Below are 57671 nucleotides of genomic sequence, written 5' to 3' on the forward strand. Positions count from 1 at the left end.
TATACCTTCCCAAAATGGCCAAATTCGAAGGTGCCTCTGTTGGCTGTGGTTTTTCCACCATGCCATGCACATGATAGAATCGGTCGGAAATCATACTGCCATCAATAATGCCATAGCGTCCTACCTCTTCCTGTTTTACGGCTTGAACACCAATCACAGACGCATTAAAGCGATTAAATTGATCAATTAATTGCTTTAGACATGGTGTATTTGCTTGCACAATATCGTCGCCAAGCAGTACAGCAAATGGCTCATTGCCAATAAATTTTCTCGCACACCAAATCGCATGCCCAAGTCCCTTTGGTTCCTTTTGGCGAATATAATGGATATCAACCATATTGGAAGATTTTTGTACCTCTTGCAGCAAATCGAACTTCTCTTTTTCCAGTAGATTTTGTTCCAGCTCATAGGAATGATCGAAATGGTCTTCAATGGCACGTTTTCCCTTACCTGTAACAATTAATATTTCTTCAATACCAGAAGCAATTGCCTCTTCCACAATGTATTGAATGGTTGGTTTATCGACAATTGGCAGCATTTCCTTTGGCATTGCTTTTGTAGCTGGTAAAAACCTTGTTCCTAATCCTGCTGCAGGAATAATTGCTTTTTTTATTCTCATCTATGACATCCTTCCATTTTTTTATTACATTCCATGCAAACATCTACACAGTCATTACCGTTTGTCGTTCCGGGACGATTGCATGATTCGCAATAGCAATCAAAGCATTCCTCAGCTCAGACTTCTCCATCGTTTGATAGGAAGCAATCAAATCAATAACGGTATCTACATGAATTGTCGTTGTTTTACCAATGTATATTTTCGGGTATACCTGCTGCTCATGTACTTCATCAGCGAGTAGCAGCTCTTCATACAGCTTTTCACCTGGGCGAACACCCGTATATTCCAGCTCTATTTCCTCCAGGCTATGCCCGGAAAGCTTAATCAAATTTTTTGCTAGATCGACAATTTTGACGGGATCTCCCATATCCAACACAAAAATCTCACCGCCCTTTGCAAGGGAACCTGCTTGCATCACTAGTCGGGATGCCTCTGGTATCGTCATGAAATAACGAACCATATCTGGGTGGGTAATCGTAATCGGGCCTCCCTTTTCTATTTGTTTTTTAAATAATGGAATCACACTGCCTCGACTACCTAGGACATTGCCAAATCGCACTGCGACAAAGGTCGTTTTACTCGTTTGATTCATATGTTGAATAATCATCTCTGCCAGCCTTTTTGAAGCCCCCATAACACTGGTAGGATTTACTGCCTTGTCGGTCGAAACCATGACAAAGGTTTTTACTTGATGTTGTTTTGCCGCCTGCGCCATATTCCAAGTGCCAATGATATTATTTTTCACAGCTTCATCCGGATTTTTCTCCATTAATGGCACATGTTTATGTGCAGCCGCATGATAGATCACATCCGGCTTGTACTGTTTAACGATGGCATCCATCTTTTCTGCATCCTGGATATCTGCAATCTCGGTGATGATGTCCATACGGTTATCCTCGACTCTTTCACGTAACTCCATATCTATCGTATAAATGCTATTTTCACCATGGCCGAGCAAAATTAATTGTTTAGGAGAAAACAGAGCAATTTGTCTAGCTAACTCGGATCCTATGGAACCACCAGCCCCGGTTACAAGAATGACCTTATTTGTTATATTGCTAGCAATCCGCGCCATATCTAATTGAACTGGATCTCTGCCCAATAAATCTTCCACCCGAACGTCCCGGAACTGCTGTACCGTGATTTTTCCAGTGATTAAGTCCTCCAACAGTGGCAAAATTTTTGTCTGGGCATCTGTCTTGGCACATTCACTAAAAATGATATTTAATTTTTTCCTGCTTAAAGAGGGAATAGAGATGATGATATTATCAATTCGGAGTTCCTCCACCACACGGGTAATATCCTGAATCGCCCCAACAACAGGTAAGCTTAAAATATCGAGCTGATGTTTTTTGGGGTCATCATCAATAAATGCAACCGGAACTAACCCGCTATCCTTATTCTTCTGCAGCTGACGAGCAACCATTGTACCAGCTGATCCCGCTCCCACTATCAAGGTGCGCACCCTATCTTCCTTTCGGTTCATCACGTTGTCCCGATACACACGCCATAGGAATCGTGATCCTCCAATCAAAAACATATGCAATAACCAGATGGATGCGAGCATACGCCATGGAAAGGTTTTGGTTAATAACAGAACGGCACCTGTCGTTACCCCGATAGAATAGGTGGCGACCTTCAAAATAATCCATAATTCCCCGATGCTGGCATATTCCCATACTTTTTTATACAGCTTCATCCCTATCGAAAATAAATAATGACTCACAAAGAAGGTAAGCAACGCAATCAGCAGCCAAAAACTAATTGCTACCATTTCAACCCGTGCCATGAGCATGGAAGCTACAATAACGATTGCAATTAGGCATGTATCAAATAACATAAATAGGGATAGTCTTTGACGATATGTCATCGTTTTTCCTCACCTCCGTCATTCTTAATAACGCACATATGGATATATGCCACCTCACTATATTCATACACGCATTAAGTTTCGGGCTCTGACAGCAGACCGTCAAAGCCCCATATGTAAGCATTGGGCATCTAACCCACCCTCACACCACACCATTGACAACGAATGCGTCTAAGGTTGATACGTCAACCCACAGTATGGCCGAGTGCCTGCTTGGATAACGGATAGCAGACATCACCGAATATTATTCTTAATAAAGAACAAATTTTCTAAAAAAAATTACTTACGTTCATTGATAATAGTTCCAACAAGTTTCGCATGTGCAAGCTCCAAGGTTCGTTTCGCTTCCACTGTTTTTTCCAAATCTGTTTTTCCGCGATTTAATACGAGAATAACCCCATCGCTCTGATTGGCTAGTATTCTGGTTTCTGTTGTTTCTAATATATTTGGTGCATCAATTAAAATCATGTCATAAAGTTTTTTAGCTGCTTGAAGAATGGTGGCAACTCGATGATGTCCGATTAATTCTGCTGGGTTATCATTGGTGGAGCCACTCGTTAATACATCAAGTTTGCCAATTTCTGTTTTATAAATGACTTTTTCCGCGACCTGTTTTTGAAGTATTAAATCTGTTAGACCGGTATGATTTGGCAATCTAAAGATTTCATGAATAGATGGATTACGTAAATTAGCATCGATAAGTAAAATCTTCTCCTTCTGTTGTGCCAGTGATACGGCTAAATTCGCAATAATTGTTGACTTCCCTTCTGATTTCCCTGGAGAAGTAAATAAATAGATTCGATTCGTGCTCTCAATCGGTAAAAATTTCATATTGGTTCGTACTTTACGAAATTGATCGGATATTTTGGAATCTGCGCAAGAATAGGTTACCAGATAGCTTTTCATTCGATTGGGATTCAGCCACTTATTTAAGATCAACTGTTTCACCTCGCAACGCTAATTCTTTTTCTTTTTTCAATTTTTGTCGATACTTTCGCTTGTTCATATTTGGAATTACACCGAGTACAGGTACACCAAGCAGCTTCTCAACATCCTGTTCCTTTCTAACACTACTATCCATGGCATCCAACAGAAAAACCAAGCCAATCCCAGCTATCAAACCAAATGCAAACGCAATGGTAATCGTGCTATTATTACCATCATTGATGGGAAAAGGATTTTCTTTTGCCGCAGATAATAACTGAACATCATCAAATTCAAGGATCTTATCTACCTCTGCCTTAAATGCCTTGGCTGTTGCATTGGCAATTGCTGCAGCCATTTCCGGTTGTTCATCTATGGCAGTAATTAAAACAACCTGTGACTCATCAATTCGTGATATTTCCAATTGTGTAGCGAGTGCCTCTGTTGGTCGTGTTAGCTTCAGATCTTCACGAACCTTTTCCATGATTAGTGGATCCTTGATCATCACCATTAATGTTTTCATATAACCATCATCCGAGCCGATAATCATTCTAGTTGAGGTTTGATACAGCAATACTTTATTTTGATTACTGATTAAATATCCGACAACGGTTGCCAGGATGGTTACAAGTGCAATCATCCAGAAGCCTCGCGCAAGTACAACAAAATAATCCTTTAAATTGATATCCTTTGAATAGTTTTCCATCATCTTATCGCCACCAGCATTTTGATTTTATGCACTCTTTATCCTATGTACACCATTCCACTTTATTCATTCTTTATAAAGAACAAATTTAATAAAAAAATAAATGTATACCTCAGTATACCTTATAAAAATACCGTCACCCTGTCGAATTGATTACATTATAGTTCTTTAAAAAGAACATGTCAAGGACATATTATTATTCTTTTTGCCTATTGAACTTTTGGCATAGCAGTTCCAATTGTTGGATCAAGCTTATTCCGACTATCATAAGGTGGTTTACGAAAATCTATCCGCGTTGGGATTAAGATTGAATGAGTGCCGACAATATCTTCCCCATGACGATGGATCATGGAACCATGGCTCATTTTAAGTGTTCGATACAGCTTTTTTTCCATTAATGTTACATACATGGCCACATGATGCTGCCTCGCATGCTCCGCCACTATCCGCACCATTTGTTGAAAATACCCCTTCCGCTGGTAATCATGATGAATACATAGCTTATCTATTTCCCAAATTCGTTGAATATACTGGTTCACAAGGTGAAGATTTGAAAAAGGAAACCTTCCTTCTACTGTACTGAATGGATTATTTGGACAGTACGGAATAAATTCAATGGTTCCGATGACCTTCTGTTTTTTAAACAAACGTCCCTGTTGCTTTAATAAAACATATCGAATGCCATCTTCTGCATACCGATCATTGTACCAATTATATTTCTGACAAAAATATTCCCAAGTTGTCTCGAACTGCTTTTGTTGGCGGGCCGATTGCACCATGCAATACATCTTATTCACCTCTTTTGCTGCCCTATTGGAAAACAGCCCTCATACAATCATGTACAAGGACTGCGTAAAAATAATAAATGCATGCTTGCTTTCCGTTAGCTATCAAATGGGGATGCTTCTCCCGGATTATCCACTTCCTCCGGTGGACAATCATCATCTTTAGGAAACTTCATGGTCATACGTACATCCAATACTTCCAATTGCGGTTTCATCCAGTGCTTCTTCACCAGTTCACCCCCATTTCCAATATTTGTATTTATTCGTTTGTTCTTTAATAAGAACATACTTGCATCATAGCTTTATTCTTTTGTATTTGCAAGTGCTTCATGTCGACAAAATTCGACCTGCTCTAACCTGGACACATCGTAATATCATGATGATATGCCTAACAGACTTCCATTCCACATCGTTTATTAGGTAAATGCACTCGTTTTTTTTAACGCACAATATAAAAAATAAAATAGGACTTCAAATGGAGAAGTCCTTTGCATACCAAATATAAATGACAAATGATGTAAACAAAATGGATAATAAAGCAATGATGATAATCAATATTCGGAGTACCTTCTGTTGGATGGCGGATTCTGTTGCTGCCGGTACATTCCAGGCAACCATACATGCAACAATGGAAAGCAGATAAGCTATTCCGGCACCAATCCAATACCAAAGCATCCCCCATTGAGCCAGGCGCTCAAAGTTAAGGGCAGCAATAAATCCGAATGCTGCCAAGATAAATGCGATAATCTGTCCTCGTTGCAGCTGATTCATATGCAACACCCACTAATCAATATGTGCGATTTATTTGGTGATAAAGGTGGATGGCATAACTGCAGCAACGACTTCTCCAGATGCACAGCAAACATCATTTGCAAAGACCTCCGTATGTATTTTCCACTTTTTTGGATGAATTTCTTCTATCTTTCCTACCGCTTTAAGTGGCACTCCATGTGGTGTTGGTTTTAAATAGTTCACCTGTAAGGATGCAGTAACAAAACGTGGTGGCTCCGCTCCATCCCCTATTTCATGACCATTCTTTCGATGAAGCGCCAGTGCTGCAGATCCTGTGCCGTGACAATCAATAACAGATGCTATTAATCCTCCATAGACAAAGCCCGGGATTGCGGTATGCTCTTCGCGAGGTGTGTATATCGTAATGGTCTGATCCCCATTCCAACCCGTACGTAAATGCAGACCATCTTTATTTAATCGACCACAACCATAGCACCATGCATAATCATCTGGATAAATATCTTGAATGGCTTGTTCTACCTTTTCCATGTCAACGCCTCCCCAATATTTTCTATTTTTATTTAGTATAGCATGTCCTTTTTTCACTTGAAAACAAAGTTAGAACCTCAAAACAATATTTAAGTTGTATTCAGAGGTATACCATCTTATAATAGTGTAAATAGAAATTGTGTAAAGGGTGGAATAATGGGAAAACGAATTGGTTATTTCTTGTTAACAAATATTTTGGTGCTTCTAACCATCAGTATCATTTTTACCATCACTGGTGCCGGTAGTTACATCACCGCTGCTGGTGGAATAAACTTCGGACAATTACTCATATTTAGTGCTATTATCGGTTTTTCTGGTGCACTCATTTCACTTGGTATGTCTCGTTGGCTTGCAAAACGTATGATGGGTGTACAGGTTTTAGACCCAAACGGACCACTTTCTGAGGACGAGCTTCTTGTCGTAGAGAAGGTTCATCGCCTATCTAGAGCAGCCGGACTGATGCATATGCCGGAAGTGGGAATTTATCATTCGCCAGAGGTAAACGCATTTGCTACCGGACCATCCAAAAAACGCTCTATGGTTGCAGTTTCATCCGGCCTGCTTCAGGAAATGGATGATACTGCGATAGAAGGGGTTATTGCCCATGAAGTAGCGCATATTGCGAATGGCGACATGGTAACGATGACATTGTTGCAAGGTGTTGTGAACACATTTGTTGTTTTCCTCGCACGTATCGTAGCATTTGCTGTATCCCGATTTGTACGTGATGAATTGGCACCAATCGTTCATTTCATTGCAATTATTGTTTTCCAGCTTGTATTTTCAATTCTGGGAAGTCTTGTAGTCTTTGCTTATTCCAGACATCGTGAATTTCACGCAGACCGTGGCGGGGCAGATTTGGCTGGAAAGGATAAAATGCGACATGCTTTGGAATCATTAAAGCAATACACCAATCGGATGCGACAGGGTGAGCCAGAATCAATTGCAACCTTGAAAATTAATCATAAATCGAAATCTGCGCTATTCTCAACACATCCAGATTTGGATGAACGGATCAAGCGCCTAAGCTAAAAAAACAAGCCGGAAAGTGGATGAACACCACCTTCTCGGCTTGTTTTTATTTGGTTGTACCCTGTGTTTTTTTCGCCACAATCCAAAGTATGAAAGCGATCGACAGCATGGTAATTGCGCTGGATAAGAATGGTAACCCAAATGCCTCAGCAGTCGCTCCTGAAACAAAGGAGCCAAGCACAGCTCCAAGTGAAAAGAACGCGTAAAATATGCCATAAGCCTTTCCCCTGTCTACTACAGAGGAAGCATCTGTTACAATTCGATTCATGGACGGAAAGACGAGCGCGAAGCCAATACCGTAAATGACCATCAATGTCATGCTAACCCAATAAATGGATACAAAGTTAAGCATCACATGCACCGATCCGATAAAGATAATCCCGATAACGACAAGCGTAATGGGTGAAAAACGATCATACATTTTATTCAATGGCGATAGAAACACAATCAATGCAACAATTCCATACGTACTTAAGAGCATCCCTGTCGTTGCAGAAGTCATACCCATCGATTCTACCTTCAGTGGAAGTGCAAAGGCCAGTGTCCCATTACTAATCATAAGGGCAAATGCAGCAAGAGATGCCTGAATGATTAATGGATGCTTTAACAAAGGTAAAAATTGGCGCAGCGAAAATTTACCACGCTCTGTCGATACATAGGATTCCTTCACGAACTTCAGCAATAAAATTGTACTAATGAAAAATAAAATGGCTACAAAAATAAACACATACTCTACTTTGGATTTAGCAGCCATCGCGCCACCAAATGCCGGTCCGGCAATTGCTGCTGTCCCAATACATGCACCAGTCAGTGCCATGACCTTTCCACGTGAGCCTTTTTTCGATTGGTCGCCTACATAAGCAAATGCAGCCGGAATCAGCACACCGCCAGCAAGACCGTGCAAGAAGCGGATAATAAATAATTGTATCCCTGTTTGTGCAATAGGGTAGAACAATAGGATAATGGCAACAGAAAGCATCCCGGTAAATAGCATCTTTTTCCTGCCATAGCGATCAATCCAATGTCCGCCAAATATATTACCTACCATATTGGTCAATGAATATACAGCAACGATAGAGCCTGTCAATAGATGAGAGGCACCAAGGTCCATTGCATAAGGTGTAATAATTGGCAGCTGTATAAATGTATCTAAGAATGAAACCATAATGATAATATAAAGCATTTTCGTCACGATCTATTCCTCACTTTCCCGTAGTCTATTATAATCGATTGTGACTTTTTTATCATGATATTGCTCCCGATTATTAATTCGTTTCAAAAGTTGACACATCTTTTCGGATCATCAGGCGTGTATACCCTTCCTCCCATATTATTCTATTGATTCATTACACATCTCATGCACATGCATATGTAACTTGGTCCTGCGATTAGCATACATAATAAAAAGCTCTTTATCCGATTTGTAATCAATCAGATAAAGAGCTGTTCTTCCACTATTATCCTTGCAGGCTTGCCATCCATGCTTGAACATCACCGATGCTTGGATTAGCCATGTAATGTCCGCCTTCTACTTTAATTGTTTGGCCAGTAATAAACTTAGATTCATCACTTGCTAAGAATACAGCAGTATAGCCGATATCTTCTGCCTCTCCATGGTAAGGTAATGCATTATATTTAGCAAATATATCGAGCATTTCCTGTGGCATGCTGTTTTTTGCAGCTGGAGTTAAGATCAGTCCAGGAGCAATTGCATTACAGCGAATATTATCTTTACCATACTGTTCAGCAATATATCTTGTCATATTTACTACTGCAGCTTTAGATGCACCATATGCTGTCCGGGTTGCATCCCCTGCAAAGCCTGCCATGGACGCTGTATTAATAATCGAGCCACCGCCCGCTTCAATCATATGCGGAATCGCAAATCGACTACCCAACAACACACTCTTTGCGTTAACATCCATTAAACGATCCCATTCATCTAAATCAATGTTGACGACATCCAAATCTTTTTTCAAATTTGTAAGACCAACATTATTGTATAGAACATTTATACCACCATATGTTTTTACGGTGAATTCTACACTTTCCTTGATAGATGATTCCTGTCCTGCGTCTAGAAAGATTCCAGTTGCTTCTCCACCTTCAGCTTTAATTGCTGCTGCTGCCTCTTTCGCTCCTGCTTCATTAAAATCCGCAATGACAACCTTTGCACCTTCTTTTGCCATTAATTGCGCAGCTGATAATCCAATTCCAGATGCGCCCCCTGTAATCAATGCGATTTTACCTGTTACTCTACCCATTAAAAACATCTCCCATCTTTAGTTGTTAGTTTGTACAAAAGGGTGGAAAATAATATATATTCAACTTGGTCGTCACCAAGCTTCTGGTGGCAGCCTTAGTTGCACTATTTAGCAAAAAATAAGTATCTATTTATATAATACTTCTTCCTTATTTTTTGTTATTTCAATCCTGCTAGCAAAACAAGCATGGCATGATTTTGCTTTTGTACAAAAAACATCTCTATTATTTTACCACTAAAACGTTTAACGATAAAACATTTTAACTTCATCTTATCGATTTTCTAATTATAACTTTGCTAGTTTTCCAATGATATTTTTGGTATCGTTTATAGTGGATATTATTTATATTTATTCATGTGTATATCACAGTTTGTCAGACATCAGAACGGGGGTTTTTTTGTGAAACGATTGGTCATATTGGGTGGTGGTTACGGTGGTGTTAAAGTATTGCTTGGCTTACTTGCAGCAGGCATTCCAGAAGATATCGAAATCACACTGGTGGATAAAAATCCATACCATTCTCTCAAAACAGAATTTTATACAATCGCAGCGGGGACAGCGGCTGAGAAAGATGTTCGGATGGATTTTCCAGACGACCCACGGGTTTCCTATGAATTTCTAGAGGTGAATCACATTGATACGGAAAAGCAAATGCTCACCTTTAGCCGCTCTACAAAGGTACTATCCTATGATTATCTCGTTATCGGGCTAGGATGCGAGGATAATTATCATCATATCGAAGGTGCACCGGATTTTACCCAAAGTGTACAATCCTTCTCTAAAGCACGACATACGGGACTTGCTGTCGGTAATTTACATGCCTATGGCAAAGTAACCATTGTTGGTGCTGGACTAAGCGGAATTGAAGTAGCATCAGAAATAAGAGAAAGCAGATCTGATTTAAATATTCGATTATTAGACCGCGGCTCTTCTGTACTTAGTGCATTTGATCCGCGAATTCAAGCACATGTATCCGATTGGTTTTTAAAAAATGATGTTGAAGTACTGCATCACGCAAATGTGGAATATGTAGAAAAAGATGGTGTTTGTAATAATGGTATTTGTTATGTAAATGACGTTACCATTTGGACTGCAGGGGTTCAGCCACATCACTTGGTACGGGCACTCCCCTATGAAAAAGATCGTCAAGGGAAGGTCGCAGTCAATGAATTTTTTCAGGTGCCCACGCAGCCTAATGTGTATGTGATTGGCGATTGCGCTTCATCTATCCACTCCCCAAGCGGACAGCTTGCTGGATTGCAAGGTGAACAGGTGGCAACTACTTTACAAGCTGTTTTACTTGGCAGAGAACCGAAAAAACCGAAAGAAATCAAATTAAAAGGTACCCTTGGCTCCCTTGGAAAATCAGACGGTTTCGGAAATATGATGCAGCAGCCTTTCACAGGATTTTTACCACGATTGGCAAAGTCAGGTGTGCTATGGCTTAGTAAGCGTCATTAACAGATCCATTGTTTCATAGAGAGGATGAAATCGAATGACCGAAAGACGGTTTAATCCAGCCCATATGGCTAAGCTGGACAATCCTGAACGAAAAAAACTAATTGCACCAGAGGCTTCCCTCGCAAAACTAAATATTGGCGATCAGTCAGATGTACTGGATCTTGGTGCTGGACTTGGATTCTTTGCTATCCCTGCCGCAACACAAACATCTGGTACCGTATATGCATTGGATGTTGCAAAGGAAATGCTGCATGAATTACAGGCACGTGCAGCAAAGGCTTCTCTGGACAATGTTGCATATATCCAAGGAGAAATAGAACAAATTCCATTGGACGATGAACAAGTGGATCACATCATTGCGTCCATGGTGCTTCATGAGGTGGAACCATTGGAACAAGGGCTTGTGGAAATAAACCGGGTGTTAAAGCCGGGCGGAACCGTACTCTGTGTCGAATGGGAAAAGGTCGAAACAGAACAAGGACCACCTTTAAACCACCGTATCCATTCCAAGGATATGAAAAAGGCAGTGGAAGGTAGCGGTTTTAAACGAATTGATATCACTCATCCATCCGAAGCCGTATATGTGATGACATTTCAAAAATAAGACGTCAAAGCAAAAAGCCTATTTCCTGCACAGTCATGAACAGCTGTATTGGAAATAGGCTTTCTTATTCTACTTTTTCTATTTTGCTGGCCAGCTTGCTGCTACTGGCAAAACCTGCGCAATGGATGAACGAATGTCCATACCAGATGGACGCATCCAAATATGAATATTGCCATGATCCGTATTTGTTCGGATAAGACGTCCTATCCCCTGCTGTAAACGGAGCAGCATATACGGAAGCTCCACTGCTTTTACTGGATTCACTGCATGCTTTCTTTTCGCTTCAAAAACTGGATCTTTTGGCGGATATGGTAAGGAACTAATGATGACCTGACTCAACGCTTCCCCCGGTACATCCAAGCCTTCCCATAAATGATAAGAGCAAAGCACTGTCGTCAAGTTCTCCTGAAAATCCTTTACGAGCACACTAATTTCCTGATTGCCTTCAAATCGCATTGGGAAATCCCACTTCTTATCCGAAGCCCAAACTCGGAATCTATTCATTTCCTGCTCTGAGGTAAAAAGCAATAATGATCTGCCGTCCATTGCAGCCAGTTGCTCCCCAATTGCCTCCCATTTATCAGTCTCGTTCTCCTGAACATGCATGGCTATCTGCATTTGTGTATCATAATCAAAAGGAGAGGAAACGGTCATCGCTTCATAGTTTTCCAAGCCCAGACTTGCAGCTATATGGGTGAAATCACCAGCCTGTGACAGGGTAGCTGAAGAAAATACAAATGGTAGTTTCTGTGAAAACACCTCTTTTTTCAAGACGTCCTCCACTAGCCGAGGCATGATGACGAGACTCACATCATCCTTATTTTCTTCCAGCCAAATAATCGCTTCATCATCACGGGTTAATATAGATAATGCATAGGAAAAGAATTCCAAATACTCTTCAATAATTTTCAAATGATAGGATTCCATTGTAAACAGCTCAGCATCGAAAACAAGCTGTTCCAAAAGCTGCTCAACCAGTTTACCCATTTGTCTTGCCACATCAAATAAGGCGGGATTCGGTTGAACTTCCAGTCGATTCGACCCTGCTATCGTTTTGGCATGCTGCTGTAAGGCACGGAACCAGGATTCCTGCATATCCAGAATCTGCTCCATTACAACTAATGTTTCCTCACGTACATCCTGTCCCATGTATCCCGTCATCACATTTGTCAATGTATCCCGGTCAATCCGATAGGTTAGACCTTTTTGTGCAGCAAATTCCAATAAGTGACCTTCATCAAAAATGACGCAGCTCGCTTCTGGTAATAACGGCAGCTGCCCCTCTCGTTTACGTGATTCCTTCGTCCATATATGCTCCATATAAAAATCATGCGAGCAGATAATTAAATCCTCAGCGTGACGGTAATACTCCCTGTTTAATGTCTGCCCGCTACGATGGCGCCATTCGCATGTTGCACATTGCTGCAAAGGATCCCATGCAATCTGTTCCCACGCTTCATTAGAAACCCATGGATATTCTTTACGATCCCCATATCTTTCAAAGCGTTGTAAGGAACCACCAGAGTCAAACACAAAATCCGGAATGGCATCATGCACCCGAAGAATGGATTCATCTGTCGTCGATGCCGCCAATGGATCTAACTTTTTCATACAAACGTATTGTTCTCTTGCCTTTGCCAAACGAATATCAATATCCAAACCAAGCGCCTGCTCCAGCTTTTCGATATCGCCACCCTTTTTTACAAGTTGTTCAATGAGTGATTCGTCTGCACAGGAAATAATTGCAGGCTTTCGTTGATAGCGAGCATAGCAAATGGCATACAACAAATAAACGAGTGTCTTGCCCGTGCCAACACCCGCTTCAGCAAAGATTGTTTTTTTATGCTTAAATGCTTGTTCTAATTGAAAGGCCATATAAATCTGTTCATCGCGTAGCTCATAACCTTGTTCAGGTAAAATATCATAAAAGACATCACCGACATAGTCACCCAATCGGTCAAAAAAATTCTCTGTTTTATCCACCGTAAACGGCAATGCACGTTTTCTCATTCGTTCTAAAACTCCCCATCTGCTTTTCGTTGCTTTGCTATTATACTAGCAAGGCATGCAAATGTTCAAACGACATCGCCCCTTTACTGGACAATTAGATCAAATCATCCACATGGATGATTTCTTCCGGTATATATTCATATCTATTCATATCAATTTTTCCGTGCAGACCAAACAGAATCCCTTCATCGACCAAAAGATCCCGCTGCCTGATACCTGCATCCGATTTTAATGTAATTCGTCCTTCCTTATTCACAACCCGCTGCCATGGCAAGTCATATTTTGCACTCATGGAATGTAAAATTCTTGATACTTGTCTAGCAGCACGGGGGTTTCCTGCTGTTCGAGCTACCTGTCCATAAGACATGACATGCCCCTTTGGAATTTGTTGTATCACTTGAATTACCTGTTTCGTAAATGGCTGCATGTGATCACATCTCCTCCATGTACCTTTTCATCATCTCCTTCTATTTTAGGATAAAAAAGGTTACATGAACAAGCTGAATCCATAATTCCGGAAAAGCATAGGTATGGTTTATACCTTAAGCGCACGAAAAAAGCATCCTACATGGGATGCTTTGGTTGATTTAGGCGTCTGTTTCTGCATTGGTTTCTTTATCTTCTTCACTGGTACCATTACTTTCCTGGTCCTTATCATTTCCCTGCTTTACTTCGGTTTGGCTCTCCTGTTCATCCTTTGGCGTGTCCGCTGGCGAATCTGTTTTTTCATTCGTTTCTTTATCCTGATCCGCTTTTTGTTTGGAACGAATAGGTGCCTTCACCTCATTCATTTGCTGAATGGCCTGCTGCAGAATCTGGTCAAAAGCAGTTCTAACTTCTTCTTGAGCACTTCCAATATCCAGCTCCATTTCGGAAAGCAATGCTTCTGCATGCGCTTGAAGCATTTGAATCCGTTTCTCTTTTTCGTCGGCAGTAAATGCTGCCAAATCAGCTTGCACCGCTTCCATTTTCCCTTGTAGCGCTTCCTTTAGTCTTGCCGTCTGCTTTTCCTGTTCCTTTGTAATCGCTTCGTCTATATCCTCGATGGATGCTGTTGTTTTTTGCTGCAGCCAATCGACAAAAAGGGTGCGAATATCCTCATTTGCAAATGCAAATGTAACACCGCCACCAGCTAACACAGTCACAAGCATCACCATCACAATCAGCTTTTTCAATGCGGATGTATTCGATTGTCCATGCTTTTCCTTTCTGCTGATCATTGTATTTCCTCCATATGGAAATACTGAGGCTCCGGATAGAGGAAGAGCCCCAGTATGACACACAAATTAATTACCCATTTTTTCGATAGCTGCATCCATTGCAGACTTGGCTTGTTCGGTCAAATTGTTGGCAGCCGCTACAATCAGAGCTTTTTGTTCATCTACTAGATTGCCAATAATCGCTTCAATTGATTCTGTCAAATCTTCCACTGCCCAATCTACTTGATTTTGGAGGTTACGAACAGTTATTTCCTCTTGAACTGCTACTTCAGCAGCCAATGCCTCCTGTGCAGCTTGAATGGCTTCCTCCAGCTCAGATACAGCTACATCTCTTGCCGTGTTAATATCACCTGTCAGCTGTGCTATAGCTTCTTCTCCTAAAGCACCAGTGTGCTCCTGCAAATCATTTTCAGCGTAGGCAGCTGCCGCATCTGTAGCCGCACCAATTTGGAAATAACCGTCCAGCATCACGTTATAATATTGTAATCCTATATTAGCCAAAATTTCTGCTTCCGCTGCATCCAAGTCCCCTAAATGCTTCAGCTTTGCATTGACGATTTCCTCTAGTGATTCGCCTGTAGCTGTTTCCCTGGATAAATCAATCTCAGCAGAAATTTCATTTTTCAAGTTTTCATATTCCGTATTCCATGTATCCAGTGCATCATCCAAATACGCATTGGTTTGTTGGTCAATCCGTTCAACAGATTCACCAAAGAGACCATTATACCACTGCTTTAATGCAGCACCTGCATCCGTATTCGCCAGTGCAAAACCCGCTCCTGAAAAGGCAATGCCTGCAGCCACAACACCTGCTACAACCTTTGTTTTTACTTTTCCAAATTTCATTCCCAATTACCCCTCTCATTTTATAGACATTTAGTTGTTTTCCAACCACTCCGTCAAAAAGTCAACTACATCTGTTCTGATTTCTTCTTCGATTTGTTTCTTTTTGTTTCTCTCATAATCATCGAAGCTACTTTCTCCCAAGATGTTTTTCATGTCTGCCAGTTGAGAAAGGTAATCATGCTTGTACGTTCCCAGATCATTAGTTGCATCACCAGCAATCCATTGAGAGAATGGAATGAGGTCCGTTTCGCTTCCCCCCATAGACAGCTGCGTTTGATCCCAAACCGCTTGGTGTAGCGCAGTATAATCCAAATCATGATTCCATTCGATATCGGCATAATCCTCTAACAATGCCTGATAGGTGTTTGTTCCTGTTGCTCCTCCTGGTTGTGCGCTAATATAAACCGTCGCAAACGCTGTCAGAAAGCAAATAGATATGAAACCGAGCAAGAACTTTCTCACTATCACCTATCCTTTCATAGGAATTTATGTTCAACTATGTCACATCAATACCTCGCAATCACTATATTAACAGAAAAATCGAAATCTTAAATCAGTACTTTATACCATTTCATAGATAGTCCAAAAGATTAGAATTCGACAATATTCGAGTGCATTCTTTGTCGTTATTTTGCTGAAGGTAGGTAAAAGGATGGAGGTTTACGAAGATACCTTGATGAAGTGTTCTGTGTACCATCATCCGATAAAACTACTCCTTGATACATAGGAGGTAATCACTAGAAACAATAGGACATTTGATTCAATCGTGCATTTGCTTTTGTCGAATGATTTATTTTCAGGATAGAATACAGTACTCTAGTACCGTTTTATCCTATGAAATAAAATAGCCCTGCCCATGTATTTACACATGAACAGGGCTGCTTATTTAAATTTAGTCCATCACTTTACAGATGTCATTGGTAAATGCGACGGGGTCTTCCACAGGCAGTCCTTCAATTAGCAATGCCTGATTATACAATAAGTTGGTATAAAGCATTACTTTGTCTTTATCTTCTTCCAATGCTCTTTTTAATGAATCAAAGACGGCATGTTCACTATTGATTTCCAGTATTTTATCTGCTTGAATTTGTTCATTATTTGGCATGGCGTTTAAGATCTTTTCCATTTCTATGGAAATATCACCATCTGCCGTTAAACAAACAGGATGTGATTTCAAGCGTTTGGAGATGCGAACATCTTTTACCTTACCTGTAAGTGCCTCTTTCATCATATCGAATAATGCTTGATTATCCTTTGTTTCTTTTTCGGCAGATGCTTTATCTGCCTCATCGTCAATGCCAAGATCACCACTGGAAACGGACTTGAATTCCTTTTCGTCGTAATTCATTAGCATGCGGATGGCAAACTCATCCACATCCTCCGTGAAATAAAGGATTTCATATCCTTTATCCGCTACAAGCTCTGTCTGCGGCAGCTTTTCTATTCGTTCAATAGATTCACCAGCAGCATAATATATATACTTTTGATCCTCTTTCATCCGTCCCACGTATTCAGCTAAAGAGACAAGCTTGTTTTCTGTGGAAGAATGGAATAATAGAAGATCCTGCAAATCTGCTTTATTTGCACCAAAGTCACTATAAACGCCATATTTCAACTGACGACCGAATGTATGATAAAACTTTTCATACGTTTCCCGATCGTTTTTAAGCATATTTTGTAATGCCGTTTTTATTTTCCGATTAATATTTTTTGCAATCAGATTCAATTGACGATCCTGTTGCAGCATTTCCCGTGAAATATTTAGTGATAGATCATCTGAATCTACCATACCTTTTACGAAGCTGAAATGATCTGGTAATAAGTCTGCACATTTCTCCATAATGAGCACACCATTCGCATATAATTCCAGACCTTTTTCATATTCCTTGGAATAATAGTCATATGGCATTGTTTCAGGGATATAAAGAATCGCATGGTAGCTAATGTTCCCATCAACATGTGTATGAATATGCTTTAGTGGCGTATCAAATCCGTAATGCTTTTCCTGGTAAAAGTTTTGGTAATCTTCATCTGTTAGCTCATTTTTATTTTTACGCCAAATGGGGACCATGCTATTTACCGTTTCTTCCTCCACATAGTCCACATACTCATCCGCTTCATCATCCTTTGGCTTACTTTTGGTGATGTCCATTTTAATCGGATAACGGATGAAATCAGAATACTTCTTGATAATCGACTGTAAGGAATGTGTTTCTAAATAGGCATCATAATTTTCTTCTTCGGTATTGTCTTTTATTTTCAATACAATTTCCGTTCCTATTTCAGCCTTTTCAGCAGGTATGATGGTGTATCCGTCCGCACCTTCAGACTCCCAGCGAAAAGCTTCTTCACTTCCGAGTGCACGGCTAGTTACGGTTACCGTATCTGCGACCATGAATGCTGCATAAAAACCTACACCAAACTGACCAATGATGTCATAGCCGTCTTTTTTCTCATTTTCATTTTTGAAAGCAAGCGAGCCACTACGAGCAATGGTACCAAGATTGCTTTCCAATTCTTCCTTGGTCATGCCAATACCAGTATCCGTAACGGTTAGCAGTCGTTCCGCTTCATTCGTTGTAATTTTTATGTAGTAATCATCTTGATTAAACGTTAATGAATCATCTGTTAAAGCTTTGTAGTATATTTTGTCAATTGCATCACTTGCATTGGAAATCAACTCGCGCAGAAATACTTCCTTCTGTGAGTAAATGGAATTAATCATTAACTCTAGCAAGCGCTTCGATTCTGCCTGAAATTGCTTTTTTTCCATGAAAAATCTACTCCTTTGCCATTTTCCTTTTTTCATAAAGTAACGATTAGCACTCGCCATACTAGAGTGATAATCGCTACTTCATTTCATACCATATTCTGCTTTGTTATGTCAAAGGATTGCATTGAAAAATCAGCAGTATAGATGTTTTTTAATTTAGTAATACATTATCCTTACTATAGATTTCAATTTTATATGGATCCTTTTTAATAGAATCATCTACTTCTTCTGAATGGATAAATGCATGGATTTCCATTTCAATTTGATCCACTAGCTCCTCTACATCTGAATAGCTTGACGGAACAGAGGTAGTAATCGTTAATGTCAGTGGTGATGGGTAAAACGAATAACCCACCCCAACTACGTTAAAGTCTTTCTTGCCAATTAAACCTTCGGCAATCGTTGAGATTATCGGAGCCCATCTCATTTCTGCCTCTTGTTTAGCAGGATCCGTTTTATAAATTTCAATAGAAAAGCCTTCCAGATTTTTCTCGTCCAGCAATCCTTCAATCAATTGCTTTATTTCTGCATCCCTCGTTTCGGTTATTGGTAACTCCAGCGGAATAAATTTTTCAAGATTATTGATCCTTACAGGGGCTGAAAAAATTTGATAGCCTTCAGCTGTTAACCTTTGCATAATTTCATTTTCTATTTCCCTGCTCAATTGGATGTTTTTTTCAATCTTCTTTTGTTCTGACTTTGGTATATCTGCTAACGGATCTGTTGGCATACTGCGTGATACTTTTATTGTATAAGCATCCATCCCAATCGAGTGCAGTTTTTGTTCGGCGGCCAGCTTCACTTCCGCTTTCACCTTATTAACATAATCCTCATCACCTTGAATTTCGATACCTATCGTTTTAGTTGCTACACTTAGCTGGAATCTATCCACTTGATAGCCTAATTCGGTTAAGTCTTCCTCGATGATTTCCAGTATGGATGAATCCTTTTCGAATAACATATTTAACACGGGGATTTTTGCCAATACTGCTGAAACACCCGGTAGATAAAATGCCGAGCCGATTAACAAAGCAACACAGAGTACGAGCGATACGCCAACATAAAGGAGCTTGTTACTTTTCTTCTTCATTTGGTAATTACCTTTTATTTCTCCAAACACTTTATGTTTGATCCTTTCGGAAATCTCTTCCTCAAAATAATGATGATCATAATGTGCCTTCGTTTCCTTTAACATTTTATCCATCCAGATCACCTCCACCTATAGATATCCATTTTTGTTTGAGCTTCATTCTTCCACGAACAAGTCGTGTTTTGACTGTATTTGCATTCATTTGTAACGTCTTACTAATATCATCAATTTTTTGATCATGGAAATAATATAAAATTAAAACTTCGCGATATTTTATTTTTAAGGAAAAAATAGCCTGTAAAAGTTGCTCCTTTTGATTCTTTTCCATATATGCTTGCTCTGGTGTATGATTACTCGCAAAGTTGGTTATGTATTTAACTGGATGCATAAACTGGGTAAATTTGTTTTTATGTAAGGAATCCTTCGCTGTGTTCACGGTTATTCGATAAATCCAAGTTGAAATAGCCGCATCTCCACGATATTTATCCAGATGTTTATAACATTTTATAAATACCTCTTGCGTGATATCTTCAGCAGACCCATGATTTTTTACAAATGAAAAAGCAAGTAAATATACTTTTTTGGAGTACAGATTCATTAATTCTTCCAATACTTCCTCTGCATCCTTTTCCATTGAATGTTCATTGCTATACGAAAAAGCAACTTCATTGTGCCGCTCCATTTCGTCTCCCCCCCATCTTTCAATTATTTAGACATGAATGGTCAAATTAAAGTTTCATTTTTCTTAAAAAAATTTAATGTATCCTAAAAAATGATGTGTGGAATATATAAATGAAAGATTAATACAAGGAAATTGCTTACAAAACAAAAGCCCCCATCTATGATGCATAATAGGATGACATAACTTTATCTTCCCGTAGAAGCATCATATTGGGGGCTTTACATACAGTTGTTTTTAAGAGATTTCATCTACCTAATCCCAATAATTATAAATGATTTCGCCAACTGTTTTAGGTTGCCAATACCATATTTCTTCCAGTTCTTCTGCGCTTAGCTGATGTGTCAGCGGTAATGGATCCTTTTTATTTTCGGGGCGGATGACAACAGGTGCATCCAATTCCGCTTTACTAACAACATGATAATACGGTCGAAATAGTCCGGCAAGTGCCTCTTCATCAATAAAATGAAAACCACCATCTTGCATACGGTCAGCAAAAGCCAAAAATGGATAGGCAGCATTCAATAATAAAAAGTACGCTTTCTGAAAAATTTCTACTCGTACTACCTCATAATTGGTATCGATGGCTTGTGCTTGATAGGATAATACTTTACCACCATTCGGCACCAAAACGGCATAACAAATTTTCTTAAATGTATTGACGTCTGGTTCTTCCATGACATCATCTGCAGCCTGAAACCCTGTTACTCCACGGAGTAATAACATTCCTTTTCCCCCTCAAAGCAGCATTATTTCTTTTGGATTGCTTCCGTCATTTGGCTCCAAATAGATCCCTCTGCTTTATCACCTGATTCTATTCTAGCAAGTGCTAGTTTTGCTTGCATGCGCACTTCAAACTCTGGATCTTCTAACGCCTGCTGTAGCGCCGGAATAGCGGTTGCATCTCCAACCTCATATAAGAACATGGCACCACGCCAACGGACAATTCTACTTTTATCCTGTAAGGTTTCTATCATCGCAGGCATTGCTTCCTTATAACCAAGGTCAGATAAACAATCCCCTGCTGTTCGCCTTACGTTTATCGCTTTATCCTTTAATGCTTTATATAAATATGGCAATACTGCTGGGGCCTCTATCATTCCAAGATATGCGGTTGCCAAACGACGTACAGATGCTTTTTCATCGTCTAATGCTTTATCCAATACTGGTAAATCTGTTAGCTCGGGATCCATTCGATCTAAGGCTGCATAGCGTTTTTTCCAGCTTGGATCATCCAGCATGTCAAGCGTGACTTGCTTCCGTTCCTGCTGCGCTACAGCCATATCATCCTTTCCTTCGACAATCAGCTTAATCAAATCATCGACGCGAGCCATGTCATAGCTGGCTGAAATTTCTTCTACGACTTCTTCCCCTACTTCGGATACAGCACCGTAACGTGGGCTTTGCTCCACCCATTTTCTTTCAGCCAGCATATTATCCGCTACAACAGAGGCTTCCATCACGGCATTCATAAATCTTTTAGGCAAGCCAAAGCGATGTTCTTTTCCGGCTTCTTCCAGCTTGACTTGCATCGGAATACTGCGGAAGTACTGAATAAACACCTTCAGCTCTCCAAAGACTGGCTCTGCCTTTTCAGCACCTGCCTCAGGTTCTGGAACATAGCTATCCACCGTTCCAAGTGCCGTACGAACCGCTGGTAAAATTTGCTCCCAAGCGACACGGGGATTTCGTTCCAATGCCAGAAAGTGAATGACACGATATAACCCTTTCACCCCTTCAATGGCAAATAGCTTATGCACATAATCCGGTGCAGCAGACAAATCGTCATTCAGCTTATAACTTTCCGTTTTGCCATCTGGCAGTGCTTCATCTAAATTAATTTTCATTGAATATGGACTTGGGGTTGGTTCAATGGATACAATCTTCATCTTATTTTCCTCCCTGCATGCTTCTAAAATAATTGTAACAGACGAAAATGGTGAATGCATTTTCCATGGTTTAACGGCCTAAGAACATCCACCTATTTTTCCTAGGTCGAAGCTCCTAAATTTATTTTGATTTAGGGGTTCAATTTTTTGTCACATTTGATACAATGATAGATGGCTGAGGCCGATTTTTATACATATAAAAGGATGGGGTGTAACTTCTGTCAATGTTTATATCGTTTCTGAAAATGTTGCCGCTTGTACTTTTTTACGGATTGATTGTTTGGATTATTTATATCTTTATAAAGGACAAGTACCAAAATCAGCATTCCATTTTGAAAACGCATCCAGTATTGGGTAGGCTGCGCTACATATTTGAAATGATTGGTCCAGAATTTCGTCAATATTGGTTTTTAAATGATAAAGAAGGAAAGCCAGTTGACCGTGACACAGCTGAAACCATTGCCAAGGCAGGTAAATATGCCAATACCGTTATTGGTTTCGGTTCCAAAAAAGACTTCAGCAAAACAGATTTCTATCTGACCAACTCCATGTTCCCTAAAAACAAGGATGAGCTGCAGGTGGATAATCATACATTAACGAACACGTACACGTATCAAATTCTAAATGAATCATTGACAAGCAGGAAGGAAAAACGGAACAAGGTACAATTAAAGCCATGGTATCTGACAGACGAGCATGCGATTGTACTTGGGAAAGATCGGACACATCCTTTCCACGTGAAAGGGTTGCTCGGTGTATCGGCAATGAGCTATGGCGCTTTATCTAAAAGTGCAGTCAAGGCACTTGCACAAGGGGTTGCCATTAGTGGCGGAAGCTTTATGAATACAGGAGAAGGTGGCATCTCACCTTATCATTTATCCAAGATCTATTATTTGAAGCAGGCTGACTATGAAACCGATGATCGGCTTGCCAGAAAAATTGTCCATTTCATGGAATCCAATACATATGCCTCCAATTTTGAATTAGAGGATAAATTCGGTAAAGAATCGATAGACGTTGCCAATAAGCTTGTGGAAGCGGATGTTGTCGGCATAAAAAGCACGGACCTCATCTTCCAGGTCGGTTCTGGTCTTTTTGGTGCTAGAAGAGATGGAGCATACTGTGAGGAAACCTTCCTAAATAATGCGATGCGGCCAGAGGTAAAAGCGATTGAAATTAAGATGGCCCAGGGAGCAAAAGTACGCGGCGGAAAACTGCCGAAGGAAAAAATCACACCTGAAATTGCTGCTATCCGCGGCGTTTCTATGGGGAAAGATGTAGAGAGTCCAAATCGATTCCCGTTATTTTCCGATATCGATAGTCTATTTGAACTGATTGCCCATTGGCAGGATATTACCGGGAAACCAGTCGGTATCAAAGTTGTTGCCGGTGATGAGCATTCCTTCGATGAATTAGCTATGCATATGAAGCAAACAGGTGAAAAACCAGATTTCATTTCCATCGATGGGGCAGAAGGTGGTACAGGTGCTACCTACCAAGAAATGGCGGATAGTCTTGGTTTACCGATTTATTCAGGGATTCTCATACTAGATCAAACCTTGCGCACGTATGGGGTTCGCGATGAAGTGAAAATTATTGCATCCGGTATGCTCGCCACAGCAAATAAAATGGCCGTGGCACTTTCACTTGGTGCTGATTTAATCTATGTCGCACGTGCTGCCATGAACACGGTCGGCTGTATCAATGCAGGGAAATGTCATACGAATTTATGTCCGGTTGGCATCACCTCTCATCTGCCACATTTGGAAGCGGGATTGGCCGTTAATGAAAAACGGTTCAGAACTGCCAATTACTTAACAACCATGCGAGAGGGACTATTTATGCTCGGGGCATCTTGCGGTATAGCTACACCTACCGAATTCGCCAAACAGCATATCGCCTTACGTAAGTCTGATAATGAAGTCAAAAAATATACCGATACGATCGGGTTGGACACAACAATTCATGCCCATCCTGCTGCAATTGAATTCGCGGAGGAGCAGGAACGTGAGCTGGTAAATAGTTAAAAAATATCGATTTGGGACAGTCTATTCTATAGGCTGTCTTTTCTATTGTAAAAGGCAATATCTTGGCAGGCTGCTTTCACGAATGATAAAATAGAAGGGATATATGAAGACTGGAGGTATACATCATGACAATTGACTATCAAAACAGACTTGATTCATTACGTACGTATGCAAAAGAAAATAATATGGACATTGCCATGGTAACAACACCGGCAAATGTATTTTATTTTACGGGATTCCTTTCCGACCCACATGAACGATTTATGGCGCTTGTATTAGACAATCGCTCAGATGAGTATATGCTATTTGTACCTGCGCTAGATAAAGATCTTGCAGCAGAAGCTTCTATTGTGGAAAAAATCATCCCCATTTCCGACGAACAAAATCCATATGAAATTGTACAGCAGCATTTAGGGGAAGACGTGGAAGCATTTGGCTTGGAAATGAAAACTGTGACCATGTTCCAGCATCAACAACTGGAAGCTGCTTTCCCGAAAGCGGCTTATGGTGATATTCAGCCATTCATTAACACCTTACGCCTACGTAAATCAAGAGGCGAAATTGAACATATGCAAAAAGCGGTTGATATCATTGAAAAGGTGCTGGAAGAAGGCTTGAAGAAGGTTCGCATTGGCATGACTGAAGCAGAATTAGCAGGTGAACTGGAATTTCTAATGAAAAAATTTGGTGCTGAAGGTCCTTCCTTCTCTACTATTGTGCTAGCAGGAGAAAAGTCAGCTCTTCCACATGGCTCACCTGGTGATCGCCAATTGCAGCATGGTGACTTTTTACTCATTGATATGGGCGTTAAAATCAAGGAAGGCTATTGCTCCGATACAACGAGAACCTTCGTGATTGGAGAAGCAAGTGAAAAGCAAAAGGAAATCTACCAGCTGGTCAAGGAATCCAATCAGGCTGGTATCGATGCAGTCAAAGCTGGCGTACCATTGAAGGAATTTGACATTGCAGCAAGACGCGTCATTCATGACAAAGGATATGGAGATTACTTTAATAACCGGGTCGGACATGGCTTAGGTATCGAATTGCATGAGGAGCCATCCGTTCACGAAAACAATGAAAACCTAGCTGAAAAAGGTCTCGTATTTACCATTGAACCAGGTATTTATCTGCCAGGATTTGGTGGTGTTCGTATTGAAGATACGGTATATATAAACGAAGCGGGTGAAGCAGAAGTGCTTACCGTTTTCCCACGGGAACTGCAAATTATTTAACTGTTCCATTCGGCTGTCGAGTCCAATCGGCAGCTTTTTTTATTGCTTAAATTTGATTCTAGCGGTGTTTCGTCTCAAGCAGCTCATAAAAGTGCATGTTTTCAAATAATTTCAATTGTACTTTGTAACCACTTAAATTAAACTAGTAACTAGATTATTTTTTCGGAAAGGATTTTTTTATGTCCCTGCTTGCGCTCGTGTTAATTATTATCTCTGCCTTTATGCATGCCACATGGAATTTTCTTGCCAAACTCTCAAATAGTGGTTTTTCTTTCGTGTGGTTATATTTAATAAGCAGTGCGATTATTTATGCACCGCTCGTTGCCGGGTTGTTTATCTTTACAGATGTACAATTTGGGTGGATGGAGGCAGCCTTTATCATTGGTAGCGCAGGAATCCATCTTACCTATTCTTTAACGCTTCAAAAAGGGTATACCGTCGGAGATCTTTCGCTTATCTATCCACTTGCAAGGGGAACAGGCCCGATGCTTGTTGCCATTATTGCCTTTTTCTTCCTGGATGAACCACTAACGATTGTAAGTTCAGTTGGCATCATTTTTATCATTGGTAGTGTATTTGTCATTTCCGGGGGATTACAATCACTCCGCAATATGAAGGATACAACGGCTGTCTCCTATGGTTTATTAATCGGTGTCATGATCGCAAGCTATACACTTGTCGATAAACTAGCCGTAAGTACGTTTGTTATTCCACCAATACTGCTTATATATGGATTCATTATTGGACAAATCATCTTACTGACTCCGAAAGCAATCAAGAATTGGTCTGACGTAAAATCAGACTGGCACAAGCATCGCAATAAAGCAATTGGTGTAGGTATTCTAAATCCGTTAGCCTATATTCTTGTACTTGTTGCCATGACATTTACACCAGTTAGCCATGTGGCTGCTGTTAGAGAAATGAGCATTCTCATTGGTACCATCATGGGGACAAAAATGCTATCAGAGGGCTTTGGAAGTCGCAGAATGATTGCAGCCGGCACCATGATTATCGGCATTATATTGGTAACCATGTCAGATATTTGAGTCGATTAAAAAATCCAGCCTCATTTAGCTGGATTTTTTAATTCCATATCATCGTTTTTGTAAAATAACTGTAGCTCCCCAACTAATTTTCATTCCTTTATCAACTGGATTAGCTCTTACCATTTTACGTTTCAAGGGTATGATAACGACCTTAATACAAAGGAAACCACAGGGCAACATCTTGTGGTTTCCTTTTTGTTTTGCTTCGTTATCGAATTGCGGACGGTCCAACTAAGACTTTCGGATTGGCACCAAGCGCAAGTCGGCAAATATTTGCATAGCCTAATCTATGATAATTCATTAGTAAGTGTTTGATTGCATGCGTTTCTGTCGACCTTTTCAATTTTGTTAATTCTTCTTGATACAGTTGGAGCACATATTCATTCTGATTTACAGGACGACTTCTGCCCGGATCCTCATCCACCAATAAACTACACATATATTGAAATTTATATTGCAATTGACGTGTCAGCTGAAGCACTTGAACAAATCGTTTATAATATATCGGTTCTTCCGATTTCACATACTCTAATGCTTGTTTTGCCTCTAGTAATTCTCCAAAGCTTGTTGTAGCAATCATCTACATCCATCCCCTTATTATGATCATGACTTTTATAAAGTCTTAATAACAATTCCACGGTTTTTCTAGTGTCAATTTCGAAACAAGCTCTTTATTATGCTTACGCTTTATATCTCGAAGCCTTGCCCGCTGTCTCCCTGTCTCATACAAATACTTTTCCTCATCAGATTCTGGTACAACGCCAGGAACTGCAATCGGTTTATGGTCATCATTCAATGCGACAAAGGTTAAAAATGCAGTTGCTGCAATGCGTCGTTCTGCAGTATTTAAATCCTCCGCTATGACCTTACAAAATATTTCCATTGAGCTTCTCCCTGTATAAGTCACATAGGATTCAATATTGACAGAATCCGTCTGTAAAATCGGCTCAATAAAATTCACCGAATCCGTAGAAGCCGTCACACATTCCGTCACTCGTGCATGCCCCCGAGCGGCAATCGTTGCACAAGCATCCATTTTCTTCATCAGTACCCCACCAAAGAGCGTATGATAATTGTTTAAATCATTGATTAACACCTGATCGGTTTGCACAATCCGTGTTTCTCTCATCTTTCTAGGTTCCATCTGCCCATCACCTTTGAACTATAAAATAAAAAAATAAAGCTGGATTTATATTGCTTAAACAAGTATAATCCTTGTACAAGTTACTTGTACAATGCCAATTTGGTATACCTTTAATAACATTTGGAACATGAAAACGGTTTATCCATGAGAGCTGCTATTTATAATGGCGTGACTTTTTTCACACTATATATGCTATAATAGGGAATAATGACTACAAAAGGTGATACGATATGAATGAGAACAGGGAAATTATCCACAGGTTTGAACAATACGTTTGCTGGCTCATTTCGTTAAAGGATATGGACGAAAGGCTTTGGCATGCTCCCATTGCTAAAGGAAAATGGACAGTAAATGAGGTCATCTGTCATATTATGAAGTGGGACCGATACTTACTTTCCGATGTAATACCTGCCTCAGCGCTCAGCCAGTCGATATTTTTCCCTGACCATGATGCTTATAATGAAAAAGCGTCCATCTATGCCAAGTCAGGCATTAAGCAAATTGAAATGATTGAAGAAGCGATTGTAACGAGGAAATTACTAGCCAATGAACTGCTAAAATGTACCGATGAGACATTGGAAAAACCGTTGCTGGCAAATGGTGAATCCCATTGTCCATTAACAGGGGAGCCCTATTCACTAATTAAATTTATCAAAGATTTTATTTACCATGATGAACATCATCAAAAACAAATAACTGGTCTCCTAACTGAAAACAGTCCTGCCTAGCAGGCGTTTCAGTCGATGGAGGCCAGTTTTTCTTTTGTATAGCGGATAAATTCCTTGGCAATCCGTGACAGCTGTGCTTCGTGATGCCATATAAAACCGAGGTTCCATTCAATAACTGGGGTATGCAGTGAAATAATTTCTACATCTCCTGTTAGATCCTTGCATGTGCTCTCCGGCAATAAAGTGATTCCTAAACCAGACGCAACCATCTCTTCAATATAGTCAAGTTGGGATGTTTCGGAAATAATTCGCGGTTCAAAGCCTATCTGCTTGCACACATGCACAATGGTATTGCGAAGCTTAAAATCCGAGGTAAATAAAATAAATGCTTCCTCACTAAGGTTTTCGAGTTTTGCCTCTTGCTGCTTAGCTAATCCGTGATGGCTTGGTACAACAAGCATTAATTGTTCCTGATCAAAAGAATAATAATCGAAATAATTATGTGTATTTGGCAGTACCACAACACCAAAATCCAGCTTACCCGCGAGCACCATCTCCTCAATCCCTTTGGAGCCATCCTCTTCCAGTTGAAACGTCACTTCTGGATATTCCTGATGAAAATCCGCAATTAATTCCGAAAAGAAGGAAGACTGTACAATTGAAGGTAACCCAATACGTAAGTGTCCCTTTTGGAAGGTGGTTAGCCGCTCCAAATCTGTACGCAGCAAGTCAAGTTCTTCATGAACTGCCTCAGCACGCCGAAGTAAAATCTTACCGGCATCTGTTAGGATCAGCTGCTTCCGGCTGCGAATAAATAACTCCACACCAAGCTCTACTTCCAATGATTTAATAATTCTACTGATGGCAGGTTGGGTCATATATAAATTATCTGCTGCTTTCGTAAAGCTCCCCATCCTTGTCACTTCCAAAAAATATTCCAAATGCTTTAACTCCATGCCACATCCACCCCTATGTTTCCTGAGATTATTGTAGCATGTTCATGATGCAGTGAAAATCATCAGTGTCTAAGATGACTATACAAAAAAAGAAGTAGGCTGGAACCCAAATAGGACCAGCCTCGTTATATCACGTTTTCATTTCGTTAAACACACCAACATAATATTTGATTTGTCCGGCGTGATTTTTTAAGGGGCTGATGGATAACCTTTCCAGGTAAACCTCACCATTTTTTCGTTTGTTCCAAATTTCCCCCTCCCAATGCCCTTGTTCCTCTATCGTTTTCCACATGGTCTCATAAAAGTGTTCGTCGTGCTTGCCAGATGATAATATCTCTGGGGTGCTGCCAATCACCTCATCCTTTGAATAGCCTGTCACTCGTGTAAAGGCTGGATTAATATTTTTGATAACCCCATCAAAGTCCGTCAGCATAATCCCTTCTGCTGTACTTTCAATAATTTTACGCTCGATACTGACCTGGTCCTGATAATACATGAAAATAACTATCACAAAGCTTACAAGTGCAAGCTCTGATAATAGCATAAATGCAATCGCATGATGACCAGTTATGTTCGCTACGGCTGTCAATAACAAAGGCGGAAAAAAACCGCCCAATCCTCCCATCGCCGAAACAATTCCGTTTACAATCCCAGACTGTTTGGAAAAATATAGTGGAACAAGCTTAAAAATAGTACCATTACCGATTCCCACCGTTACCGCTACAGACAAGGCACCTACGGAATACCATGTTAAAGACGGTGAAAAGGACAATAATATCCCTGAAAATGCAATCCCAATAAAGGTAAACATTAGAATCACGAAGGCGTTAAATTTATCCGCAAGCTTACCACCAATCGGACGCATGAACGTAGCCAACACGATAAAACCAGCCGTCCGTACCCCTGCATCTACTGGATCCATATGAAAATTCGAGACTAGAAAGCTTGGCAAGAACACTGTAAAAGCTACAAACGAACCAAAAGTAATAAAATAAAATAAGCTCAAAAACCACAAAGTAGGATTACGATATACACTTTTGATTTGATCGCTCATCTTGACGCGAACTTTCTTTTCTTTCCGATCGCCAAACAAAAAATTTACAGCTGCAAACACAAGCATTAAAATGAGATAAAATCTAACCGTGTCTGCCCAGCCAACTGTTTTTGCCAACACAGGTGCTGCAAAGGTCGTTATGGCGGTACCGACATTACCTACACCATAAATACCATTAATAAATCCATGCTTTTCCGGTGGGTAATACTTCGGAAGTGACGTAACCCCAATGGAGAAGGTTGCACCACCAACACCTAAAATCAGTCCACCAATTACCAGATCCATAAAGCTGGAGGCAACACTAATATAGAAGACTGGAAACAATAAAATAATGAAGCTGATAACAAATATAGTCCGAGCACCAAAACGATTGGTGTAAAAACCAATCGGTATCCGTAATAAGGAACCAAGTATGACCGGAATAGCCGTTACAAGTGATACTTGTCCCGCTGTTAAATCAATATCCTGCTGAATACTTGGCATTAACGAGGATATAAGCACCCATACCATAAATCCAGCAAACAAACTTGAGGTCTGTAGTGTTAATTGCAGGCCTGGTTTATTCATTATCCATACTCCAATCTTTTTATTATAACTCTTTCACATTTAACTACTTTGTAAACCTGAATCATTGAAATTTTTAGAAAAAACGATTTAAAAGTAGACCGCATGCTGTGACCTTATTAACTGCGCTTGAGCACAACATTCTGCTAAGCTTAAGTAGGAGTCTTTGTATAATTGTAGTCTGTAAAACTGGGTGATGTATGCGTTCGTGCTATATGTTCACTTTTAGAACTGGAATGAAGTATCTACGTACGTTGCATTTGCTTTCTGGAGGTTATGTTTCTTGAATAAATGGTTCTATTTTAATTTCATTTTGCTTTTTCTTGCGATTTGGAAAGTAGCTGGGAGAAATCCCGCTACGGATATGCAAGTATATATCGGTTTAGCCGGGCTTTGTTTCTTTCTGTTCAATTGGACGAGGCATGCGGTTTTTTCAACTATACGCACCGCTGCTAATCGCCAAACAAAAATAAAACTGGCCAATATCTCGAAAAAAATCCTGCCTTTCCATCGCTGGATTGGTACAACCGCTCTTATTATTATCTTTATTCACGCCTTTTATGCCATACGTCTTTTTGGCTTTAACCTGACATATCCAAAGCTTACAAGTGGCTTGATTGTTGGACTGGCACTGCTTGCGATGGTGATTACAGGCTGGTGGCGTTTATATTGGCCCGGGGGAAAAGTAAGGCAAGCACATATTTATATTGGGATTAGCATATTCTTTTTAGCCCTCCTACATATTCTTTTATAGAAAGTGATATAGGAGGGCTGCTGTTCATCAATCCCCATCAACAAAGACGGTGAGTACTTTTGCACCTTCATTATCCACTGGAATGAATAAATGTGGTTTTGTACCTTTGAAATAGGCGGTATCCCCTTGATTCATTAAATTGCTTTTGCCATCATAATAGAGATAAATGGAGCCTTCCAGTATGTAAATAAATTCATCCTCGGAATGGGTATAGGGTTCCTCCCGTAAGTTCGTGTCCTTTGGGGTGACATAAACGATGGTTGATTCAATCTTGGAAAAACGTGACCGTGCCAATAATTCATAGGAATACCCCATATCCTCATGCCCGACCAATGCTTGTCTTGTATCTTTTGGCTGTAGGACCATATCCGTTTCCGGTTGATCATCAATCACCCAGGAAAGTGGAATATCCAGGGCCTCACTTATTTTGGATAATGTAGCAACAGCAGAAGCCGTTTGCCCATTCTCAATTTTGGACAGCATGCTTTTTGAAATGCCGCATATATCCGCTACCTGCTGTTGGGTTTGTTTACGCTTTAATCTTGTTTGTTTTATTTTAATACCGATTTGTTGTAGATTAATCGAGTCTCTCTCCTTTCCAAGGAATCCACTATCACTTTAACGCGATAATGTATAAATGTTTCGTGCTTTTATCATAATGCAGCAGGAAGATACCGTCAAGAATGGCATGAACCTTCCCGTGAACCGCTTAAATAACTGTCTCGCACTGTATTCGTAGGTGCCATATCCTAGAACAAAAAACCATTATTTTTCGAGTTAGGAAAAATAATGGCTTTTTTCATATTCATCTTGCCCAGCGGCACCATCTATCTAGTTTACCCGCGCTACTCCTGTGCAACAGCATAGGCGAGTGACTTGCTAGGCAGAATCTTTCCCAATTTATTTTGAATAAAAATCGCTGCTTCTTGCAATTTCTTATCATCAATACCTGTTTTAATTCCCAAGCCATGGAGCAGATAAAGAACATCATTTGTGGCCACATTGCCTGCTGCTCCCGGTGCATATGGACAGCCCCCTAATCCACCAATCGAACTATCAAAGCGATGGATTCCACATTCCATGGAAGTCATAATATTAGCTATGGCCATCCCGCGCGTATCGTGATAATGCATAATGATCTTTTCTTTCGGTAATAGACGTAACATGGGATCAAGCAACGCCTCCACCTGTGATGGAACAGCTGTACCAATTGTATCGCCAAGGGAAATATCGTCTACCCCATCATTTAGCAATTTCTCACATACCCGCATCACATCCGCAGGCTCTATTTTTCCTTCATATGGACAATCAAAAACAGTCGATACATAACCTGTTACATGTTTACCTGCCTGCTTTGCCTCCCGTATAACTTCACCAAGCACAGGGTATGTCTCCGCAATGCTCTTGTTAATATTCTTTTTATTATGGGTTTCACTTGCTGACATAAAGACAGATGCGCCATCTATCCCTGCCTCCAAAGCAAGCTCAAGCCCTTTCCTGTTGGGAATCAGTGCGGAATAACGGACACCAGGCTTGCGTTTAATCCGCTTGCCAACATCATGGGCGTCCGAAAGTGCTGGGACCCATTTGGGATGCACAAAGGAAGAATATTCAATTTCACTAACACCAGATTCAGACAGCATATTGATCCAGTTTACTTTATCCTTCGTCGCCACCCACTGTTTCTCATTTTGCAGTCCATCTCTCGGACCTACTTCCTTAATCTGTACATATTCCGGCCAACGTCCCATTTCATTCCCTCCCAATAAAAATGATATATGAATGCGCTTTCAAGTGTGCTGTTTAGTTAAGGAAGTCCAGCCTTCTACCGCGTCCTTCCCATTTTTACTTTCGTCTATTCAATCCTGTTTATTTGCATTCAACATGGTTGAATACACTATATAATTGATTGGCTTGTCTTGTCAAGACATCCACATTCTGGCTTCTGTCATGTATAACTGTTGGCTTGACCTCATATATTTGGATATATCGAATTTATTGGGGGTATCCACATGGAAGAAATTACAGAAGAAGCATTGGATCACTTCTACCATCTGCATGCACAGAAAAAAGAAATGGAACGAGAACTAAATACGATGAAGAAATCATTCCATCTTTTATTCGATCAGCACGTTGGAAAAAATCAAAAAGGCGAACTGCAACGAGGTCGCTACAAGATTCAGCGCAGCATTCGAAAAGCCACCAGCTATGATCCTGAGCCCACTGTCAAAAGGCTGGAAGAGCTACAACTGGAAGACCTCGTTATACTTGAAAAGCGCCCAGATACAGATAAGCTTGCTGCTGCATTTGAAATTGGTCTTGTCGATCAGAAGGAATTTGCAGATTGTAAATCCGAACGTCAAACACAATCCATTGTTGTTCGTTTAATTGGGTAATCCACGCGAATAAAGGAATGGCTTGCTCGCAATTGCGAGCAAGCCATTCCGTTTTATTCTTTTTTTAATTGTTGAACATGTTCATGGAATACAGCGATGAAATCCGCCGGGGACTCCTTTACAATGTACGAAAACACACCACGGTTGGTGTGAAGATAAAGCATGCCACCTTTATCGCCGACCTTACGAAAAGAAATATCTGTTACTGCATCAATGGAAAATTCCCGATGCTTCGATTTTACTCGATCTGGATATAAATATAAACAACGCTTATCTTCCTCATCTGTTTGTTCAATACTTGTTACCTTCCGTTCCACCTTCACATACGGCTGCGACGCTATCCAGCTCATGGAAAACCTCCTCGTTTGACTGTTTCCGACACGATACATCCTTATGAAAGTGTAACAAAAAACACCAAGGAAACAAATCATTTAAGCGAATAACATGAGAAACTTTATATCCACCTCTCCACCATTCTTTGTTATACTTTGTTCAGGTGATTGATCATGTATCTTAGAAAAATTTCATTAATTCAAGAGCGAATACCAGCTGAACGGTCCTTTCCTTTTACTATTCCGCTTATTCGCAACCTACAATCGATTGAACTGCAGCATGCCGTTACATTTTTTGTCGGGGAAAATGGCTCCGGAAAATCGACGTTACTGGAAGCAATTGCGGACAGATGTGATTTCAATACAGCAGGTGGCGGTCGCAGCAATACATATGAAGTCCATGCATCCAATTCTGATTTAGGCAAATACATTCGCCTTTCCTGGTTACCTAAAGTTACGAATGGGTTTTTCCTAAGGGCAGAATCCTTTTATCACTTTGCCACACATATTGACGAGGTGGATACAAGTGGCTTCCGAAATTACGGCGGAAAATCACTTCATCAACAATCCCATGGTGAGTCCTTTTTATCCTTGTTTTTACATCGCTTTGAAGGAAAAGCCATCTACCTGTTGGATGAGCCGGAAGCCGCATTATCACCAGCAAAACAACTCACCTTTTTAAGAATTATCCATGACCTTGCTTCACATGGCAATGCACAGTTTATTATTGCAACCCATTCTCCAATTCTACTAGGCTATCCAGGCGCAAGCCTATTCAGCTTTGATGATGATCACATAAAAGAAATAGACTATGAAATGACCGACCATTATCAGCTGACAAAATACTTCATACAAAATAGAGAAAGCATGCTGGAAGAACTGTTTAAAGAGGAATGACCTCCTCCAAATCGGGGTGATTGTAAATCGTAATCTATGTAATGTGCTGTGCTGAATGGTTGGAATCGAGCTGCCGATTCCAACCTTTATTCGTATATTCCTGATTCTCTGCAGAAGTTGGGGCGCGAGTTCGACCCGATGGCGCGCGACTTTCGGCGTTCGGCGCGCAACTTGGCCTGTTGACGCGCGACTTTGGCTAGTTTGTCAGACTTGGCAGGTGATCCATGATTTTGGTTTTTATTAAATGATGTTGAAATCGGCTTATGCCGATTTACCTTCTTTTGGCATGCGATTTCTAGCCAAGGGTATACGACGTTCCAGCCAAGCCATGCGACTTCACATCATGGCCATGTCACATCCCCCAAACAAGTGACTCCCGCAAAAAGAATAGTAGGAGCTCGTTTAAGCATGACCTTACGCAATCAGCTTCCACCGCCTCTACTAAGTAATGGCCCTTTTCTAGTCAAAAAAATAACCCGGTTTGGGTTATGACTGTGTCTTAGCTGTATGCTGTTTTTTCTTTGGTGGACTCATGATGATTTCAATTGGTTCGTCCGACTTGGTGAGTAGTTTATACACGTAAGCGGCTGTTACACTATAGCTGCCTTCCACCTTTTCAACCAAATGACTGGTTCGTTCAAATACAATAGAACGAAGATTGGTTAGCTGGCGTACCACTTTTTCCAATGTGGCCTCCTGATTTTCCAACCGCTCCAATACGTCTTCCTGGTGGCTTTTATGAGCTGTTAAGCCTGTTGCCATTTCTTGTTGCTGTGTGGTTAATTGTTCGATCTTTTCAATAAGCTGTTGATTGGATGTCTCCATCTGTTTGAGCTGTTTGCTCGTTTCCGCTTGTGTTTGCAGTAGTCCTTTTAGCTGTTGCTCCATTGCCTCGTGTCCCGTATCCTGTTGTTCGATATGATGTTTCATCTGTTGCTGATACGCTGATATATGCTGTAGGTGTTCATTATTTTTCTGTTCCATTATTTCCTGTTTGGATTTCATTTCCAATAGGCGCTTAAGTTGATGATTGGCTTCCTGCCAGTTCCCACGCTGCTCACTTAATTGCTGCAGCTGTTGCTGCTTTAATTGATGATGCGCTAAGACCAAGCTGCGATTTGTATCCTTTTGTTCCTTCAGGAGGTCTGCGAGGTAATTACTGTGAAAGAAACGCTGATTCGATGTCGGGATGCTGTTATGATTTCTATATAATCCCTCATGTGCTTTCGCGTTCATGTACAGACCCATAGTAGATGCAACCCCCTTTTTCATATGATTGCTTTATCGTATGCAAACAGCGATAGGATGGTACACACTAGCAGCGCTTTGCGTAGATGCGCTTTACAAATGCTTCCTTGCTGTCTGTATAAGCTTTGATATTATTGTTTGTTTCCTTAACAGAGAATTGTTTCAACTGTTCATAAGCCTTTCGAGCTGCCTCATTTTCATTTAAATAATCCCGAAAAAACAATAAGTTATTCCAAAGGGCACTATTTTTCACTACCATATGGGCGACGTGGGTTTTGGTTTGGTAGGTGGAATCCGTAAATTTCGCAAAAACAATTTCCTGTTCACGCTGGACACGCAGTCTTAAAAACCCTGCTTGTCGCAGCCCCCTTTCCAATTCCTTATCAAGCATATCGACCTGCTCTACCCCAATTAAGAGATCAATCATCGGTTTCGCCCATATTCCTGCAATGGCTGTGCTACCAATATGCTCTATTTGCTCTCGTTCAAGTTGGGTAAGCTCCCTGATGCACTTTTTCGTCTGTTCAAATTCATACCGCCACACGGGATCATATGGCACAAGCCTAACCTCGTCTCGCTTCAATCCTAATTCCATTACTTAGCCCCCTACACCTTGGTCTCCTTATCCTATCGCATATCACACTCGAATCATAGTCAGTAAATTCACCTTTTTCAGTGTTATAATAGATATAGAAAATAATCACCCCATAGCATGATACATACATGTACCCACCCCCATTCTGAAAATGAATGGGGGTGTTTTTGGTATCGATATTTCCACCAATTTCTTCCGTGAATTTTTTATAAAAAAAGCTATCATTTTTTTCAGATTCAGTTATAATTATTCCGATACAAAATAACAGATGTAGACAGGGCAGGATTTGTCTGTTCTACGCCATCTGTATTCATGAACAAAATGCAGCATTATATTCATTTGCATTGCTACTAAAAAACAGGGTATGGGAATACTAAACATACCGTCCATATATAAAGGAGGTTCTTATGGAAAACGCGGTAATCATACAATTCAATCATGTCACCAAGCAATACCAAAATGATCCGGCAGTATTAAAGGATGTCAGCTTTGAAATTGAACGTGGAAAATTTTATACGCTTCTCGGCCCATCAGGCTGTGGTAAAACAACGATCTTAAGATTGATTGCCGGGTTTACCGAGGCAACGACTGGTGATATTTTTATCGATGGAAAAAAGGTAAATACCATTCCAGCAAATCGGCGACAGGTCAATACAGTGTTTCAGGATTATGCCCTGTTTCCGCATTTGAACGTCTTTGAAAATGTTGCTTTTGGACTTCGCATCAAAAAAATGAAGCAAGCCCAAATTGAAGCAAAGGTGAAGGAAGCACTTAGCTTCGTAAACCTGAAAGGCTATGAAAATCGCGAAATTTCCGGGATGTCAGGTGGTCAGCGTCAACGCGTCGCTATTGCCCGGGCAATTGTAAATGAGCCTGAGGTGATCTTGTTGGATGAGCCATTATCTGCACTCGATTTAAAATTACGTACACAAATGCAATACGAGCTTCGGGAGCTCCAAAAACGACTAGGCATTACGTTTATCTTTGTTACCCATGACCAAGAAGAAGCATTGGCGATGTCGGATGAAATTTTCGTGCTAAACGAAGGCAAAATCCAACAAAGTGGTACACCCATTGATATTTATGATGAGCCAATTAACCGATTTGTTGCTGATTTTATCGGGGAATCCAATATCGTTCCCGGCATCATGATTGAAGACTTTCTCGTTGAATTTGTTGGCAAACGGTTTGATTGTGTCGACCAAGGCATGAACACGAATGAACCTGTCGAAGTAGTGATACGCCCAGAAGATTTGGAAATCACAACTCGGGAACAGGGCAAGCTGCAGGTAACCGTCCATTCCCTGTTATTCCGTGGTGTACATTATGAGCTCAGCTGTACAGATGAGGATGGTAATGAGTGGCTCGTACACTCCACTAAAAAAGCTGCAATTGGTGATGAAATTGGGCTTTATTTCGATCCGGAGTCTATTCATGTCATGCGGCTTGGTGAATCAGAGGAAGATTTCGATCGTCGTTTGGAAGCTTATACGGAGGAAGATCACCATGCAAAGTAAGCTGTCACGCAGGATATATTTGATACCTTATGCAATTTGGATTGCTTTATTTGTTGTGACACCCATTATTCTCGTTGTCTATTATTCTTTTTATGACTTGGATGGCAATTTTTCATTGGAAAATTATCGACAATTTTTCACGGCAGTCTATTTAAAGATGACACTCAGTTCGTTCTGGTATGCTTTTTTAATTACGGCAATTTCGTTGCTGGTCGCTTATCCGACAGCGTATTTTTTAGTACGGACGAAGCATAGCCAGCTCTGGTTATTATTAATTATTGTTCCTTCTTGGGTTAATCTGCTGCTGAAGGCTTATGCATTCATCGGGATATTTGGGAAATACGGCGCAGCGAACCATTTCCTAGAAGCCATTGGTATCGGTACAAAACAAATATTATTCACTGATTTCAGCTTCATCTTTGTGTCGGTATATATATTCATCCCATTTATGATTTTGCCGATTTTTAATGCATTAAGTGAACTGAATCCAAGTCTGCTTGATGCAGCCAATGATCTTGGGGCATCACGTTGGACGACCTTCCGTAGGGTCATTTTCCCCCTAACGATAGACGGTGTAAAAACAGGCTGCCAAATTGTTTTCATCCCTGCACTTTCTTTATTTATGCTAACCCGTTTGATTGCAGGAAATCGTGTCATTACACTGGGAACAGCGATTGAACAACATTTCCTTGTCACACAGGATTGGGGAATGGGATCTACCATTGCTGTTTTTCTCATTATCATCATGTTCCTGATTATGGCCCTAACAGGAAACAGAAAGCGGGGTGTGTAGCATGGATAAGCGTACAACACCTATAGCAAAAATCTTTTTAATTGCTGTTTTTTTGATTCTTTACGTTCCGATTTTCTTTCTGATTTACTATTCGTTTAATAGTGGGGGAACGATGAGTCATTTTAAAGGCTTCACACTTGATTGGTATCGCCAGCTTTTTGGTGATACACGAATGTTTATTATTGTGTTAAACACGCTGGTCATTGCATTGTTATCCTCGCTATCGGCAACCGTTATCGGTGTATTCGGTGCGTTGGCAATATACAGCTATAAAAGACGGGCAAAAAATACATTGCTATCCTTCAATAATGTATTAATCGTCAGTCCTGATGTCATTATCGGTGCTTCATTTTTAATTTTATTCACGATGGCAGGGATTCAGCTCGGGTTCATGTCCGTGCTGCTATCCCATATTGCCTTTAGTATTCCAATTGTCGTGCTACTAGTTTTACCAAAGCTGAATGAGATGCGCCCATCGCTCATTGATGCAGCTAGAGATTTAGGGGCGAGTAATTGGCATGTGCTGTCTAAGGTCGTGCTCCCTTTTATCTCCCCCGGCATTTTGGCAGGCTTTTTCATGGCATTGACATATTCACTCGATGATTTTGCTGTCACTTTCTTTGTGACTGGGAACGGATTTACGACCTTATCGGTGGAAATTTATTCATTGGCCCGCCGAGGCATTTCCTTGCATATTAACGCGCTATCCGCGGTGCTTTTCCTATTCACCATCGTGCTCGTTATCGTGTATTACTTTATTTCGCGGCGTAGCAGTATGAAAACGATGGGGGTGCGAAAATGAAGCAGCTCGTACGCTTTTTCATCATCGGTATGCTCGTATCAGGAGTACTACTTTATTTGATTTCCAGTCTGAACCAGTCACAGGGATATACTGGCGGCAACACGTTAACTATTTTCAACTGGGGTGACTATATCGATGAGGAGCTGATTACACAATTTGAAGCGGAAACAGGTATTAAAATTGTGTATGAAACATTTGATTCCAACGAAGCCATGATGACAAAAATTGAACAAGGCGGTACCTCTTATGATATCGCTGTTCCATCCGAATATATGATTGATAAAATGCGGCAGGAGGATTTATTAATCCCCCTGGATCATGACAAGCTGCCCAATTTAAAAAACATCGATGAACGATTTCTTGATTTGCCTTTCGACCCAGATAATATCTATTCTGTCCCGTATTTTTGGGGAACGGTTGGCATTACCTATAATGCCGAATTATTGCCGGATAAAACATTCACCAGCTGGAATGATCTGTGGGATCCAGATTTAAAAAATGAAATCATCCTCATTGATGGCGCCCGTGAAATCATCGGCATGGGCTTAAACAGCCTTGGATATTCATTAAATGATACGAATAAAGCACATTTACAGGAGGCTTTCGATAAGCTGGGTACGTTAACTCCGAATATTAAAGCGATTGTCGGCGATGAAAATAAACTGCTCATGCAAAATAACGAAGCAGCAGTTGCTGTGCTTTGGTCAGGTGATGCAGCGGACATTATGTGGGAAAACGAAGCGATTGATTACGTTATTCCCGAGGAAGGCTCCAATTTATGGTTCGATAATATTGTCATTCCAAAGACTGCCAAAAACATAGAAGCAGCACATGCCTTTATTAACTTTATGCTTGATGCGAAGGTAGCTGCACAAAACACGGAATATGTTGCCTATTCCACACCTAATCAAGCGGCATTACAATATATGGATCCGGAGATGGTTGCGGATGAACGTTTTTATCCCCCACCAGCATTAACTGAAAAACTAGAGGTCTATCAGAATTTAGGCAAACGAAATCTCGCCTATTACAATGATTTATTCTTAGCTTTTAAAATGTATGGAAAATGAGCAGTCCACGATGGACTGCTCATTTCTTTAAGCGATGCAGCTCATATGCATCATACGCTTCAGCCATGACATAACCTAGCTTCGTTGCCAGCCTGGCGGATTGTTGGTTGGCTGCATCCCAGCTTGGGTAAAGCCCTCGTTCCAAGCAATCAATGATTAATGCCGCTGCAACTGCGACGGCCAATCCTTTACGCCGGTGCTCAGGTGCTGTACCTATTTCGATTTCAATGCCTTCATCGTAAATACTATAGGAAGAAGCGGCGCAAACAACCTTCTTATCAAATAAGACAACATAACCAATCCCACGCGCTATAAAGTCGGAAATAGACTCGAATTGCCCTGTAAAATCTGGTGATATGGCCTGAAGCGATGGGGAAGCAGCAAGATCTGCATCCATTTTTTTAACTTCATACCCTTCAGGTAGTCCTTGCAAAAACGTACGCACATGTGGAATATGCAAATCAGCTGATGATTTTCTAAATGCATATCGCTCCAGCTTTACCGCATGTCTTCCATATACAGCCCCAATCAATTGCTTCCATTCTTCTGTTTCTACAATAGCAAATATAGTCTCCGGTATATGCTGAAGAAGCGCTTTTGCTTCCGGTATAGATGCGTCCCCAACAAAAAAGGCAAAATCACCGACAATGATTTGCGCCACTTTAGGGTCATCCAGATGGTCTACCCAAGCCTCCCCCATATGCCCTTGCAAACAAGATAAAATACATGTATCCGTCATACCCTGAAATAATGGGGCCAAGCTTGCCCGTTTCTGTTTCGGTACAGCATAAATCATATGCAACCTTCTTTCTACTTTATTTTCCAAAATGCATGCGCATGATTTTATGAGATATATTCTCAAGCCGGACCTGATCGCGGTTGGCTAGAATAATGATACCAAATTGCTGCTCGGGTACCATAGCAACCAAACCACTCACTCCCGGATAACTACCAGCATGCTCCACTACCGTTATCCCTTGATAGGTCTTTATCTTCCAACCAAGTCCATAGCCAGGCTCCTCATCTATCAAAGAAGTATGCATTTGCTGCAAGCCTTTCGCGGTAACAACGCTTTGATTTGGGTTCATTTGTGCCATAAGATAGGCAGATAAATCATTCGCGCTCGAATAAATCATCCCAATCGGTGCCCCGATTTGATTCTTAGGTGTCGGAACCCGAATGGGATCCCCAATCGTGTCCATATAATAAGCTGCCACATTGTCTTCCGTATGAGGGAACATTGGATTGACCCAGGTACGATTCATTTGCAGAGCTTGAAATATATACTCCTGTACATAGGTCTCATAGGTTCTACCACTTACCTTTTCCAAGACATCAGCAGCAATAACATAGGCATCTGGACAATACGTCCAGCTTGTACCTGGAGTAGCTTGTACATCCACCGTGGAAAAATAACGTGTTACCGTTTCCCGATTTTGCAGACCTGCAAGCTGATCCTCTGATGTCCCTTGCACAATTGACCGGTATTCCGGCATATGCTTCACCAGCTGGCGAAAATCTTTATCCAGTAAGGTTGCAGCCCACACATCCTTGGGAAACCCCGCAGTATGACTTAATATATGCCGCGTTGTAATCGCTTCCGAATCACCACTGCCTGTTCGGAAATAAGGAATATATTGCTTGACTGGCGCATCCAGCGAAAATTCAGCATTATTTTCCTCCAAATGCTTTAATGCCAGGGCGGTAAAACCGAGTGTTATATCCTGTATCGAAAAAATCGTATCCCCGTCTACCAATTGGTATGGATTCTCCGCTGTCCTTGAACCAAATCCCTGGCTGAGGCTGATTTTCCCTTCTGACACGACGTTCACCTGCAAACCAGGAATTTGCTGATGGTGTCGATATGTATGCAAATAATGGCCCAGTTCCTTCATGACGCTCCCCCCGTCCTACATTTCCCCATCAAAAAAGGCCAGGTAAGCACCCCCAGCCACGATTGATTATAAAAATATATCCAGTATATAAAAGATCACACCACCAAGTGTGGCTGATATCGGTAACGTAATCACCCATGTTACAATCATTCGTTTCGCCACGCCCCAGTTCACACCTCTCACCCTATGTGAAGACCCAACCCCAAGGATGGCTGATGATATAACATGTGTCGTACTAACTGGCAAATGAAATAAAGTCGCACCAAAAATGACGCTCGCACCAGTTAAGTCTGCGGCTACCCCGTTGACAGGACGTATTTTCATAATCTTTCCACCAACGGTTTTAATAATCCGCCAGCCTCCAACAGAAGTACCGAGTGCCATAGCGGTCGCACAAGAAAGCTGTACCCAAAATGGTACGGCTGTAGATGTATGCATGCCACCAACAATCAATGCCATTGTAATAATACCCATTGATTTTTGTGCATCGTTCGTACCATGTGCATAGGATTGTCCAGCTGCGGTTAACACCTGAACCATGCGAAAGCGCTTATTTGTTTTGGCTAGATTTCGATTTTTAAAAATAACTTTAATAATACTATACAGTACAAATCCTACTCCGAAAGCGATGACAGGGGAAATAAATAACCCCTTCAAAATTGCGACGAACCCACCATATTGAATCGCATGAAATCCTGCCGATACAATGACCGCCCCAGTAATCCCACCAATAATCGCATGGGAGGAGCTGCTCGGGATCCCAAAGTACCAAGTAATCAGGTTCCAGGCTATCGCTGCAATCAATGCTGCCAAAATAACCGTTGTCCCATTTTCCAGCTCAAATGGGTCAGCGATACCGCTTGTGATGGTTTGGGCAACACCTGTAAATGTCAATGCCCCCAGAAAGTTCATGGAAGCAGCAAGCATAATTGCCCGTCGCGGCTTTAATGCCTTCGTCGATACTGATGTTGCAATTGCATTCGCTGTATCATGGAAACCATTTATAAAATCGAATACAAGCGCACATATTACTATTAAAATGACGATGAGTAGTAAACTGTCCATTACCTATCCCTCATTATGCGTTTTTCATGATGACGCTTTGCAGGGTGCTGGCTACATCTTGACAGTAGTCGGCAATATCCTCCAACGTTTCGTAAATTTCTTTATACTGAATCACTTTAATCGGATCCGTTTCCTTTTGGAATAAATCCTTCAATGATTCCCGATATAAATCATCACACTTACTTTCATAGTCTTTGATTTTAATGGCGTGCGGTCCTACATCCTTCAGTTTGCTATCCGCAATTAATTTTAAAGATTGTAGAATCTCTTCTGTACATTTCAATATATTATGGGAAAATTGGTCCACATAACCATTCGCTGAATAGATTTGATAAATATCCATGAGACCTGTAAACTCTTCCATCCCATCCACGACATCATCCAGATGCATGGTTAATTCTAAAATATCTTCCCGGTCAATTGGCGTAATAAAGGCATCATTTAAATCCTTAATAATTTGGTGTACCTTATTGTCTGCCTCTGATTCATAACGTTTAATCGTATTGGCGAATTCCTTTAACGTTGTATTATCCTTCACTTTATAGTGAACAAAATACTCCGCCGTTTTATTCAGATGCTCCGCAAAATCGACAAGATACAACAAAAACTTATCTGGTTTCTTTTTAAACATGAGAAAGCCCTCCGTCTATAATTAAACAACATACTTCCCTATTATATACCCTTTGTACATCTTAGCACAAACCACAAATCGCTATCATACGACAAAATTTTTCGACGTTTTTTTGAACGGGAATAGCTATGTATAGCTTGAACGAAATGGCCGCTTTTATCCGATTGTTCCATTTTCTTTCTCAACAAAAAAAGCGTCTGGCATCTCATCAGGATACACAGACACTTATATATTAATCAATTTTCAGCTAGACGTAAATATTTCATACGCCATTGCAGCCATTGCCGTTCTCTCGTTTTACGTGGCAAAAACTGACGGATATCATACTCATTGTAACCAACTTGAATTCGTTTATCATCGATAATAATCGGACTGCGCAAAAGCCCTGGATGCTTTTGGATGAGATTTAATAACTCAAGCAGTGATAATGTATCCAAATCCAAATCTAAGTCTTTAAACACTTTTGAACGCTTGGAAATGATTTCATCCGTACCATCGACTGTTAATCCAAGAATCATTTGTAACTCTTCAATGGTAATCGGATCTTTTTTTATATTGCGTTCTTCATATGTGATTCCATTCTTCATCAGCCATTCTCTTGCTTTCCTCGTCGATCCACAGGGTATTCCAAAAATGGTAACATCCATGTAGCAATCTCCTCTCGTAAATCAAAATAGGTGCAAGCGGAACCTTTTACTATTTTGTTTCCTTGTACAGGCCTTGTTTCAAAAGCTGCATTTCCAGATGATAGCTTTCCAATGCTTGTTCTAATGGAATGTTTTTCGCCAGCTTATTAATAACACAACGAAATGTAACCATTCCAAGCAGCTGCATGACATGATACAACTCTATATCTGATTTAATATTCAGGTTCTGCTTGTCAATTCGGCAACTGATTTCCTTAAATTGCTCTGCAGTGCCGTTTCCATTGAAAATACGGTTGAACATATTTTCAATTTCATGTGTCATATTCAAAAAAGCATTCTTAAGAAAAAGTAAGCTCTCCCCTTTTGCCAGTTCAACAATCGTTAATTCTGTAATTCTGCTCATTGCTTGGAATAAATCGCCGTTTTCCTCTTCCAGTACTTGCCTGAATATCGTTTTTTTCTGCTCAACCTGGATACTTAATAGATAAAAATAAGCGTCCTCTTTATCCTCAAAGTATTGATAGAAACTACCTCTAGGAATGTTTGCTTCCTTCACGATATTGGATATGGATGCATCAAATAACGGCACTCGGGAAAATTCCTTTTCCAATGCATGAAGCAACAGGTCTTTCTTATCCTCTGGCAAATTAAAAAAGGTTTGTTTTGGCATCTTTCATCCCCCAGTTTCTGCCAAAGTGTGCACATCATTTATTAGTGGATGAATATGGCTCATCCATGTCATGCTCCTTTTCTTCTTCTTCCTTTTCCAAAAAGGAGGTAAAATGATTCATCATTAAAAATGGCTGTTCTTTCACCAAGGAAACATAGCGCTTTTTAAAACTAACGGAAACCATATCACTCTTCATGATTCGATTCGTAATATAATCCGCGCTGCGCTTTAACATTTCTTTTTGCTGATATTTTGCTTCCTTCGACAAAGCCAGTCCAAACGCGCCGATGACACCATAAACAAGAATCATCGGAATATGTTTTTCCGGCATGACAAACAGCAATATAATAAGGTTAATAAACGAAATTGCAACGAGTGGAAGTGACCACATTCTATATTTGGAAGCTCGCTTCATGAACGGTGCCATGACCTCTTCCAGCTTTAATAATTCTTTTTTTGCGTAGTTTGGCATCTTTTCATCACTCCTATTCATCCACAGGCAAGTGGCTGCCCAATATGCATACGAAAATAAGACGCCATTGGTTCCCAGATTATTAAAAAAAACACTTTTTTTAATCTACTTTTATAATAGATGACAACTTGTCATCTGTCAACCGTTTTGTGACAGATTGTCACCTATTTGTGAGAAAATCTCAAACTAAAGCGAAACGAGGCCGGAATGAAGGTTGAGGAAAACTTCTGAAGATGATTTTTCGAAATGGTTTAAGAGGAAAAAGCCTTTTGTTTGTTAGGAAATGCAAAAGAGCTGAGACATCATCTTTAACAAAACGGTCCTGTTTATCGCGTAGGAAAATCCCAGTTTATTTTCCAGATTGGCTTCACTTCCAACGGATATTAATATGGAGTAGATTGATGGAGCGAACAAATGAAAAGGAGTTCCAGCATGATTTATGTACTGAAACTCCTTTTATCCCGCCTTAATAGGCAGTAAGACCCCCCACTTCAAGATTTGAAGATGAAACAAAAAAGATAAGTGGGGGATCAACTTCCCGTAAAGGTCCAATTCTGTTCCACTAACATGCAGTGGGGCAGGTAGTGCCCCCACTGCATGAAGTTTCACTTAATTGTGTTTCATTGGGTTATGTCCCAATTTCTTTCGTTACAAAGCTTATTTAATGGAACCAGCATAGATTTGTCCGCTGCCTGATTCAATGATTTTGAGCATTCCGGAATGCTTTAAGTAAATACTTTTCACTTGGTCGCGACCATTTTTCAAGATAACAACACGCTTGTTGCTGTTATCCGTTGCAACCCATTTATGATCAAAGCTGTTCACATCAACATGATTTGCAATGGTTGTGTATTCTGGAAGCTGTTCCAATGTCTGTGAATCAGCTGAATTTGCATCTTGTTTATGGCTTTGTTGCTTGTCTGATGAAGTAGGTGCATCTGTTTTTGCAGATGTGTCACCTTGTATATGTGTAATAATTGGACGGTCGCCATGCTGTACATCAATGATTTTATGCAAGCCCTCAGCCTTTACAAAAATACTCTTATATTGCGCTTTGCCGTTTTCATCCGTTAATAAAATAATTCGTTTATTGGCATTGTCTTCCTTAATAGATGCTTGCAGATTTTCTAAATCGACATGACTATTCAAGCTGTCATATTCTGTTAAAGCAGAAATGTCATCCGAAGTATGTACGACCTTTTCCTGCTTTTGTTCAGTTGGTTGTTCCTTTTGTACTTGCTGATCTGCTTCTATTTGAACGTTAGGCTTTTCTTGTGTATCTGCTTGTGCTTGTACGCCGTACGCGACACCACCTAATACTACTGCTCCACATAATGCTGTTACGATTAATTTTTTCATGTTGTTTCTCTCCTTCGTGATTTGATATTTCTATCCTATCTGCAAAAGTTTAGAGCCCGCTGTGAAAAAAATGAGAAATTGATGAGAAAAATAATTTCTGTTCATTTCTTTATTTACAATCAAAAAACGGACCCGAGCATTTGCAATTTCCCCTGCAGCTCGCGTCCAAAGTTATCTCGTTCTATTCAAATGGTAAATACCTTTTTGCTGGCGCAATGTACAACCATTTTTCTTCATGATTTGAATCATGGGCTCATTCACAGCATCTGTACTGCCAACATAATAACTCGCACCCATATTTGCCAAAACCTGAAGTGTTTCCCGGTGAATCTCCGCTCCAATCCCCTCGCCACGACGCTCCGGAATAACACCAAAATAAAACATCCGTCCTTCATCACTCGTTCCTGATTCAATATGTGGAATACTGATTCCCACCGGTTTTTCATCTTCTAAGAAATACATACAGCTGCTGCGCCAGCTTTTCCCAAGTTCATCCTGAATGGATTGCATTGCTTGCGCTATCGGCTGACGCTTATTTTTATTTAAAGATCCACTGCGACATCGTTCATATAAATCCATGAACCCTGCTTCACTTAGCTGTCCACTTGCTAGTGTTTCCCGTGAGAACCGCAATTTCCATCCTTCAAGTTGCTGTAAATCTCTCGTATATTCTACGATACGTGATACTTTTTGAAATCCTTTTGCTATTAATTGCTTTTCCTGCTGCTCCACCATTAATAAAGAAAGATAGGCCGCATTTGTTTCTCGCCAATCGGCAATAAGCTTCGTTAAATGCGCTTCATATTGTGCTGCAGACTTATCATGCAATAGATTCTGATCCACCAACCAATATCCATCCTGAATAATCGTATGAAATAACATCGCCCCACCCCTTTACTGAAAATTATACATGATTTAATTGTTTGCCACACGCTGTTCATATTCCGTTCATGAAGAACAGATAGGATAGATATTGTAATGAAACAGGAGGTGCTTCCCATGAAAATGGCATGGAAAGAAATTAAAAAAAGTAAAGCAAAGTTTATCATACTTGGTTCCATCGTTTTTCTCGTCAGTTTACTCACTTTTATTATCTCAGGTCTTGCCAATGGGCTATCCATGGATAATGCCGCATTAATTAAAGATATGCCTGCAGGGCAATTTTATATGGACGAAAATGCGAAGGAAACATATAATCTATCCAAAATTGATGAAGATACAGAGAAGCATGTGCACAAGGAATATCCTGATGCAGCTGCATTCTCTATCCAGATGGGATTTGTAGTGGATGGAAATGATGATCAGCACAGTGTTTCCTTTGTTACATCCACCGAATCGGATCTGTTTGAAAATGTGAACGACGGAGAAATTATTCTTGATCGTTCCATGCAAGAAGACGGCATTCAAGTCGGTGATAAGCTAACAAACAACCAATATAGTGGTGAATTTACAGTGAAAGGCTTTGTCGATCAGAAAAAATATAGCCATACCCCCGTCGCCTTCATCAGCATGGATAATTATAAGGAAATGTACCGCACCAATCATATGCAGCTGCTATTTATCCCAGGTCAGGATAAAGCAGAAACGATAAATGGTTTAGAAGCTTTTTCAAATACTGCATTCTTGGATACCATTCCTAGCTACAGCGCAGAACAAATGTCATTAAATATGATTATTTGGTTTCTCGTCATCATTAGCGGTATGTTATTCGCAATCTTTTTCTACATGATGAACGTACAGAAAATTGGTCTGTACGGTATTTTGAAAGCAATCGGGGTAAAAACAAGAACCTTATTCGGCATGATGTGGTCCCAAATGCTTTTGATTACCGCTATTGCACTCGTTCTGTCCGTCTCATTCAGTCATCTATTTAATCGTGTGGCACCTGATGGTATGCCATTCGATCTCGGGCTAGAAACAACCCTGCAATTATCCGGTTTGTTTATCGTGATCGGATTCATCGGGGCAACGTTATCCGGCATTCAAATCAAGCGTGTAGAACCACTTCAGGCTATCCAGCAAGGAGAGATGTAATATGACAGCTTTTACAGTAGAAAATGTAAAAAAAACCTTTACCAATGGTGAAATAGAAGAACAAGTGTTAAATGGCGTCAACTTAGCTTTAAAAGAAGGAGAAATCACAGCATTGGTTGGTGCCTCCGGTTCTGGAAAAAGCACGCTGCTAACGATAGCTGCAGGCTTACAGCATGCGTCAGCTGGACAGGTTATGTTCCAAGGAAAGAACCTAACGAACATGAAACAAGAAGAAATCCGTAAAGTGCGTGCCCAGGATTTCGGGTTCGTATTTCAGGCATCTCATTTGGTTCCTTTTCTCACCGTAGAGGAACAGCTTTTGCTCATGCTTGATGTATCCGAAAAACGAATGCATAAACAAGAGAAAAAGAAACGCATCACAAGCATGCTTCAATTAGTGGAAATGGAACACCGTAAAGACGCCTACCCTTCCTCTCTATCAGGAGGAGAAAAGCAACGCGTTGCAATTGCACGTGCCATCATTCACGAACCAAAGCTATTATTCGCCGACGAACCAACTGCAAGCCTGGATTCAAAACGTTCCCAGGATGTCATGGAGCTTATTCGTGAATTAACCAAAACACTACACATCACGACATTAATGGTTACCCATGATGAAGAGATGTTACCATATGCAGATCGAATCATCACCATGAAGGATGGTTTAATCGTATAACCGCCGCAGCCATAGCTGCCAGGCGGTTTTTTCTTGTAGGAAATGACAGCTTGGCATATGATATGGAAGAGAAGATTTAGACACAGAGGAGCTGTAATCAATGAATCGGAAAAAATACAGCAATTTAGATCATAAAGATGCCCTAGCGTCTTTTAAAGATTTACGGCAATGGCAAAAAGAAAGAAGAGCGAAAAACAAAGACTTTTCCTTCCAGGTGCCAGTGACTACACATCCGGAAATTGGATTCTTAGCAACCAACCGCTCCATTCCTACTATTACCTGGATCGGCCATTCCACCTTCCTCATTCAAATAAACGGAAAAAATATATTAACAGATCCCGTGTGGGCAAGGCGGCTTTCCTTTTACAAACGACTTTCCCCGCCAGGGCTGGCACTGAAGGAATTGCCGCCGATTGATTATGTACTCATTTCCCACAGTCACTATGATCACCTGCATCTGCCCACCATCAAAAAGTTAGTAGGCAATCCTACCTTTTTGGTACCAGCAGGCCTTGGAAAATGGTTTTTACGAAAAGGCTTCAAGGAAACTGTAGAATTCCATTGGTGGGGTACATTAGAGACAGCAGGCCTGAAAATCGCCTTCATACCCGCCCAGCATTGGACAAGGCGCACATTGACAGATACAAATCGTTCTCATTGGGGAGGATGGGTGGTAGAGAGCACTGGTCACCCTACCATTTACTTTGCTGGTGATAGTGGTTATTTCCAAGGCTTCAAGCAAATTGGAGAAGCCTATGACATCGATTATAGTCTAATGCCAATTGGGGCCTATGAGCCGGAATGGTTTATGGCCGCACAGCATGTGACACCGGAAGAAGCGATTCAAGCCTTTGTGGATTCAAAAGGAAAACAAATGATCCCAATGCATTATGGTGCCTTTTATTTAGCAGACGATACACCCAAGGAAGCTTTAGACAGACTTTACGCTGGGTGGACGAAGAAAAAGCTTCCTGAAAATCAATTACTCGTTCCAAAGCTTGGCGAAACCATTCGACTTGCTGCAAAATCATCAACAATTTTGTGACAATCAACTGTTTCCATGTAAAAAATGGTAGGATTAGCTTATTAATGCACGTGAGGAGAAGACCAGATGAAAAAGATCATTCCGCTTGTATGTATACTGGCATTATTAACCTTTGCTGCTGGATGCGGTGCTTCAGAAGAAGAAAGTAGCGAGGGTTCCCATGCAGGACATGGTGATCAGCGGCAAACAACAGAAGGTGCTGATGTATTGCCTGACTTTCTAGCAGAAAAACCAGAAAACATGCAAACCCTGTACCAGGCTGTTGCAAAAAGTAAGGATTTATTAACCTACATCCCATGCTATTGCGGTTGTGGCGATACCCCATTTGAACATAAAAGTAATTATGAATGCTTTATCCATGACAATGAAAAGAACGGCGCCATCGTGTGGGACGACCATGCAACAAGATGCCAGGCATGTCTTGATATTGCAGCTGAATCCATTATTGATTACAGTAATGGAAAATCCATTCAGGAAATCCGCGACCAGATTGATGAAGCATATCAGGATGGCTATCCAGAGCCAACCAAAACTCCAGCACCACCAAAGGCTTAATACTTAACGAGCCAGGATAATGAACAGGATGAAGGTTCTAAGTCTTGCCATATAAAAAGAGCGCCATCAAGGTCGCTCTTTTTTCATGAGGCTCATTCGTCTTCACAATCGGGATCGCCTAATTCTGTTTGTATCCGTTGTAAGAAATCCTCTGCAGCATTATATCCTTGCTGCTTTAAGTACCAGCTTGTCGCTGCTGCTTCAATTAAACCAGCTACATCCCGTCCAGGCTGCAGCTGAATTTGGATATGCGGCACCTGTACATCCATATACGTCGTATGCTTGTCCGCGACCTCCAACTCATTATTCAAATCTTTTTTCTTCCATTCCACTAATTCGATATCTAAAGCAATACGCGTCTCATCTTGAAATGCTTTAATTCCATATTGGTACACAACATTTAACAATCCAATACTACGCATGGCGAGTAGTTCTTTATTTTTACCATTATGTGTCCCGAGCAAAGTTTGCGGACTTAGTTTTTTTAATACGACAATATCATCCGCAACGAGTCGGTGCCCGCGACGAATGAGCGTATGGGCTGTTTCACTTTTCCCTACGCCTGATTTTCCTCTTAATAAAATCCCAATTCCTGATACGTTGATGCAGACACCATGAATCGCCATTTCCTGTGCAAGCATTTTTATCATAAAGGAATCAAGCTTACCCATGAATTCATAGGTGGATTCAGTCGTACGCAGTAATGGAATTTGATAAGCTGTACAGTATTTACGTAAATATTTAAGCCCACCAAGCTGATTGGTTACAATAATGCACGGTGGATTGTACTTCATTAAATTGCCAATTCGCAAATCCCTTTCATCATCTGAAAGCATATGAAGGTATTGAACCTCATTTTGGCCAAATACTTGTACATGCTCCTTCGGAAAAAAATCAAAATAATCAATGAGCTCTAATCCCGGTTGGTGCGCCTGGGCTTTGACAATTCTGCGCTGCAGGTACTCCTCACTCGCAAGCACATCCAATCGAAATTGTTTCACCAATGTTTCAACGGAAATCGTATTCATTCGTGCTGCACCTCCTCTGATGATTTATATTACGTGCCTTGATTAGAAACAGTTTCATTTTATGATAATTTTTTCACAAACTCCGATTTTAACTTCATTGGGCCGATCCCATCGATACGACAATCGATATCATGATCACCATCAATCAAGCGAATGTTCTTCACTTTCGTACCGACCTTCACGACCGCAGAACTCCCTTTAATTTTTAAATCCTTGATTACTGTAATCGTATCCCCATCCTGAAGCGGATTTCCATAGGCATCCGCCTTCGTCTCCTCCTCTTGTACTGCTTCCCCTTCTTGCCACTCATGGGCACATTCCGGACAAATCAGCAGCTCCCGATCTGCATACGTATATTCCGACTGACACATCGGACAATTCGGTAAGTTTTCCATTTCCCCATCCCCCGCTCCATTTTTCTCTTTCAATCTTGATTCAAGGATAGCTTATCACGATTTGCTAAAATGGCAACCTTTACGAAATTGGAGCTAACGGTTATCATCCACAATGCCTTCGATAATCTCGACAAACTTCATGGATGCCGGTGATAGTGGGACATGCTTCAGCGAACAAATGCCAATGCTTCTTTCCGGAATTGGCTCCGCAAGCGGCAGTTCAATCAATTTTCCTGCTTCCACATAGCCTTGTGAGAATTCCCTCGTTACACAGGCAACACCTAAATTGATTTCGGCGAACGCGAGCAGCAAATCATGTGAGCCCAATTCAAATTCCGGCGCAATCCGTACCCCCTTAGACAGCAGATAATCCTCTACATATTTCCGGGAATTGGAATTCGGCTCCAGTAAAATAAGCGGCAGCTGCGCAATTTCCGCAAGTGTTAATGGATGGTCTAATAGGTGGGCATAATCTTTACCAGCCACAAATACATCCTGGATACGATAACACGGTCGCAGTTCCAGGGCATCATCATCGAGCGGCAAATTACAAATGGCAACATCTACGCCACGTGATTTTAACTGATCGCAAATTTCTAAAGTAGTGCCATTTACGATTTTCAACTTTATACCTGGAAACTGTTCATGAAACATTTCCAAAAACGGCATCAAAAAATATCTGGAAATCGTATCTCCTACGCCAAGTCGCAGTTCACCAGCATCCAGATTCCTTAATTCCTGTATTTTCTGTTCACCGGCCTCCAACAGATTCATTGCCGACTGAACATAATCGTACAGCTGTGCACCTTCATAGGTAAGCTTCACCCCTTTGGGTGACCGATCAAACAAGCGTGTTTCCAATTCCCTTTCCAGCTGACTAATCGACTGGCTAACCGCAGGCTGTGTCATATACAGCTCCCGCGCAGCAGCAGAGAAACTTTTTTTATCACCTACATGAAAAAACACCCGATACAAATCCAATTTGGATACCATATAAGCACTCCTAATGGGCATTATGCGATATATTCATTTTACTTATACCATAAGTTTCATGTATATTACAAGTAGGGAAAAGCAGAAACTGAAAGAAGCTACAATTGTTATGCTTCCCTGTTACATGGCTATTTCAAACAAGTTTGTCAATCATCTTTTCTGCAGGCGTCGCAAGAGAATCCAGCCATATCATTTCCCGCGACAGGAAGGATTTTCCTCGTGTATACTGGACTTGGAAATAGTTGAATGTACTGGTTTTTTACAAACCGGTTGAAAATATATTATTTGGAAATCAAGGAGCGATGGACGTGGAAAGAGTTGTTGGAACCGTTGCAAGAGGACTACGCTGCCCAATCATTAACGAAGGGGACAGCATTGAAGAAATTGTCGTTGATAGTGTACTGAAAGCTTCAGAGGTAGAAGGCTTTGCATTACGTGACAAAGATATTGTATCCATTACGGAATCTGTTGTAGCCCGTGCACAGGGAAATTATGCTACTGTGGATCAAATTGCCAAGGACATTCAAACAAAATTTGGCGATGCAACCATCGGCGTTATTTTTCCGATTCTAAGCCGTAACCGATTCTCCACCTGCCTAAAAGGTATTGCAAAAGGTGCTAAAAAAGTAGTAATTATGCTCAGCTATCCTTCAGATGAAGTTGGTAACCATCTTGTTGATTTGGATTTACTCGATGAAAAAGGGGTTAATCCATGGACAGATACCCTTTCAGAAGAGGAATTCCGCAAGCATTTTGGCCATATTAAGCATGCCTTTACTGGTGTGGATTACATTGAATATTATAAATCAATTGTAGAAGCATGCGGTGTGCCATGCGAGGTTATTTTCTCCAACCATCCACGTACCATTTTAGACTATACCAAACATGTACTTGCTTGTGATATCCATACCCGCTTTCGTACCAAACGGATTTTGAAAGAAAATGGCGGTGAGGTAATTTACAGCTTGGACGACATTTTGGCTGAACCTGTTGATGGAAGTGGTTGTAATGAAGTATTTGGATTGCTTGGCTCCAATAAAGCAACAGAGGATTCCGTCAAGCTATTTCCACGTGACTGCCAACCCATCGTAGATCGCATTCACAACATGCTAAAAGAAAAAACCGGTAAGCATGTGGAAGTAATGGTTTACGGCGATGGCGCCTTCAAAGATCCCGCGGGGAAAATTTGGGAGCTTGCCGATCCAGTTGTCTCCCCAGCATTTACACCTGGTTTGGAAGGCACACCAAATGAAATCAAATTAAAATATTTGGCCGACAATAACTTCTCCGACTTACGCGGTGAGGAACTGCAGGAAGCAATTGCAGCATTCATCGATAACAAAGAAGAAGATCTGGTCGGAGCAATGGAATCACAAGGAACAACACCAAGAAAGCTAACCGACCTGATTGGATCCTTATCCGATCTTACATCAGGAAGTGGCGACAAAGGAACACCAATTGTTTACATCCAAGGCTATTTCGACAATTATACAAATTAACATATTTAAAACACGATTTGCCCAGATTGGGCAAGTCGTGTTTTTTTATTTAGTGCATTGAATCGGTTGGATTGTTGTTGTCTGGCGCGCGAGTTGGGATGCTTAACGCGCGAGTATCAGCATTCGACGCGCGACTTCAGGACATTGGTGCGCGAGTTCACCTCGGTGGCGCGCGAGTTCGCCCAGTTGGCGCCCGACTTTACCCGGTTGGCGCGCGACTTTTACACTTCCTTGCGAGACCTCACTCAGCTGGCATGACTCCTCTCCGTCCCTACCCACTTTACAAAAGTAAAATAGTTATTGAAATCGGAAACTGCCGATTTCGTGCCTTATATTACACTTCTTTCATTTCTGATTTTAAATCAATGGCAACTCGATTTGCTTTGCTTTAAGATAGAGGTAAGTTTATAGAACGGGGTGTTCCCTATGTTTCGCATTCTGTTGATTGAAGATGATCGTAGTTTATTTAGTGAAATTAGCGAGCGGCTGTCGCAATGGTCCTATGATGTGTATGGCATCACAGATTTTAATCTGGTCATGGAGGAATTCACGGAGATGAAGCCGGATTTGGTCATAATAGATATTCAACTGCCTAAATTCGATGGGTTTCATTGGTGTCGATTAATACGTTCCCATTCCAATGTGCCGATTCTTTTCCTATCCTCGCGTGAACATCCGACTGATATGGTGATGTCCATGCAGCTTGGGGCAGATGATTTCATCCAAAAACCTTTTCATTTCGATGTGCTCATAGCGAAAATTCAGGCTGTGCTTCGTCGTGCCTATAATTACAATACAGATCAACAATTAGAGGTGCGCACATGGTGTGGTGCGACAGTCAATTATGTAAAAAATACAGTGCAAAATAATCACGGTGAAATAGAATTAACCAAGAATGAAATGTTTATTCTACGTCAACTCATTGAACAAAAAAATAAGATTATTAGCCGTGAAGCATTAATTAAAAGTCTATGGGAAGATGAGCGCTTTGTAAGTGACAATACGCTAACAGTAAATGTGAATCGACTGCGCAAAAAACTAGCAGCACTACAGCTTGGTCAATTCATTGAAACAAAGGTCGGACAGGGATACATTGCATTGGAAGAGGAGCACAGTTTATGATTCGCCTGTTTTTAAGAGAACGGCTTAGTTGGATTTTATTTTTCATTGGCTTGCAAGGAGTCACTTTGCTGATCGCATATATCGATCCAACGCTTTCCTTCGCATCCATTGCATATATTGTCTTTTTAGCTACCCTTATGTTTATTGTCTTTCTTTTTATTCGCTATCATCAAGAAACACCTTTTATTAAAAGTATCCGTGATTGGGATCGTCATTCCAACATGGATGATATCACACCAGGAAATAGTCCGTATGAGCACATTATGGAGTCCGTCGTCTTGCAGCAGATGCAGGATGCTCGGAGGGAAGTGGATAAAAACCGAACAGAACTTGAACAGGAAAGAGATGATTTAACAGCATGGATCCATGAAGTGAAGACACCTTTAACAGCTATGCAGCTCATGCTGGATCGGTTAGACGACAATAAATTAAAATCC

Annotated in this window: 63 protein-coding genes (2 of these 63 cut by a window edge); 22 read left to right on the forward strand and 41 right to left on the reverse strand. The window is 40.8% G+C overall.

What is annotated here, in order from left to right; translation table 11 throughout:
• The 8 genes from galU to DX933_RS12640 all read right to left on the reverse strand — a co-directional run.
• A protein-coding gene (galU, locus tag DX933_RS12605; RefSeq protein WP_123316798.1) for a UTP--glucose-1-phosphate uridylyltransferase GalU crosses the window boundary here: on the reverse strand, positions 1–619 show its 5' portion. Its footprint begins 260 nt before the window's first position; 619 of the gene's 879 nt are visible here — the first part of the coding sequence; the start codon lies at positions 617–619; its stop codon lies off the left edge, out of view.
• 43 nt (positions 620–662) lie between these two features.
• Complete coding sequence (locus DX933_RS12610; protein WP_123316799.1) at positions 663–2489, reverse strand: nucleoside-diphosphate sugar epimerase/dehydratase; 1827 nt, start codon at positions 2487–2489, stop codon at positions 663–665.
• A gap of 279 nt (positions 2490–2768) precedes the next feature.
• On the reverse strand, positions 2769–3428 hold the full coding sequence (locus DX933_RS12615) for a CpsD/CapB family tyrosine-protein kinase (RefSeq protein ID WP_223805961.1): 660 nt from the start codon (positions 3426–3428) through the stop codon (positions 2769–2771).
• Entirely contained in the window at positions 3415–4122 is a 708-nt protein-coding gene (locus DX933_RS12620) for a YveK family protein (protein ID WP_123316800.1), read from the reverse strand. Before DX933_RS12620 ends, DX933_RS12615 begins: the two co-directional genes overlap by 14 nt.
• A gap of 206 nt (positions 4123–4328) precedes the next feature.
• The gene (locus DX933_RS12625) at positions 4329–4907 is read right to left on the reverse strand and encodes a GNAT family N-acetyltransferase (protein WP_123316801.1); all 579 of its coding nucleotides are present in this window, start codon (positions 4905–4907) and stop codon (positions 4329–4331) included.
• A 95-nt stretch (positions 4908–5002) separates the two neighbouring features.
• Positions 5003–5134: a paeninodin family lasso peptide gene (locus DX933_RS12630; RefSeq protein ID WP_190279516.1), complete on the reverse strand. Its 132-nt coding sequence runs from the start codon at positions 5132–5134 to the stop codon at positions 5003–5005.
• A 241-nt stretch (positions 5135–5375) separates the two neighbouring features.
• Positions 5376–5675: a hypothetical protein gene (locus tag DX933_RS12635; RefSeq protein WP_123316803.1), complete on the reverse strand. Its 300-nt coding sequence runs from the start codon at positions 5673–5675 to the stop codon at positions 5376–5378.
• A 30-nt stretch (positions 5676–5705) separates the two neighbouring features.
• The gene (locus DX933_RS12640; protein ID WP_123316804.1) at positions 5706–6185 is read right to left on the reverse strand and encodes a PaaI family thioesterase; all 480 of its coding nucleotides are present in this window, start codon (positions 6183–6185) and stop codon (positions 5706–5708) included.
• A 156-nt stretch (positions 6186–6341) separates the two neighbouring features.
• Between DX933_RS12640 and htpX the strand changes: the two genes are divergently transcribed.
• Entirely contained in the window at positions 6342–7217 is an 876-nt protein-coding gene (gene htpX / locus DX933_RS12645; RefSeq protein ID WP_123316805.1) for a protease HtpX, read from the forward strand.
• 46 nt (positions 7218–7263) lie between these two features.
• Here the strand turns inward: htpX and DX933_RS12650 are convergent, their stop codons facing one another.
• Complete coding sequence (locus tag DX933_RS12650; RefSeq protein WP_317843095.1) at positions 7264–8400, reverse strand: MFS transporter; 1137 nt, start codon at positions 8398–8400, stop codon at positions 7264–7266.
• Between the two features lie 274 nt (positions 8401–8674).
• Positions 8675–9481, reverse strand: a complete 807-nt coding sequence (locus DX933_RS12655) for an SDR family NAD(P)-dependent oxidoreductase (RefSeq protein WP_123316807.1) — start codon at positions 9479–9481, stop codon at positions 8675–8677.
• Between the two features lie 399 nt (positions 9482–9880).
• Between DX933_RS12655 and DX933_RS12660 the strand changes: the two genes are divergently transcribed.
• Together DX933_RS12660 and DX933_RS12665 are read left to right on the forward strand one after the other, a co-directional pair.
• Complete coding sequence (locus DX933_RS12660; protein ID WP_123316808.1) at positions 9881–10942, forward strand: NAD(P)/FAD-dependent oxidoreductase; 1062 nt, start codon at positions 9881–9883, stop codon at positions 10940–10942.
• Between the two features lie 34 nt (positions 10943–10976).
• A complete protein-coding gene (locus DX933_RS12665; RefSeq protein ID WP_123316809.1) occupies positions 10977–11546 on the forward strand; it encodes a class I SAM-dependent methyltransferase in 570 nt (189 codons plus the stop codon).
• Between the two features lie 78 nt (positions 11547–11624).
• On the opposite strand, the gene DX933_RS12670 is transcribed toward DX933_RS12665, so the two are convergent.
• The 10 genes from DX933_RS12670 to DX933_RS12715 form a co-directional block, all read right to left on the reverse strand.
• Positions 11625–13556, reverse strand: a complete 1932-nt coding sequence (locus DX933_RS12670; RefSeq protein ID WP_123316810.1) for an ATP-dependent DNA helicase — start codon at positions 13554–13556, stop codon at positions 11625–11627.
• Positions 13557–13650: 94 nt separating this feature from the next.
• Positions 13651–13983 (reverse strand): MGMT family protein, encoded by a 333-nt coding sequence (locus DX933_RS12675; protein WP_123316811.1) that lies wholly within the window; start codon positions 13981–13983, stop codon positions 13651–13653.
• Positions 13984–14143: 160 nt separating this feature from the next.
• Positions 14144–14776, reverse strand: coding sequence for a hypothetical protein (locus DX933_RS12680; RefSeq protein ID WP_123316812.1), 633 nt, complete (start codon positions 14774–14776; stop codon positions 14144–14146).
• Between the two features lie 66 nt (positions 14777–14842).
• Positions 14843–15622 (reverse strand): hypothetical protein, encoded by a 780-nt coding sequence (locus tag DX933_RS12685; RefSeq protein WP_123316813.1) that lies wholly within the window; start codon positions 15620–15622, stop codon positions 14843–14845.
• A gap of 30 nt (positions 15623–15652) precedes the next feature.
• Positions 15653–16084, reverse strand: coding sequence for a hypothetical protein (locus DX933_RS12690; protein WP_123316814.1), 432 nt, complete (start codon positions 16082–16084; stop codon positions 15653–15655).
• A gap of 430 nt (positions 16085–16514) precedes the next feature.
• A complete protein-coding gene (gene htpG, locus DX933_RS12695; protein WP_123316815.1) occupies positions 16515–18395 on the reverse strand; it encodes a molecular chaperone HtpG in 1881 nt (626 codons plus the stop codon).
• A 151-nt stretch (positions 18396–18546) separates the two neighbouring features.
• Entirely contained in the window at positions 18547–19599 is a 1053-nt protein-coding gene (locus tag DX933_RS12700) for a DUF4030 domain-containing protein (RefSeq protein WP_123316816.1), read from the reverse strand.
• A complete protein-coding gene (locus DX933_RS12705) occupies positions 19592–20167 on the reverse strand; it encodes a sigma-70 family RNA polymerase sigma factor (RefSeq protein ID WP_123316817.1) in 576 nt (191 codons plus the stop codon). The genes DX933_RS12700 and DX933_RS12705 overlap by 8 nt, the downstream gene beginning before the upstream one ends.
• 252 nt (positions 20168–20419) lie before the next feature.
• Positions 20420–20890 carry a hypothetical protein gene (locus tag DX933_RS12710; protein WP_123316818.1) on the reverse strand — a complete coding sequence of 157 codons (471 nt, stop codon included), beginning with the start codon at positions 20888–20890 and terminating at the stop codon, positions 20420–20422.
• 23 nt (positions 20891–20913) lie between these two features.
• Entirely contained in the window at positions 20914–22053 is a 1140-nt protein-coding gene (locus tag DX933_RS12715) for a conserved virulence factor C family protein (protein WP_123316819.1), read from the reverse strand.
• Positions 22054–22277: 224 nt separating this feature from the next.
• Between DX933_RS12715 and DX933_RS12720 the strand changes: the two genes are divergently transcribed.
• The 3 genes from DX933_RS12720 to DX933_RS12730 all read left to right on the forward strand — a co-directional run bounded on the left by DX933_RS12720 (position 22278) and on the right by DX933_RS12730 (position 26358).
• Positions 22278–24080 (forward strand): FMN-binding glutamate synthase family protein, encoded by a 1803-nt coding sequence (locus DX933_RS12720; protein WP_123316820.1) that lies wholly within the window; start codon positions 22278–22280, stop codon positions 24078–24080.
• Positions 24081–24205: 125 nt separating this feature from the next.
• Complete coding sequence (locus DX933_RS12725) at positions 24206–25312, forward strand: M24 family metallopeptidase (RefSeq protein WP_123316821.1); 1107 nt, start codon at positions 24206–24208, stop codon at positions 25310–25312.
• A 179-nt stretch (positions 25313–25491) separates the two neighbouring features.
• Entirely contained in the window at positions 25492–26358 is an 867-nt protein-coding gene (locus DX933_RS12730; protein WP_123316822.1) for an EamA family transporter, read from the forward strand.
• Positions 26359–26566: 208 nt separating this feature from the next.
• Here DX933_RS12730 and DX933_RS12735 read toward each other — a convergent pair whose 3' ends face one another.
• Both DX933_RS12735 and DX933_RS12740 read right to left on the reverse strand, forming a co-directional pair.
• On the reverse strand, positions 26567–26938 hold the full coding sequence (locus DX933_RS12735) for a hypothetical protein (RefSeq protein WP_123316823.1): 372 nt from the start codon (positions 26936–26938) through the stop codon (positions 26567–26569).
• 42 nt (positions 26939–26980) lie between these two features.
• The gene (locus DX933_RS12740; protein WP_123316824.1) at positions 26981–27502 is read right to left on the reverse strand and encodes an acyl-CoA thioesterase; all 522 of its coding nucleotides are present in this window, start codon (positions 27500–27502) and stop codon (positions 26981–26983) included.
• A gap of 230 nt (positions 27503–27732) precedes the next feature.
• Between DX933_RS12740 and DX933_RS12745 the strand changes: the two genes are divergently transcribed.
• The gene (locus DX933_RS12745) at positions 27733–28230 is read left to right on the forward strand and encodes a DinB family protein (RefSeq protein ID WP_123316825.1); all 498 of its coding nucleotides are present in this window, start codon (positions 27733–27735) and stop codon (positions 28228–28230) included.
• 8 nt (positions 28231–28238) lie between these two features.
• Here DX933_RS12745 and DX933_RS12750 read toward each other — a convergent pair whose 3' ends face one another.
• Both DX933_RS12750 and DX933_RS12755 read right to left on the reverse strand, forming a co-directional pair.
• Entirely contained in the window at positions 28239–29126 is an 888-nt protein-coding gene (locus DX933_RS12750) for a LysR family transcriptional regulator (RefSeq protein WP_123316826.1), read from the reverse strand.
• Positions 29127–29256: 130 nt separating this feature from the next.
• The gene (locus DX933_RS12755) at positions 29257–30747 is read right to left on the reverse strand and encodes a nitrate/nitrite transporter (RefSeq protein WP_123316827.1); all 1491 of its coding nucleotides are present in this window, start codon (positions 30745–30747) and stop codon (positions 29257–29259) included.
• Positions 30748–31027: 280 nt separating this feature from the next.
• On the opposite strand from DX933_RS12755, the gene DX933_RS12760 reads away from it, so the two are divergent.
• On the forward strand, positions 31028–31498 hold the full coding sequence (locus DX933_RS12760) for a hypothetical protein (RefSeq protein ID WP_123316828.1): 471 nt from the start codon (positions 31028–31030) through the stop codon (positions 31496–31498).
• Between the two features lie 27 nt (positions 31499–31525).
• Here DX933_RS12760 and DX933_RS12765 read toward each other — a convergent pair whose 3' ends face one another.
• Both DX933_RS12765 and DX933_RS12770 read right to left on the reverse strand, forming a co-directional pair.
• Positions 31526–32080, reverse strand: coding sequence for a helix-turn-helix domain-containing protein (locus DX933_RS12765; protein ID WP_123316829.1), 555 nt, complete (start codon positions 32078–32080; stop codon positions 31526–31528).
• A 263-nt stretch (positions 32081–32343) separates the two neighbouring features.
• A complete protein-coding gene (locus DX933_RS12770) occupies positions 32344–33249 on the reverse strand; it encodes a hydroxymethylglutaryl-CoA lyase (protein ID WP_123316830.1) in 906 nt (301 codons plus the stop codon).
• A gap of 261 nt (positions 33250–33510) precedes the next feature.
• Between DX933_RS12770 and DX933_RS12775 the strand changes: the two genes are divergently transcribed.
• Entirely contained in the window at positions 33511–33894 is a 384-nt protein-coding gene (locus tag DX933_RS12775) for a hypothetical protein (RefSeq protein ID WP_123316831.1), read from the forward strand.
• A gap of 53 nt (positions 33895–33947) precedes the next feature.
• Here DX933_RS12775 and DX933_RS12780 read toward each other — a convergent pair whose 3' ends face one another.
• Complete coding sequence (locus DX933_RS12780; protein WP_123316832.1) at positions 33948–34244, reverse strand: hypothetical protein; 297 nt, start codon at positions 34242–34244, stop codon at positions 33948–33950.
• 156 nt (positions 34245–34400) lie between these two features.
• On the opposite strand from DX933_RS12780, the gene DX933_RS12785 reads away from it, so the two are divergent.
• A complete protein-coding gene (locus tag DX933_RS12785) occupies positions 34401–35123 on the forward strand; it encodes an AAA family ATPase (RefSeq protein ID WP_123316833.1) in 723 nt (240 codons plus the stop codon).
• A 486-nt stretch (positions 35124–35609) separates the two neighbouring features.
• Here DX933_RS12785 and DX933_RS12790 read toward each other — a convergent pair whose 3' ends face one another.
• Complete coding sequence (locus DX933_RS12790) at positions 35610–36359, reverse strand: hypothetical protein (protein WP_145962278.1); 750 nt, start codon at positions 36357–36359, stop codon at positions 35610–35612.
• A 79-nt stretch (positions 36360–36438) separates the two neighbouring features.
• Positions 36439–36966 carry a GrpB family protein gene (locus DX933_RS12795; RefSeq protein ID WP_123316835.1) on the reverse strand — a complete coding sequence of 176 codons (528 nt, stop codon included), beginning with the start codon at positions 36964–36966 and terminating at the stop codon, positions 36439–36441.
• Between the two features lie 407 nt (positions 36967–37373).
• Between DX933_RS12795 and DX933_RS12800 the strand changes: the two genes are divergently transcribed.
• Genes DX933_RS12800 through DX933_RS12815 form a run of 4 tightly spaced genes read left to right on the forward strand, consistent with a single transcriptional unit; the run spans position 37374 to position 41148 of the window.
• Complete coding sequence (locus tag DX933_RS12800) at positions 37374–38483, forward strand: ABC transporter ATP-binding protein (protein ID WP_123316836.1); 1110 nt, start codon at positions 37374–37376, stop codon at positions 38481–38483.
• Positions 38473–39276: an ABC transporter permease gene (locus tag DX933_RS12805; protein WP_123316837.1), complete on the forward strand. Its 804-nt coding sequence runs from the start codon at positions 38473–38475 to the stop codon at positions 39274–39276. Before DX933_RS12800 ends, DX933_RS12805 begins: the two co-directional genes overlap by 11 nt.
• 1 nt (position 39277) lies before the next feature.
• The gene (locus DX933_RS12810) at positions 39278–40078 is read left to right on the forward strand and encodes an ABC transporter permease (protein ID WP_123316838.1); all 801 of its coding nucleotides are present in this window, start codon (positions 39278–39280) and stop codon (positions 40076–40078) included.
• Complete coding sequence (locus DX933_RS12815; RefSeq protein ID WP_123316839.1) at positions 40075–41148, forward strand: ABC transporter substrate-binding protein; 1074 nt, start codon at positions 40075–40077, stop codon at positions 41146–41148. The genes DX933_RS12810 and DX933_RS12815 overlap by 4 nt, the downstream gene beginning before the upstream one ends.
• Positions 41149–41167: 19 nt before the next feature.
• On the opposite strand, the gene DX933_RS12820 is transcribed toward DX933_RS12815, so the two are convergent.
• The 9 genes from DX933_RS12820 to DX933_RS12860 all read right to left on the reverse strand — a co-directional run bounded on the left by DX933_RS12820 (position 41168) and on the right by DX933_RS12860 (position 48769).
• The gene (locus DX933_RS12820) at positions 41168–41944 is read right to left on the reverse strand and encodes a GNAT family N-acetyltransferase (protein ID WP_123316840.1); all 777 of its coding nucleotides are present in this window, start codon (positions 41942–41944) and stop codon (positions 41168–41170) included.
• Between the two features lie 19 nt (positions 41945–41963).
• Positions 41964–43043 (reverse strand): serine hydrolase domain-containing protein, encoded by a 1080-nt coding sequence (locus tag DX933_RS12825; RefSeq protein ID WP_123316841.1) that lies wholly within the window; start codon positions 43041–43043, stop codon positions 41964–41966.
• Positions 43044–43109: 66 nt separating this feature from the next.
• On the reverse strand, positions 43110–44108 hold the full coding sequence (locus tag DX933_RS12830; RefSeq protein ID WP_123316842.1) for an inorganic phosphate transporter: 999 nt from the start codon (positions 44106–44108) through the stop codon (positions 43110–43112).
• Positions 44109–44121: 13 nt separating this feature from the next.
• Positions 44122–44739 (reverse strand): DUF47 domain-containing protein, encoded by a 618-nt coding sequence (locus tag DX933_RS12835; protein WP_123316843.1) that lies wholly within the window; start codon positions 44737–44739, stop codon positions 44122–44124.
• 236 nt (positions 44740–44975) lie between these two features.
• The gene (gene spx / locus DX933_RS12840; protein WP_123316844.1) at positions 44976–45386 is read right to left on the reverse strand and encodes a transcriptional regulator Spx; all 411 of its coding nucleotides are present in this window, start codon (positions 45384–45386) and stop codon (positions 44976–44978) included.
• Between the two features lie 49 nt (positions 45387–45435).
• Positions 45436–46056: a TetR/AcrR family transcriptional regulator gene (locus DX933_RS12845; RefSeq protein ID WP_123316845.1), complete on the reverse strand. Its 621-nt coding sequence runs from the start codon at positions 46054–46056 to the stop codon at positions 45436–45438.
• Between the two features lie 34 nt (positions 46057–46090).
• Positions 46091–46528: a DUF5392 family protein gene (locus tag DX933_RS12850; protein WP_123316846.1), complete on the reverse strand. Its 438-nt coding sequence runs from the start codon at positions 46526–46528 to the stop codon at positions 46091–46093.
• Between the two features lie 657 nt (positions 46529–47185).
• Positions 47186–47887 (reverse strand): hypothetical protein, encoded by a 702-nt coding sequence (locus DX933_RS12855; RefSeq protein WP_123316847.1) that lies wholly within the window; start codon positions 47885–47887, stop codon positions 47186–47188.
• A 171-nt stretch (positions 47888–48058) separates the two neighbouring features.
• Positions 48059–48769, reverse strand: coding sequence for a GNAT family N-acetyltransferase (locus DX933_RS12860; RefSeq protein ID WP_123316848.1), 711 nt, complete (start codon positions 48767–48769; stop codon positions 48059–48061).
• Positions 48770–48886: 117 nt separating this feature from the next.
• Between DX933_RS12860 and DX933_RS12865 the strand changes: the two genes are divergently transcribed.
• From DX933_RS12865 to DX933_RS12880, 4 genes are all read left to right on the forward strand, one after another.
• On the forward strand, positions 48887–49921 hold the full coding sequence (locus tag DX933_RS12865) for an ABC transporter permease (RefSeq protein WP_123316849.1): 1035 nt from the start codon (positions 48887–48889) through the stop codon (positions 49919–49921).
• A gap of 1 nt (position 49922) precedes the next feature.
• Positions 49923–50597, forward strand: coding sequence for an ABC transporter ATP-binding protein (locus DX933_RS12870; RefSeq protein ID WP_123316850.1), 675 nt, complete (start codon positions 49923–49925; stop codon positions 50595–50597).
• A gap of 100 nt (positions 50598–50697) precedes the next feature.
• Positions 50698–51642, forward strand: a complete 945-nt coding sequence (locus tag DX933_RS12875; RefSeq protein WP_123316851.1) for an MBL fold metallo-hydrolase — start codon at positions 50698–50700, stop codon at positions 51640–51642.
• A gap of 66 nt (positions 51643–51708) precedes the next feature.
• A complete protein-coding gene (locus DX933_RS12880; protein WP_123316852.1) occupies positions 51709–52197 on the forward strand; it encodes a PCYCGC motif-containing (lipo)protein in 489 nt (162 codons plus the stop codon).
• Positions 52198–52289: 92 nt separating this feature from the next.
• Here DX933_RS12880 and hprK read toward each other — a convergent pair whose 3' ends face one another.
• From hprK to DX933_RS12895, 3 genes are all read right to left on the reverse strand, one after another.
• Positions 52290–53225 (reverse strand): HPr(Ser) kinase/phosphatase, encoded by a 936-nt coding sequence (hprK, locus tag DX933_RS12885; protein WP_123316853.1) that lies wholly within the window; start codon positions 53223–53225, stop codon positions 52290–52292.
• 59 nt (positions 53226–53284) lie between these two features.
• The gene (locus DX933_RS12890) at positions 53285–53620 is read right to left on the reverse strand and encodes a zinc ribbon domain-containing protein YjdM (protein ID WP_123316854.1); all 336 of its coding nucleotides are present in this window, start codon (positions 53618–53620) and stop codon (positions 53285–53287) included.
• 93 nt (positions 53621–53713) lie between these two features.
• Positions 53714–54613 carry a LysR family transcriptional regulator gene (locus DX933_RS12895; RefSeq protein ID WP_123316855.1) on the reverse strand — a complete coding sequence of 300 codons (900 nt, stop codon included), beginning with the start codon at positions 54611–54613 and terminating at the stop codon, positions 53714–53716.
• Between the two features lie 308 nt (positions 54614–54921).
• Here DX933_RS12895 and DX933_RS12900 point away from each other — a divergent pair, with 308 nt between their 5' ends.
• The 4 genes from DX933_RS12900 to DX933_RS12910 all read left to right on the forward strand — a co-directional run.
• Positions 54922–56112, forward strand: a complete 1191-nt coding sequence (locus DX933_RS12900; RefSeq protein ID WP_123316980.1) for a coenzyme F420-0:L-glutamate ligase — start codon at positions 54922–54924, stop codon at positions 56110–56112.
• Positions 56113–56189: 77 nt separating this feature from the next.
• Positions 56190–56504 carry a hypothetical protein gene (locus DX933_RS18480; protein ID WP_190279517.1) on the forward strand — a complete coding sequence of 105 codons (315 nt, stop codon included), beginning with the start codon at positions 56190–56192 and terminating at the stop codon, positions 56502–56504.
• A gap of 34 nt (positions 56505–56538) precedes the next feature.
• Positions 56539–57234 (forward strand): response regulator transcription factor, encoded by a 696-nt coding sequence (locus DX933_RS12905; RefSeq protein WP_123316856.1) that lies wholly within the window; start codon positions 56539–56541, stop codon positions 57232–57234.
• Positions 57231–57671, forward strand: partial view of a sensor histidine kinase gene (locus tag DX933_RS12910; RefSeq protein WP_123316857.1) — the beginning only. Its footprint extends 564 nt past the window's final position; the window shows 441 of its 1005 coding nt (coding positions 1–441); its start codon is at positions 57231–57233; the stop codon falls past the right edge of the window. The genes DX933_RS12905 and DX933_RS12910 overlap by 4 nt, the downstream gene beginning before the upstream one ends.

The sequence above is a fragment of the Ornithinibacillus gellani genome (assembly GCF_003730295.1).
Lineage (GTDB): Bacteria > Bacillota > Bacilli > Bacillales > Amphibacillaceae > Ornithinibacillus_A > Ornithinibacillus_A gellani.

Coding starts and splice junctions, on each gene's coding strand:
- DX933_RS12880 (WP_123316852.1), top strand. CDS start 51,709: ATGAAAAAGATCATTCCGCTTGTATGTATACTGGCATTATTAACCTTT.
- DX933_RS12705 (WP_123316817.1), bottom strand. CDS start 20,167: ATGGAGCGGCACAATGAAGTTGCTTTTTCGTATAGCAATGAACATTCA.
- DX933_RS12680 (WP_123316812.1), bottom strand. CDS start 14,776: ATGATCAGCAGAAAGGAAAAGCATGGACAATCGAATACATCCGCATTG.
- DX933_RS12710 (WP_123316818.1), bottom strand. CDS start 20,890: ATGTTATTACTCCGTGGAGTAACAGGGTTTCAGGCTGCAGATGATGTC.
- DX933_RS12745 (WP_123316825.1), top strand. CDS start 27,733: ATGAATGAGAACAGGGAAATTATCCACAGGTTTGAACAATACGTTTGC.
- DX933_RS12670 (WP_123316810.1), bottom strand. CDS start 13,556: ATGAGAAAACGTGCATTGCCGTTTACGGTGGATAAAACAGAGAATTTT.
- DX933_RS12675 (WP_123316811.1), bottom strand. CDS start 13,983: ATGCAGCCATTTACGAAACAGGTAATTCAAGTGATACAACAAATTCCA.
- DX933_RS12835 (WP_123316843.1), bottom strand. CDS start 44,739: ATGTTTAAAAAGAAACCAGATAAGTTTTTGTTGTATCTTGTCGATTTT.
- DX933_RS12875 (WP_123316851.1), top strand. CDS start 50,698: ATGAATCGGAAAAAATACAGCAATTTAGATCATAAAGATGCCCTAGCG.
- DX933_RS12640 (WP_123316804.1), bottom strand. CDS start 6,185: ATGGAAAAGGTAGAACAAGCCATTCAAGATATTTATCCAGATGATTAT.
- DX933_RS12725 (WP_123316821.1), top strand. CDS start 24,206: ATGACAATTGACTATCAAAACAGACTTGATTCATTACGTACGTATGCA.
- DX933_RS12845 (WP_123316845.1), bottom strand. CDS start 46,056: ATGCCAAAACAAACCTTTTTTAATTTGCCAGAGGATAAGAAAGACCTG.
- DX933_RS12795 (WP_123316835.1), bottom strand. CDS start 36,966: ATGGAATTAGGATTGAAGCGAGACGAGGTTAGGCTTGTGCCATATGAT.
- DX933_RS12730 (WP_123316822.1), top strand. CDS start 25,492: ATGTCCCTGCTTGCGCTCGTGTTAATTATTATCTCTGCCTTTATGCAT.
- DX933_RS12810 (WP_123316838.1), top strand. CDS start 39,278: ATGGATAAGCGTACAACACCTATAGCAAAAATCTTTTTAATTGCTGTT.
- DX933_RS12610 (WP_123316799.1), bottom strand. CDS start 2,489: ATGACATATCGTCAAAGACTATCCCTATTTATGTTATTTGATACATGC.
- DX933_RS12805 (WP_123316837.1), top strand. CDS start 38,473: ATGCAAAGTAAGCTGTCACGCAGGATATATTTGATACCTTATGCAATT.
- DX933_RS12775 (WP_123316831.1), top strand. CDS start 33,511: ATGGAAGAAATTACAGAAGAAGCATTGGATCACTTCTACCATCTGCAT.
- DX933_RS12735 (WP_123316823.1), bottom strand. CDS start 26,938: ATGATTGCTACAACAAGCTTTGGAGAATTACTAGAGGCAAAACAAGCA.
- DX933_RS12650 (WP_317843095.1), bottom strand. CDS start 8,400: ATGCTTTATATTATCATTATGGTTTCATTCTTAGATACATTTATACAG.
- DX933_RS12620 (WP_123316800.1), bottom strand. CDS start 4,122: ATGATGGAAAACTATTCAAAGGATATCAATTTAAAGGATTATTTTGTT.
- DX933_RS12790 (WP_145962278.1), bottom strand. CDS start 36,359: ATGAACGCGAAAGCACATGAGGGATTATATAGAAATCATAACAGCATC.
- DX933_RS12740 (WP_123316824.1), bottom strand. CDS start 27,502: ATGGAACCTAGAAAGATGAGAGAAACACGGATTGTGCAAACCGATCAG.
- DX933_RS12770 (WP_123316830.1), bottom strand. CDS start 33,249: ATGGGACGTTGGCCGGAATATGTACAGATTAAGGAAGTAGGTCCGAGA.
- DX933_RS12870 (WP_123316850.1), top strand. CDS start 49,923: ATGACAGCTTTTACAGTAGAAAATGTAAAAAAAACCTTTACCAATGGT.
- DX933_RS12665 (WP_123316809.1), top strand. CDS start 10,977: ATGACCGAAAGACGGTTTAATCCAGCCCATATGGCTAAGCTGGACAAT.
- DX933_RS12785 (WP_123316833.1), top strand. CDS start 34,401: ATGTATCTTAGAAAAATTTCATTAATTCAAGAGCGAATACCAGCTGAA.
- DX933_RS12815 (WP_123316839.1), top strand. CDS start 40,075: ATGAAGCAGCTCGTACGCTTTTTCATCATCGGTATGCTCGTATCAGGA.
- DX933_RS12820 (WP_123316840.1), bottom strand. CDS start 41,944: ATGATTTATGCTGTACCGAAACAGAAACGGGCAAGCTTGGCCCCATTA.
- DX933_RS12850 (WP_123316846.1), bottom strand. CDS start 46,528: ATGCCAAACTACGCAAAAAAAGAATTATTAAAGCTGGAAGAGGTCATG.
- DX933_RS12625 (WP_123316801.1), bottom strand. CDS start 4,907: ATGTATTGCATGGTGCAATCGGCCCGCCAACAAAAGCAGTTCGAGACA.
- hprK (WP_123316853.1), bottom strand. CDS start 53,225: ATGAATACGATTTCCGTTGAAACATTGGTGAAACAATTTCGATTGGAT.
- DX933_RS12700 (WP_123316816.1), bottom strand. CDS start 19,599: ATGGATAAAATGTTAAAGGAAACGAAGGCACATTATGATCATCATTAT.
- DX933_RS12635 (WP_123316803.1), bottom strand. CDS start 5,675: ATGAATCAGCTGCAACGAGGACAGATTATCGCATTTATCTTGGCAGCA.
- DX933_RS12755 (WP_123316827.1), bottom strand. CDS start 30,747: ATGAATAAACCAGGCCTGCAATTAACACTACAGACCTCAAGTTTGTTT.
- DX933_RS12855 (WP_123316847.1), bottom strand. CDS start 47,887: ATGAAAAAATTAATCGTAACAGCATTATGTGGAGCAGTAGTATTAGGT.
- DX933_RS12715 (WP_123316819.1), bottom strand. CDS start 22,053: ATGAAGATTGTATCCATTGAACCAACCCCAAGTCCATATTCAATGAAA.
- DX933_RS12860 (WP_123316848.1), bottom strand. CDS start 48,769: ATGTTATTTCATACGATTATTCAGGATGGATATTGGTTGGTGGATCAG.
- htpG (WP_123316815.1), bottom strand. CDS start 18,395: ATGGAAAAAAAGCAATTTCAGGCAGAATCGAAGCGCTTGCTAGAGTTA.
- DX933_RS12720 (WP_123316820.1), top strand. CDS start 22,278: ATGTTTATATCGTTTCTGAAAATGTTGCCGCTTGTACTTTTTTACGGA.
- DX933_RS12890 (WP_123316854.1), bottom strand. CDS start 53,620: ATGGAAAACTTACCGAATTGTCCGATGTGTCAGTCGGAATATACGTAT.
- DX933_RS12685 (WP_123316813.1), bottom strand. CDS start 15,622: ATGAAATTTGGAAAAGTAAAAACAAAGGTTGTAGCAGGTGTTGTGGCT.
- DX933_RS12780 (WP_123316832.1), bottom strand. CDS start 34,244: ATGAGCTGGATAGCGTCGCAGCCGTATGTGAAGGTGGAACGGAAGGTA.
- DX933_RS12655 (WP_123316807.1), bottom strand. CDS start 9,481: ATGGGTAGAGTAACAGGTAAAATCGCATTGATTACAGGGGGCGCATCT.
- DX933_RS12865 (WP_123316849.1), top strand. CDS start 48,887: ATGAAAATGGCATGGAAAGAAATTAAAAAAAGTAAAGCAAAGTTTATC.
- DX933_RS12750 (WP_123316826.1), bottom strand. CDS start 29,126: ATGGAGTTAAAGCATTTGGAATATTTTTTGGAAGTGACAAGGATGGGG.
- DX933_RS12895 (WP_123316855.1), bottom strand. CDS start 54,613: ATGGTATCCAAATTGGATTTGTATCGGGTGTTTTTTCATGTAGGTGAT.
- htpX (WP_123316805.1), top strand. CDS start 6,342: ATGGGAAAACGAATTGGTTATTTCTTGTTAACAAATATTTTGGTGCTT.
- spx (WP_123316844.1), bottom strand. CDS start 45,386: ATGGATGTTACCATTTTTGGAATACCCTGTGGATCGACGAGGAAAGCA.
- DX933_RS12800 (WP_123316836.1), top strand. CDS start 37,374: ATGGAAAACGCGGTAATCATACAATTCAATCATGTCACCAAGCAATAC.
- DX933_RS12830 (WP_123316842.1), bottom strand. CDS start 44,108: ATGGACAGTTTACTACTCATCGTCATTTTAATAGTAATATGTGCGCTT.
- DX933_RS12905 (WP_123316856.1), top strand. CDS start 56,539: ATGTTTCGCATTCTGTTGATTGAAGATGATCGTAGTTTATTTAGTGAA.
- DX933_RS12825 (WP_123316841.1), bottom strand. CDS start 43,043: ATGAAGGAACTGGGCCATTATTTGCATACATATCGACACCATCAGCAA.